Here is a 55,651-nt window from a genome sequence, read left to right as displayed (position 1 = left end):
ACCGGTTGAACTTATGAAGAGCTACGGTGGGCTGGGGCAGTTCGAGGACGTTTTCGACTCTCCATCCTCGCTGTGGAAAGAAATCGAGCAGCAGTACGAGCACCTGATGAGAAAGAGCGAGGGGGTTGCAAGTGGTGTGGTCCGGTGTTACTCTAGTACCGCCAGCGCAGCTTTGGGGGAGATGGGTATGCCGCGCAGGGTGCCGCGGTTGGTGGTGGAGGACGGCAAGGCCACTGCCGTAATACTGGACATTGAAGTCTATCGGGAGATGCTCGAGCGCCTCGAGGACCTTGAGGATTTGAGGATGTTGGAAGAGGTTCGGAAGAGGCCGTTGGACCTGCAGAGCCTGGAGGATTTCCTCGCGGGGCGCGCCTCGGATGTATGAGGTCTTTCTGGAGAGAGCAGCGCGGAAAGACCTGGAGGGCCTGCCGGCACGGGTCTTTCGGCAGGTGATTGCCTGCCTGCGTGGGCTGGCTCTCGATCCGAGGCCTCCTGGGGCGAGGAAGATAGTCGGCTCGGATAACGCGTGGCGGGTGCGCGTGGGAGAATACAGGGTAGTTTACGAGGTCGACGATGAGGCCCTTCGGGTCATCGTGTACCGGGTGAGGCACCGGAAGGAAGCTTACCGGGGTCTGTGATGGGTTGGCGCTTGAGGTAATGGCAGCTCCCTGGGTCGCCTGGCAACATGAGATATCGGACACTTGCGGCGGGTTGCTTTTGTGCTCAGCTGCGGTGAGCCTGGGTCAGACGCCGTCGGTGTTCGCCTCAACTTGGGCTGGTCGGTTCTAGGGAGGGGTGATGAGCCGGGTGGCGCACTGGATATCCGTGCGTGGTAGCGTTTCTGATGAATCGCTCGTCCAGGGTGAAGAGTGGGCAAGACGCGTGCACGGCGAGGGCCAGGTACGCAGCATCGTGTGTGCGGGAAATGCCAAGTTCGCGCGCCAGCCGGAGCGCTTGAAGGTAGAGGCTGCGCGGGGTCCAGAGCCTCACCCGAAGTCTGAGCGCCTCTGCCAGGGCGGCTTCTGCGGCATCTGGAGGGACGACGCCTGTGAATTCCAGGTGCCTGATGGCGGTGGTGACTTCGAAGGGTAACAGGTGGGGGGCTAGAAGTTCCGTCACTCCAGCCAGCCACCTGCGCACCTCGGCGTGGTATGGCTGGCCAGGGAGCACGGCGCGGACGATTGCGGAAGCGTCCACGACCGCTTTCATGGCTCGATCCCCAGAGCCCGTTGCGCGCGATCCTCTTCTGCCTTGGCGATGCTGTGCAGAATTTCTTCGGTGTTCACGGCTATCCCATTGGCAGCCAGCCGTGCCATCACGGGCTCGGTAGCTCGGACCCACGCGCGGGGAGGCAGGGTTTCTTCGTTTTCTCTTGCGTCTTCCAGGAACCTGCGGAGCGCCTCACGAACGAGTGCGCTTGCGCTGGGAGGGACGCTGAGTGTGCTGCGGTATTCTTCCAGGGCGCGAAAAAGCTCTTCTCCCAGATATACGGTAGCCTCGGGTCGGCGCCTCACGGCAATCACCCCTCGGGTCATTATACCAGATACGTGGGTTACGCGGTAATCGTGGCAGGCAGGACGGCCAGTCGGCCGCCGAACTGGTCCGTCTTCGTTAGCTCTCTTGACCGGCGGGGTTTGCCGATGTCCTCGGGCGGCAGGAATGGCCGCTTGAGGAGCGGTGCCGACGCATGGCGGCCCTGCGGGCCTGCCTCAGCGAGCACAGTATGTGCCGTTGGGCTGGGGCTTTTGCGACGGTGCGGTTTCCCGCTGCGCTCCTGATGTCAGGAAGGCCGGACCTCCGGGCCATCGCGTGTGAACTGGGCTCGTGCTGGTCCTCGGGAATGGCGGACTGGTAGAATAGGCGCGGGGCTCCTGGGTTCCAATGTTGTAGGGCTTGGTGGGGTTTGGGAGGGGGACGGTGCGGTGCGACCTGTCGATGCGCTCACGGTGGAAGCGACCTGGAAGGAGATGTGCTGCGCCTCGCAGCGGGACGCCGAGAGGTGGGTCGAGGAGATGACGGCTGAGCAGCCGGTGGTCCTGGCCTACCTGCTGGCGGTGGATCACGACTTTCTGAACCAGGACGAGAGGGAGCTGCTGCTTTACCTGGGAGTGGCGGTGTGGCGCATGATGTGCCGGGCCGGGTGCAGGCCTGCAACGGTGACGGAGGAGTTGCTGGAGCGGCTTGAGAGGCGGAAGGAGAAGGAGCTCAAGCGGCTTGTGGGAAAGGGACCGGAGGTGCTGGACCGGGCTGCGAGGGATCTGCTCATCCGCTGGCGCCAGCCGGAGTTGTTGCGGTACGTGGTGGAAGCCCTGACGGAAGAGGACGAGCCGGGCTGTGCTATCCGCCCTGAGGCCAAGGGGCTTATGGCGTTCCGCCTCATGACGGTTATCGAGGCGCTGGATTCCTCAACCCTGGGTCAGGCAATAGGCGATTAGGCCACGGTCTGGGCGGAGCCGACTTTGCTGGCCGGGGCTGCGCGCCGTGGGGTAGTTTTGGCCTAGGGTTTTGCACATGATCCTCGGGCGGCAAGCGCCCGACGGTCGATTTACATCGGAGGACGGGCCGGAGTTCGATCCCCACGCAACCTACGAGGTACGCGGGCACTGAAGATGGCAAAGATGCTCTGAGGGGACCTACCCTGGTCAGTGCATCCCGCTCTGGGGCCGCACGATAAGGTCAAGCGGGAACGTTCATTAACCGACGCAGGCGGCGTTTGCCGCCCGGAGTGATGCGTGATCCTCCGGCTGCTAAGGCCGCCTGCCTGTGTCGCATAACGTGAACGCCCGGTGGGCCGGGCGCTCTCACCCGCGGGAAAGCCCGCGGGGTTTCTGCTTGCAGGAGATCCCTGACGGGTACCTGTCCGGGCCGGGGCGTAGGCCTGGCGGTAAAACGAAGCCCCGCGTTGTGGAGAAGGTTGCGGATCGCGTCGTCAGCGCTCAAGGCAGGCGTGCTGTCAGTCACGGGGCTACCGAGATGGCGATGTTGGCACGGCGCGGGGGTGGGCACCCCGTGCGTCTGGGGTCTTGGGATGCGGTGTTCGCGCTTCGGCTTCTGATGGGTTAGAATATGCTGGGGGTGTGGTCCGTGGTTTACCCGGTGATCATCGAGGAGGACGAACGGGGTGGGTATGTCGTGGTGTGCCCCGCGTTTGAGGGATGCTACACCCAGGGGGATACTGTCGAGGAGGCCCTGGCCAATATCCGCGAGGCTATAGAACTGTGTCTTGAGGAACTGCGGGCTGAGGGCAGGGAAGCGCCTCCTCCGCGCAGGGTGCTTGTCGGGAGTGTGGCTGTTTGAGCCCTGCATTGCCCGTAGTATCTGGCGACGAAGTGGTGCGAGCCCTGGGGCGAGTGGGTTACACCGTTGTCCGGCAGCGTGGCAGCCACATGCGGCTTCTGTGCCCCGGCCGGAAGCCTGTTACGGTTCCGCGCCACCGTGAGCTCAAGGCGGGCCTGCTGCGGCGGATCTTGGCGGATGCCGGGCTTTCTGTGGAGGAGTTTGTTCGTCTCCTGAACTGATCTCGTAGGGCTGTTGAATCTGCGGGCGGAGCTGGCCCGGGAGGCAATGGGACATGGAGGTTTTCGAACGCATTACGGTCGACCCGACCGAAGGTGTGTGGTGGAAAACCATGCATCCGGAGCCTTCGTTTTCCCGTGTAGCGCTTGCTGGGACTTCTCGCCGCCGGTGAGAGTCGGGAGAGCATACTGAAAGCGTACCCCTATCTCGAGCGTGCCGATATCGATGCGGTACTGAGGTATGCCGCGTTCCTGGCCGAAGAGGAGACGGTGGAGGTTGCTCGGTGAAGTTCCTGGTCGACATGCCGCTTTCGGCCTCTCTTGCCTGCTGGCTTCGTGAGCGCGGGCACGACGCCGTCCACGCGTTTGAGGTTGGCCTAGGGTCTGCCTCGGACGGGGAGATCGTGGGGCGCGCGTGGTGTGAGGAGAGGGTGGTGTTACGGCCGATCTGGACTATGCCCGTCTTCTGGCGCTGGCGCGTGTTGGCCACCCGGGCCTGGTTCTTTTCCGCGGAGGCAACTTCAGCGAGCCCGAGACCATGATGGGGTGCGTCATGGTAGCCGTCCCCGGGGCGGAGCTGTCCAGGAGCATTGTGGTGGTTGGTCGGCAGCGGGTACGGCGCAGGGTACTGCCCGTTTAAGGGTGCGGTAGTGCGTCGGGACACACTGTGACTGGGTGGGGTGGAACCCACTCCCCCGTTTCCTTGCGACGGTATATCTTGAACTTATGCGCGCTTCTACGGAGGGGCGCCGCGCGCCTGCCTCAGTCTCGCACCCCCGTGACCAGGTAGTTCGGCCGGTGCCTGATCTTGTGGTGGGCCCGAGCAGTTCCCCAGACTCATTCGCCCGACCGCGGTGCTCTCAGCGCTCGAGGGCAGCCCTGATCCCGATGGGCCATCCCCCGGCCTCTTAGACGTGCTGTGAATTCCCTGCAAAGGTGGCCAGGCTTTGGGTCAAGAAGTTCTCCCCTTCAAGTCGCCCCAGGTAGGCAGGAGGAAATGGCGCCCTGGCGATGGAAATGTAGACACACCAGCGGCAGCGTTGCCAGTCGAGGTGATGGTGCGTGCCGTGCGTGCTGGGAATTGACGCGGCCTGGTCGGCAGGATGCCCCTCGGGCATCAGCCTGCTCTCCTGCGAACCAGCCTCACGGCCGCGCCTCCTGGTGACGGCTCGTTCGTTCGTGGAGTACGCGCAGGTCCTGGACGGAGCCACCCCTAGGTGGGACAAGCCGCCACCTCACGGTCAAATGGGGTTGCGGGAGGTTCTCGAAGCCACCGCCCGGAAACTGGGATCCTGGCCGCTGATCAGCATCGACATCCCCCTGTCCAGCCAGCCCATAGCCGGGCGCAGACTGGCGGATCAGGAGGTGGCGCGGGAATACGGGAGACTAGGTGCCACCACGCACACGCCGAACCCGAACCGCCCGGGTGGGGTTTCTTTGGGTATATACAAGACCCTTACCGGCCTTGGGTACCAACTCGCGACCAACGAGGTCTGCTTCTCGACCGAGCGCCCCCTATTCCTGGAAACGTATCCTCATCCCGCAGTCATTGAACTTCTCGAGCTCGATTACCGCCTGCCCTACAAGACCAGCAGGCGCCATGACTACTGGCCCAAGGACACCCCAGCCCGGCGCTGGGAAAGACTCGTCGAGTCCATGACCCTTCTTCACAGAGGCTTGAGCGGGGAAGTCGAGCTCGCGGGGAGGCTGCCAGAACCTTCATTCTTGAGGGCGGCGCGCCCGAAGACACCGGCCTTCAAGGGTTATGAAGATGCCCTTGACGCCACCATTTGTGCTTGGGTGGGAGCTGAGTTCTTGAGAGGTCGCTGCCGCCCGTTGGGCGGGACCGACGGCACCGTCTGGCTGCCCCTGCCCAGAAGAGGACAGCCAAGAAGCTGCCTGGTCGCCGGAGCGCGCCTTGAAAGTTACTAGCTGGACCGTGTTAACCGTCGGCATTACCCGGAGTGATACTCGGTCGGCCACAGCCCGGAGGCCTGTTTTGCGGCGGGTGGTACCGGGGTTTTCTTTTTGCTTCCACCACACGGCAGTTCGACCCTCAGCCGCAGGGCCCTCGAGCCCGAGCGCCGCGCAAAGAGCAGCGAGAACGCGGCCGGCGGATCCCCTCACGACGATATCCGCAGCGCCGTCCGCCGGCTATGAGAGGGCGAGAAAGAGCTCTCTCTTCAAGTGCGGCAGGGAGAACGGAAGCTGCTCCTTTTTGGGTCCTGCTGCCCCCCGGCCCGGCGGGCTATGCCCGCCTTGCTGGTTAAGGTTGGCGGTGTGGTGCTCGCCCCCTGCCGGGGGGTCAGTACGGCAACTGTTCGCGCAGGCGGCAGATGCCGGGCATATGGGGGCTGACACAGGTGGAACCGTTTTGGGTGCTGCTCGCCACCGCGCACAACGCTCCTTGACCAGCTGGTGGTGACGACGGCGGACCGCCCTCTGGGGTCGCCATCTGGTGTTGAATTACCCGGTCATCGGCTCTGGCTTAACACGATGTAGGTCTTGGGGTGGTGCCATGGTGGAAAGGCTGATGTACCCGGTTGCTCTGGATGCTTGTGGGCGCGTTGTGACGGTCGAACAAGCTGTCAGAGGGGAGAAGTACTATTGTCCCCAGTGTACGGAGCCGTTTGTGCTTCGGGCCGGTCAGTAAAGGAGGAAGCACTTCGCTCACAAGTCTGGCGCGGCGAGCTGCACGTTAGAGAGCGTTTTGCACCAGGCAGCGAAGGTTGCGCTGGGGTCTGTCCTGCGCGCCCGTCTCCGGGAACGCTCAGCTTTTCTTGTGGCCTGGACCTGCCGGGTCTGCCATCGTGAGCACAGCTTGGACATCCTTGTCGGGGTGGAAAGGGTTGAGCTCGAGTACTCGTTGGGTGATGTCCGTCCCGACATTGCTTTGTTGGATTACGAGGGTGGGGTGCTGCGGGTCGTGGAGGTTGTGGTAACCCACGAGCCCGAAGAGGCGGCCTGGCAAGTATATTCGGCGGCGAACATACCCGTGTTTTGCGCGAAAGCTGACGAGAAGACAGTGGAAGGCTTCTTGCAGGCAGCTCAAGGCTTTCAGTGCTACAAGGTGGTAGGGGTTGAGTGTCCAACGCCTAAGTGTCCAAGCTGCCATACGCCACTGCACAAGGTGGTGCTTGTGCTGTTGAATGAGTATCCTTGTTGGCGATGTCGTAGGCCGATGCGGGTGGCGTACTGGAGGGCTGACGATAGTTGGCGGATATGGGAGTGGGCTACGTTCCCGAGACAGGCGTTGGCCTTGATGCGAAGCCATGGCATCAGGCTTGAGTATGCGAGCAGCAAGCTTGCCAGACAGCGGTACTGGCGCCAGGTCTGTCCCAATTGTGGCGCCATGCAGGGTGACTACTTCATCGGTGAGTATGTTGTGGAGCAGGCTTACAGCGAGGATAAGGCTTCTGAGGAACATGATGCCGGCTTTCTGTGGTGTCACCAGTGTGGTGGGGTTTTTCTGGACCCCCCATGGAGTGCGTTGCTATAGTAGATAGCGGAGCAAGTTGGATTGGGTAGTAGACGTGGTACCGTCTCCAACAGCATGGTACCCCAGGACCTCTGGCCCCGCTTCCGGGCCGGGGTATGTTGGTGACTACTTGCTCACGAGTGGCTCTTGGCATCGTTCAGCGGGCGTTGCTGGGACGATGTGCAACCGGATGGTCCTAGATGTCCCGCGGCTGAAGGCGAGGCCGTGCGGCCACTCGCTGCGGGTGCGGCCCGTCTAGGCTACCATACTGACGGGCTGCGGGCGGTTTTCCGCCCGCTCGGGGTTCTGTGGGGGTGTTGTCTGCGGAGGGCCAGGCGGCCCGCCGTGATGCAGAGCGGGGGTGAAGCTGCACCGCTTTCGCGGACAGATAAACAGCATTTGTGAGTACCTTCTCGGTGCCCTCCGTGCGAGTACGTTTTCGCCGGGCCTTGGGTGGGCCGCCGGGGAGCCGTGCCCGGGGACCGGACAACTGGGGAGAGGGATCTGGACGTGAGGGTGCTGCTGAGGTCTGCTGCTGCGGCCGTAGTCCTGCTTGTTGAGGCGGGCGTGGCGGGTCCAGCCCTGGCCGGCGGGGAAATGTTCTTCAGTGACGAGGCCGAGGCCCCCTGGGCGAGGGCTTACCTTGCCGCGGCGAACCTGAGGGGGCTGAAGGAGAGGTAGCGACAGCTCGGCGCCTAGCTGGGGAACTCCCCGCACAGGTATTCCTGAGCGAGGGATTCCTCAAGCGGGAATTCCTGCGGGTGGGGATATGGCCAGGAGTCGAGCGCTGCCGGCCTATGGATGGTTAAGCGTTTGCCCTGGCCTTCCTGTAGTTCCCTCGAGTGCGATCCCTCGGGTTGCGGGTGTACTCCGGCAACGGTGGGACAGTAGGAGGCGCAGGCCGAGGCAGGGGACACCTGCGGTGGACTCCTCAGGAGGGAGGAATTCCTGAACGAGGAATTCCTCAAACGGCAATTCCTGTTGAGGACCTTGTCCATGCAGTACATGCAGGATGCCCTCGCAGGAGTAGTCCTCGAAAAGATGTGGCGGCGCGGTTGGCCGTGGTAGCGGTGTCGAGGGCTGACGCGATGCTGGTGGCCACGAACCACGGTCAGGACGGCCTGTTGGGGCTCGGGCGGGATGAGCCGCTGCGCCTGGGGAGGGCGGTGGCGTAACACCGACCGCGCGGGCCCCCGCCCGGTGCAGCTGGCGGCGGCGGGGGCCGGAGGGAGGGGAGGTGGCGGGCCTGGACGGAGAGCAAGCGCTACTTGAGTCTGCCATAGTTCTTGCGGTGGCCGCGCACCGGGGGAGCACGGACAAGGGCGGCGCGCCGTACGTACTCCACCCCCTGCGCGTGATGCTGCAACTCGGGGACCTGCGGGAGATGGCGGCCGGGGTGCTGCACGACGCGGTGGAAGACGGCGGGGTGACGCTGGAGCAGCTGGGCCACCTCGGTTTTCCGGCGGATGTGCTGGAGGCCCTTGAGGCCCTGACACGGAGGCCGGGGGAGGACTACGGCGCCTACCTCGGGCGGGTGAAGGCCAATCCCATGGCGCTCCGGGTGAAGCTGGCCGACCTGCGGGACAACCTGGACGAGTCCCGCATACCGGAGCCGACGGACGCCGACCGGAGGCGGTGGGAGAAGTACCGGAGGGCGCTGGCCGATCTGGAGGGGGTCGTGGGGCGTGGGTGAGTTGTGGGCTGGTCCGTCGCCTTTTGACGGAGCAGCGGTGGTAAGCTTAGGTTGAATGCTGCTGCCGCGGTGCGTCCAGCAACTCGGCCGGTTGTGTGGGATTCCTGGTGGTGCGACCGAAGCTAAGGCCCCGGTTCGGTTAATGTTCGGCCGAGTGAGTGCGGGGGTCACGGGCCACGTTTGAAGGGGGAGGGGGACCGGTGGTAAGGCAACTTGGCAAGCTCAAGCGGCTTGACCCCGCTGACGTGTGGGCGAATGAGGCGAAAGACTTCACGCCTTGGCTGAGGGATAACATCGACCTCCTGTGCGAGGCCCTGGGAGTGGAGCTTGAGATCACGGAGTCGGAGGGAGAGGTGGGCGACTTCTACGCGGACCTTGTGGGTCGAGAAGTGGAGTCCGGGCGCGTGGTGGTCATCGAGAACCAGTTGGGGCCGACCGACCACGATCATCTTGGCAAGCTGGCAGCGCGCCAGGTGGGTACAGTTTGACGCTTACTCATATCTGTTGCCAATCTATGTTCCTGGTATGCGCGAAGGGACAGCAACGCAGGCATGTACCGTAAAATCACCTTGAGCGGATCGGTGCCCGCCAGCAAGGACATTTCTAAGTCTTTGATCAATTCGCCGACCAGCACCGAGCGAACACTTGCCTCATGGGCGCTGGTTAGGGTGCTCTCTTCAGCCATCTATGACCACTCCGCAAGTAAGCCCTCAACCACACGGACGGGCCTGACTGGCGCGACTACGGCCTGGTGTTCTGCAACCAAAAAGGCGGTCCTCTGTTCAACATGAACGTCCACAAAGCCTTCACCGCATGCTGCAAGAGGGCGGGCGTGCCCCGGATCCGCCTCCACGACCTACGGCACACGCACGCCACTTTGCTACTGCGGCAGGGTGTGCACCCGAAGGTGGTGTCGGAGCGCCTGGGGCACGCTAGCGTGAAGATCACGCTTGACATTTACAGCCACGTCCTTCCCGACACGCAGGAGGAGGCCGTAAGGGCTACGGAGAGAGCCCTTGCAGCGGGCCGCGTTAGCAACCCGTTAGCAAATTGCCCCCGGGCAGGGAGGGGCGGTCGCTGAAAGTCTTGGGGCTGTATGACGACCGCAGCGGGTCAGGCGCGGATTTCCTGACGGATGAAGAGATAGTAGGCGACCGCGAACACTCCGGCGGTGAGGGCGACCAGGCTCACCAGGTGGGGCCATACAAGAAGCATACTCTGCCCCGGGGAGAGGAACCCGGCAATGGCGCCTTCTACCTGTTCCAGCAGGATGGGACCCAGCGTCCTTATACTGGGGTTGAGAAGGGTTACGATGGCCTCCTCATACAGGACGGTGGGGGAGAGACGGCCGAGGGCCAGATGGCAGCGGGCGTTGCGCAGAGCTACATCCACGGGAGAGTCCTGGGTCACCGGGAACAGGGTATCTGCTATCAGGCCGGCGAGCAGCCGGGCGAAGACGGCAAAGAAGAGCCAGACGGCGATCCCGGCCAGCGCCGAGGTGGCTGCCTGCCGGAAGATCACGGAGAACAGGATGCCCAGCGCCAGCCAGAAAGCCACGTAAACGACGGTTACCACCAGGTAGGCCAGGACGCGCACCACCTCTTCGGTGGTGGGCGGAACGCCGGTGAGGATGAGGCCGAGGCCGGCCACCAGCAACCCCAGGGACCCCATCATCCAGCCCAGCATGGCGGTCCCGGCCAGGAACTTGCCGTTGATGACGTCGTCGCGGTATATGGGCTGGGCCAGCAAGCGGCTGAGGGTACCCCGGTTGCGCTCGCCCACTATGGCATCGAAGCCCATGGCCAGACCCACCAGCGGCCCCAGGAAGGACACGAAGGCAATGAAAGGGGGCAGCGTCCCCGAGGTGGTGAACAGCCGCAGAAAGACATACTGGTTGCCTTCCTCGGCCACGGTTTGGCGGATAGTCTGGGCTCCCACGTACATGCTGCTCAGGCCCGTGACTCCTACAAGCAGGAAGAGGATCAGGAAGCGGATACTGGCGGTGTGGTCTGCTATCTCCTTGGCGCAGACTACTCCCAGACCGCCGCTCGACCAGGTGGACGCCCGCCGTCTCACCTTTTCCTGGAGAGATGAGAAAAAGGCCGGCACCCCGGAAAGCGCGAGCTGCCTCACCGGGAGTCACCCCCCTGGAAGTACGTACGGTAGATGTGGTCCAGGCTCTGGCCCCGTGCCAGCAAGTCCGGAATGGAGATGGGCCCGGGCTCTACCATCCGTCCCCGCACGAATATCCCCACCCGGTCGCATATTTCCTGCACCTGGTGCAGGAGGTGGGAGGAGATGAGAACGGTGCGTTTTTCCTCCCGGGCCAGGCGGACGATGAGGGCCAGCACCTCCTGCACCCCCTCGGGGTCGATGCCCAGGGTGGGCTCATCCAGGATCAGCAGGCGGGGATCCTTTACCAGGGCATCGGCGAGCCCCAGGCGCTGACGCATGCCGCGTGAGTATTCCCTTACCGGGCGGTCGCCCACCGCACCCAATCCCACGGTGTTCAGCAATTCCGCGATCCGCCTTTCTGCCTCGGGGGGTGTGATGCGGTTGAGCCGGGCCGTGTAGCGCAAGTTCTCCCGTCCGGTCATGTCTTCGTAAAACCCCACATTGTCCGGCAGGTATCCCACGAGCCTCTTCACTGCCAGGGGTTCCCGGGTGGGATCGTGACCGGCCACCCTCACCGTCCCCTCGCTGGGTTCGGTCAAACCAAGGAGCATGAGGATGGTGGTGGTCTTTCCGGCCCCGTTGGGCCCCAGCAGCCCGAACACCTCGCCCTCGTAGATGTCCAGGTCCAGGTGATCCACCGCCACCAGGCTACCGTATCTTTTCGTCAGCCCCCGCAGGGAAACGATGACCTCTGCCATCTCGGACCCTGCCCCGTGCCGCTAGCGGCGGCCGTACTTGCGGAACGTGGCCCATACCCCCGCCATCACCGCCGCCACCAGCGCGATCCCCACCATCCCCCAGGCCGTGGGGGTGAGGACCGTCACCCGGAACTGAGCACTCTCCCAGGCCCCCCGGGCGCTGGCGCTGATACTCACCAGGTAATCGCCGGCGATGGCGCGGCTATCCGGCTTGATGTAGGCCGTGATCTCGCGGCTTTCGCCGGCGGCCAAAGTATCTATGGTTTCCGGATCAAACCGCACCGACCAGTTCCGGGGCGGACTGGAGGAAAAGGTGACCGGCCCCAGGTCGGCGCTCCCGGCGTTTTCCACCACCAGCTTGACCGGGCTTTCGCGGCCCGGGTTGGCTTCAGCACTCAGGCGCCCCGAAGGGGTGCTCAGCCGGAGTTCGAACGTCCCCACGATGTTCACCTCGAGGCTGGCGGAGGCCTGGCTGGCCCCGGAGAGGGCTTCCACCACGATGTTGTAGCGGCCGGCCGCCACCTTCTGAGGAGGTTTCACTTCCACGTCAAGGCCCCTGGTTTCTCCCGCCCCCAGGCTCAGACTGGCGATCTGCTTGTTCTCATATGCCGGGCTGAAGGTGACCTGCCATCCGGGAGGAGCCTGGGCCCTCAGGCTGTAGGAGCGTTCCCGGGAACCGTTGTTGGTGAGATCGACGCGGAAGCGGAAGGTGGCGTTGCTGGGTCCGGTGAGGGAGGGATATTGGGTCACCATCCGGTCAGGGCCTGCCTCTTCGGTGCTCACCCGGATGCTTACCTGCAGGGCAGTACTTCCCGCAGCCGAACGGGCACTCACCACTATGCGTCCTTCGCCGGGCTGGGCGTCCTCGGGGACCTTCACCTGCAACTCAACTTCTTGCCCCTTCTCGGCCGGCACGTACACCTGGTACACCTGCCGGCCGTCCCCCAACAGGAAAACCTCCCACCCTTTGGGCTGTCCGGTGACCTGCAGGGTTACCTTCTGGTCCCCCAGGCCCCGCACCGAAAGGTGGAGGGGAAAGGTGAGGGTTTCCCCCGGCCTGGCCACCACGCCCGGGTAGGGAGTAGAGAGTACCAGGCCCTGGGCGTGGACGCCGGCTGACACGGCCAGTGTGCCGCAGAGGAGCACGGCTGCAAACAGTACCAGAACCAGCTTCCTCGGCCTGGGCCAAGCAGTCTGATGCGGACCGTCCATGCAACATCAACCTCCGCGCAAAAGCTCGAGACCGGCTACCCCCTTGAGTGCCGGCTTACCCTGTGTGTTCGACGTGGCGGGGCCTTGCTCCTGCCACGGTGAGTTCTCCGCCACATGCGCTGGTGCTGCTCGGCGATACCGTGGTGCATGTTGTCAGTGCTGTAATGTCCGGGAGTCCGCATTGCCAGGTGTCCTTTCCAGTGTCCGCATTGCCAGGTGTGCGCATTGCCAGGTTGACGTCGCGAGCCCGGCGTGCTAACCTGATGTTGTCGAAAGAGCAGGTCGGGCAACTGCGAGCACAGGTGACCGCGAGGTCGTGCTCGAGGAAAGTCCGAACTCCAAAGGGCAGGGTGCTGGATAACGTCCAGCGGGGGCGACCCCAGGGATAGTGCCACAGAAAGAAACCGCCGGGAGGGCGACAGTCCGAACGGCAAGGGTGCAACGGTGGTGTAAGAGACCACCAGGGGCCGGGCGACCGGCTCGCTAGGTAAACCCCACCCGGAGCAAGACCAAGTAGGGGGAGGATGATGTGGCCCGCGGACTCCCCGGGTTAGGTCGCTTGAGGCCCCGGGTGACCGGGGTCCCAGACGGATGGTTGCCGCTCCGGTAGCCGGTGCGGCCGGCTCCGGGGGCACAGAATTCGGCTTACAGACCTGCTCACCGCAAGCAGGCGCGGGTCCGCAAGGGCCCGCGCTATTTTACTTCCAGAGGAAACGCAACCCGGCAGGGCGAACTGTTAAGTAATACCGAACGCCCCTGAGGGGGGTGAAAAGTAGGGATGGGCGGATTTGACCTGGTGGTGCGGGGCGGACGGGTATTCGGACCTGGGGATTGGGGCGAAATCGACGTGGGCGTGCGGGGCGGACTGGTCGTGGCCCTGGGGAACCTGGGCGCTTCGGGGGCGGCGAAGGTGGTGGATGCCCGCGGCCTGGTGGTACTACCGGGCCTCATCGATCCTCACGTCCACATATCGCTGCCTCTGGCAGACGGCACGGCGACCTGTGATGATTTCTTCACAGGCACGGTGGCGGCGGCCCGCGGGGGCATCACCACGGTGATAGATTTTGCCGAGCCGAGGCCCGGTCAGTCGCCCGGCGCGGCCCTGGCGGAAAGGATGGCTCAGGCCGAGGGCCGGGCGGTGGTAGACTACCTGTTCAGCGTGACTCTGAGTTCGGCCGATCCTGATGCCCTGGCCGAGGTACCCCTCCTGGTTCAACGCGGGGTGCGTTCGTTCAAGCTTTACATGGTGTACCCGGGTCTGGGGCTGGACGACCGGTCTCTGCTGGCCTGCCTGGATGCCATCGGGCAGGCGGGAGCCCTGGCTACCGTCCACGCCGAATCGGCTGCCATAGTGGAATCGCAGACGGCGCGGCTTCAGGCAGCCGGACATCTGGAGGCAGTTTGGTTTCCGCACTCCCGGCCGACGGTGGCAGAGGCAGAAGCCGTCTGCCGGGTGCTTACCCTGGCGGGTCTGGCGGGTGCGCACGTATGCATCCGGCACCTGTCCAGCGGGGCGGGGTTGGCAGCGGTCGCGGCTGCCCGCGAGGCGTTGATGAGGGCGGCACCTGCCAGGGGGGCTTCGCCGGGTGCCGGGGGACACTGCATCAGCGAGGTATGGGTGGAAACCGCCCCCCACTACCTGGCCCTCGACGAGTCGGTATACGGTCGGCGGGACGGTCACCGTTTCATCGCCAGCCCGCCCCTGCGGAAAAAAGAGGATCAGGACGCCCTGTGGCGGGGGATAGCCACCGGCGAGGTACACTTCCTGGGCACGGACCACTGTGCCCTCAGCGCCGGGCAGAAGGACAGGGCCCGGGATTTCCTCCACGTCCCCGGGGGCCTGCCTGGCTTCGAGACCATCCTGCCCCTGACGTATACCCTGGGCGTGCACTCGGGGCGCATCCCCCTGTCCCGGCTGGTGGAAATCACCAGTACCGCTGCTGCCCGCGCCTTTGGTCTCTACCCCCGCAAAGGGAATTTGCTTCCCGGAGCCGATGCCGACCTCGTCCTCGTGGATCCCAAAGTCACGCGGCGCGTGGAAGTGGGCGCCGAGGGCCTGGCGGCGGTGCTGGGTTGGTCTCCTTACGAGGGATGGGAGCTCAAAGGGTGGCCACGGATCGTGATTTCGCGAGGGGAAGTGGTCCTGGAGGAAGGTGAGTTCTGCGGCGGGGCCGGGCGTGGCCTTTACGTGGGAGTACGCGCATCCGGGGCGGCGACATGAGTGGCCGGGAGGGCGAGGCGAAAGGAGGAGACGGACGTGAAAGGCGCCAAGGCGAGAACACTGGTGGGAAATGGGGTCCTCATCACCATGGAAGAGGTCAACCGGTTTTTCTCCGATGGAGCGGTGCTGGTGGAAGGGGAACTGGTAAAAGAGGTAGGGTCGACCGCCACTCTCCGCGCCCGCTACCCGGAGGTGCCGTTTCTGGATGCCCGCGGGATGCTTATCCTGCCCGGGTTCGTGACTGGGCACACCCACCTCTACGGCCAGTGGGCGCGTGGCATCCCTGGTCGGGGAGAACCGGCTGCCGGCTTCCGCCAGATCCTGGAGCGACTGTGGTGGCGGCTCGACAAAGCCCTCACGCCGGAGGATAATTACTACCAGTCGATGGCGGGGTTGCTGGAAGCCGTCCGGCACGGGGTGACCACCCTGTTCGATCACCACGCCAGCCCGTACGCCTGCGAGGGGAGCCTGGACCAGGTGGCGCGCGCCTTCACCGAGATGGGGGTGAGGGGCTGCCTGTGTTACGAGGTGTCCGACCGGGATGGGCCGGCCATAGCCCGCCGGGGGCTGGAAGAGAACCGCCGCTTCATCGAGCGTTGCCGCCGAGAAGGCGGATCGCTGCTGAGGGGTGCCTTCGGACTCCATGCTTCCTTCACCGTGGGGGAGGGAACCCTGCGGGAGGCCTCCGAGATTGGTAACAGCCTGGGGGCGGGATTCCACGTCCACGTCGCCGAAGGGGAAGCGGACGTGGCCGAGACCGTGCGGCAGTTCGGAAAGCATCCCGTCCGTCGCCTGGCGGAAGCAGGCGTGCTGGGGGAGAGTAGCATCGCCGCCCACTGCGTCCTGGTGGGTGAGGAGGAGATCGCCATTCTCCGGGAGTGCGGGTGCACGGTGGCTCACAACCCGCAGTCCAACATGAACAATGCGGTGGGTAGCTCCCCGGTGCCCGACCTGCTCGGGGCCGGGGTGAATGTGGTGCTGGGCGGGGACGGGTTCCTCGACATGTGGCGGGAGGCGAATCTCACGGTCATGGTTGCCCGCCTGGGTCGGGCCGACCCGCGGGTTGTGGGCGGCGAAGATGTGCGCCGTATCACCTGGGTGAACAACGCCCGCCTGGCCCGCCGTTACTGGGAGCGTGCCCTGGGGCAGATCACCGAGGGAGGATTCGCTGACATCATCCTGGTGGACTACCGGCCATTCACCCCCCTGGAGGAGACCAACTACATGGGCCACCTGATATACGGGGTACCCGGGTCGGCGGTGGTTACCGTCATGGTAGGGGGACGCATCCTTATGCGTGACCGTACGTTCCAGACCGTGGATGAGGAGGCGATCCTGGCCCGCTCCCGCGAACTGGCGCGCGCCCTCTGGCAGCGCTACTAGCAGGGGGTACGTGCGCGCCAGGTAGCGGCAAGGCGGTCCGGGTTCTCCGTCGTTGGGCCGGGGGCCCGGTTCGGGCCGGGTGGGACGAGGATGGAAGCCGCACCAGGTCGAAACGATGTCAATGGGGGAAGGCAATTGCGAGTGATAGTGGCCGTCACGGGAGCTTCGGGAGCGGTGTACGCTGTGAGGCTGCTCGAGGTGCTGCGGCAGGCCCGGGTGGAAACCCACCTGATCGTCAGCCGCTGGGGTGCGCAGACCCTCAGGGAGGAAATGGGCCTCGAGCCCGAGCAATTGAGGGACATGGCTGCGCACGTGTACGCTCCCGACGATCTCACCGCGCCCGTAGCCAGCGGCAGCTTCCCGGTTGACGGGATGGTGGTGGTGCCCTGCAGCATGAAGACGGTGGCCGCCATCGCCCACGGTTTCTCGGGCGATCTCATCACCCGGGCGGCTGATGTTTGCCTCAAGGAGCGCCGGCATTTGATCATACTGCCCCGGGAAACCCCGCTCAGCGCCATCCACCTGGAGAATCTGCTGCGGCTGGCGCGCCTGGGGGTGGTGGTCATGCCCCCCGCCCCCGCCTTCTACATCCGGCCCGCATCCGTGAGTGACCTGGTGGATCACACGGTGGGGCGAATCCTCGATCACCTGGGAGTCTCCCACGGATTATCCCGGCGCTGGAGGGCCGAAAGCGCGGATGCCTGCCCCTTCCCGGCCCCCTTCACCCCTGCTCTGACCGCTCACGGTAAGGCCGAGCCGGAAGGGCCGGGTGAGGATGTCACAGGCAACCGGCTGGGGCAGTGGGAGGCCTGGGCCGGGGAAGGTCGCTTCCGGGTTTGCGCCCGTGCCTGGGGCACCGATGATGGTTACGTGATCGGGCTTTTCGGGGGCGACCGTCCCCACGTGGGCACGGTCGTGGTGAGCATCCCGCGGCCCAGCCTGGCGGAACCGGGCAGGTACAGCTCGACCTCTTCGGTGATCAGCCTCCCGGCCCACAAAGAGGAAGAAGTGATCCGCCCCCTGGGAGAGGAGCTGGCCCGGGTCACCCGCTCTCCCGTGGTGGGCGTGGCCGGGGTGCACCTGGAGGGGGCCGACCCCGCCGCCATCGAGGCACTGGTGCAGAACTGTCGGGAGGCGGGCAAGCGCCTGCTGGTCTTGCTCGGTCGTGAGGGGGGGTTACGCAGGTGAGTCGCGCGCCGGCGGGGGGCAAGCTACCTCCGGCAATCCTGGAAAAGCTGGTCTTGAGTCACCAGGGTGCCAGGCGCCCGGAGGTGGTCCGGGGATCAGGTATCGGGGTGGATGCGGCCGTTCTCCGCCTGGGCGGCGGCATCTGCGTCATTTCGGTGGACCCCATCACGGGGGGCAGCACCCGTGTGGGGGAACTCTGTATCCAGGTGGCCTGTAACGACCTGGCCGCGGCGGGGGCAGAGCCGGTGGCCGTCGCCATCACGCTGCTGGTACCCGCGGAATTTGGTGAGGAGTACGTGGCCCGCTTCATGAGCGAGGCAGACGGGGTCTGTCAGAAGCTGAACGTGGCCATTGCCGGCGGGCACACAGAGCTGGTGCCGGGCTTGCCTGCCCCCCTGGCGTGCGTGGCGGCCCTGGGGCAACCCTGGCCCGGCTATCAGTTGCCCACCGGGCCGCGGCCGGGTGATGCCCTGGTGCTTACCAAGGGAGCCGGCATCGAAGGGGCGGCGGTACTGGCCGCGGATTTCCCGAATGAACTGGCCTCTCTGGTTTCCGCCCAAACCCTGGCCCGTGCTCAGTCCCTGTTTGAGTCCCTGAGCGTGGTCCCGGAGGCGAGGATCGCCGTAGGTTGCGGGGCTACCTGCATGCACGACGTCACCGAGGGAGGGGTGCTGGGAGCGGTCTGGGAGATGGTTCACCCCACCGGGTTGGGAGTGGAGGTCCGCGCGGATGCGGTGCCCGTGCCGCCGGAGGTGGATGCCATTTGCAGGGCGCTTGGGATAGACCCCCTGCGCCTGGTTTCCAGCGGTTCGCTGCTGGTGGCGGTGCCCGACCCGGAGCCTCTGCTGGACGCCCTGCGGGGGGCCGGCATCCGGGCCGCGGTGGTGGGGTGCCTCACCCGGGAGGGGAGATGGTTGCTCAGGGAGGGGGCCCGTATCCCCATCGTTCCTCCGGAAGGTGACGAACTGTGGCGTGCCCGGCGGATGCTGGCTCTGGCCCCCTGACAGGTTACGAGCGGGTGCGGATGGCCCTTGCCGGCTGTCCTCCCGACCGGGTACCGCGGGGGGAGTTCAAGCTCGCTCCGCCACTGGTGGCCGCCCTGGCGGGTCGGAAGCCGGGCGACGTTCCCCAGGAGGGGCCGGAGAGGTGGCAGGTCGAGGAAGCCGCCATTCGGTGCCTGGGGGCTGACATGGTGGGCGTGGTAGCGGGGGAGCTGGGGTCGCACGCCGGGTGCGCGGCCAGCGGTGAGTGCGCGCCGGACGCGGATTTTGCCGCCGTGCCAGGTGTGCCCTGGCTGCGGGAGGTGGCATACTGGTCGAGCCGCGACCTCTTCGTGTGGGCCCTGGTGGATGGGCCCTGGCAGGGGCTGGCCGGAGCCCTGGGATGGTCGCAGGCCATCATGTTGCTGGCCGGGGCCGCCGCGGGCGACCACCACACGGGCCGGGGAGACCCGTCCGCCGGGGCATGTGGGGCGGACCGGTGGGCAGGACCGGGCGGCGAGTTTCCGGTGGAGGTCGAGGGGTTATGGTTCCTACAGCTGGACCGGGTGCTGGCCCAGGTGGGTCAGGCGTTGGAGGCGGGCGCCGATGGGATCGTGCTGGGGGAAGACGTGGCTTACACTGATGGCCTGCTGCTGTCCCCCCGGCTGATCCGTGAGCACTTGTGGCCGCTCTGGCGGGAAGTGGTGGACCGCTGCGGGGCGGTGCGAACCCTGCGCGGCGAAAGGCCCCTGCTCGTGTTTCACAGCGACGGCCGGGTAGAACCACTCATACCTGTAATCAGGGAGGCGGGCTTCGACGGCCTCCATTCCCTGGAGCCAGAGGCAGGCATGGACGCCGCTGCCCTGGTCACCGCTTACCGGGGGCGGTTGGGCCTGCTGGGGGGCCTCTCGGTGGACCTGCTCAGCCGTGGCACCCGGGAGGAAGTCGAACGGGAGGCCGTTCGCCTGGCCCGGGCAGCAAGGGAGGGGGGGCTGGTGGTGGGATGCTCCTCCGGGCTGTTGCCCGAGGGTGTGAGCGCCGCCAACCTGCTCGCGGCCTACCGGGCCCTTGATGTCCCGCTCTGATTGACTGCCGGCAGGCCCGGGGGGTGCTCCGCCGCCCTCCTGCACTTTCTGCGGTTGGGCGAACCAACGTGGACGGGGCCGGCGAGTATCTTCCTTGGCTGGTGAGGGGGAACGCCAGGATGAAAATGCTCATCAGGAATGCGGATTGGATCGTAACCATGAATCCCCGCCGGGAGCGCATACGGGGCGGAAACGTGCTCATCGACGGGTGCCGCATTGCCGCCCTGGGCAGGGGGGCCGGGGAAGGGGAGGAGGTAGACCGGGTCATCGATGCTTCCGGAATGGTGGTTTTGCCGGGGTTCGTGAATACCCATCACCACCTTTACCAGACCCTGACCAGGGCCATCCCGGCGGTACAGGATGTCCCCCTGTTTCCCTGGCTGGTCACCCTGTACGAGATCTGGCGGGAAATCACCCCGGAGGCGGTGTACCTGGGCGCGCTGGTGGGGTTGGGAGAACTGTTGAAGAGCGGGTGCACCACTTCCACCGACCACCACTACGTGTTTCCGCGATGCCGCGCGGAGGGCTTCATCGAGGCCGAAATCGAGGCGGCCCGGCAACTGGGGATCAGGTTTCATCCCACCCGGGGCAGCATGTCCCTGGGACGCAGCCGGGGCGGCCTTCCCCCCGATGAGGTGGTACAGGACGAAGACGCCATACTTGCCGATTGCGAGCGCCTGCTGGACCGCCACCACGATCCCGCGCGGTACTCCATGTGCCGCCTGGCGCTGGCGCCCTGTTCCCCCTTCTCTGTCACTCCGCGCCTGATGAGGGAAGCGGCGGGACTGGCGCGCTCCCGGGGCGTTCTCCTGCACACCCATCTTGCCGAGACCCGGGACGAAGAACGTTTCTGCCTGGAGAAATTCGGGTGCCGGCCCGTGGCATACGTAGAGTCGCTGGGATGGTTGGGCCCGGACGTGTGGTTCGCCCATGCCATCCACCTGGATGACCGGGAAGTGCGGCTGCTGGGAGAGACCCGTACCGGGGTGGCGCACTGCCCTGTGTCCAACATGAAACTCGCCTCGGGCATATGCCGGGTGAGGGATCTGCTGGAGGCCGGGGCCCGGGTGGGGCTGGCGGTGGACGGCAGCGCCAGTAACGACAGTTCCGGCATGTGGGGAGAAATCAGGGTCGCGTATCTCCTTCAGAAGCTGGCCCTGGCGGATCGGGGTCTTTCGTCAGAGGAGGTGCTTTACCTGGCCACCGCGGGCGGGGCAGCCGTCCTGGGCCGCGACGACATCGGTTACCTGGACGTGGACATGGCCGCGGACATGATCCTCATCGATCTGGGACGGTTGGAATTCGCCGGCACCGCGGAAGATCCGGTGGTGGCGGTGGTGGCTACCGGCCCCGGTCCGGTGGATACGGTGATCGTGAACGGACGGGTGGTGTTGGAGCACGGGCGCCTGGTGGGGATGGGCGACGAGCGGGAGGTGGCCAGGGAGGCCACGAGGGTTTCCCGCGAGATGGTGCGCCGTGCTTCCGCCCGCACTGGCATCGACTACCTGAGGCCTTCTCCCGGTCTGCGTTCCACCGCGGGGTAGCTGGCACGATAAACCGGCTGCGGCGCCGGTCGCGCCCGATTGACAGTGGTGGATGGCAGGTTTTATACTGAGCTCAAAAGAGAGGGCGCCTTCTGGCACTAGACCGAAGGCGAGGCGCCTTATTTTTACCCGGAGGGGGGGTGTCGTGCGCAGCACACTCGACTGTTTACGGGGGGTCAGTACGAGGAGCATTGGACTGGTTGCCGCGAAGGAGGATCGGACTGATGAAGAGATTTGCTACCGGTGCGGTGGTGGTGGCCCTGGTCTTCAGCCTGTTGCTTGCCGGTTGCGGGTCCCGGCCGGCTCAGCAGGAAAAGGTGCTCAGAGTGGGGATCGTCAATGATCCCGCGACCTTTGACATTGACCGCACCACCTGGATCGAGGATCCGTTCTTCGTGCTCTATGATTACGGTCTGGTGGCCATCGACTTCGACGGGAAGTTAGTGCCCAGCATGGCCGAGTCATGGGAAGTCTCCCCCGATGGCAAGGTTATCACTTTCAAGCTCAAGTCGGGGTTGAAGTTCCACGACGGTACCAAGCTGGATGCCGAGGCCGTGAAGTTCCGGCTCGAGCGCATGCGGGACGACCCCAAGGGACTTAACCGCGAGATGGTGAGTTCCATCGCCGATATCAAGGTGCTGGACGAACGCACCGTACAACTCACCTGTTCCCAGGTGGACGTCTCGCTGTGGACCACCTTCGCACAGACCTTCGCCTCATTCATGTCCCCCGAAGCTATCAAGAAGTTCGGCGAGGACTACGGGCAGCACCCCGTGGGGGCGGGGCCGTTCAAGTTCGTATCCCACACACGGGGATCGGAGATCGTCTTCGAGAAGAATCCCGACTACAAATGGGCTCCGCCGTTCTACAAGAACCAGGGCGCACCCAAGGTGGACAAGTTGGTATTCCGCATCATCCCCGACGAGGCCACCCGCATCCTGGAACTGGAGAAGGGTAACATTGACCTGCTGTTGACGGTGCCGCCCCAGCAGGTGGCAAAGCTCAAGGAAAACAAGGATATTCAACTGGTCGAGTACCCCGAGAACGGCATCCGGTACTTCGGTTTCAACTGCCAGAAGTGGCCCTTCGACGACGTTCGGGTTCGCCAGGCCATGAACCTGGCCATCGACCGGGATGAGATCGCGAGGGTGGGCTACGACGGCCTCGCTACTCCCGTATACACCGCGCTGCCGCACCACCTCCCCGGCCACTCCAAGGCCCTGGAAGAACAGGCTAAGTCCGAGTACGGGTACAATCTGGAGCGGGCCAAGCAGGTGCTGGCCGAAGCGGGCTGGAAGGACACCAACGGCGACGGCATCGTGGAGAAGGACGGCAAGGCCCTTGAGTTCTCCCTGTGGATCACCAACGACCCGGTGGATCAGAGGGTAGCCCAGCTCATCCAGAAACAGGTGGCCGCCGTCGGTGCCAAGCTGGACATCCAGGTTATGGAGGAAGCGGCCATCCGTGACGGCACTCCCAAGGGCCTGCACCAGTCCATCCTGTGGCAGTATGGCTGGAGCGACCCCGACATCCTCTACTTCCTGTTCCATAAAGAGAGCGGGCGGGTGCGCATGCACTGGGGCACCGACGAACTGGACGAGCTTCTGGTGAAGGGTCGCACCACCGTCGATGCCGCCGAGCGGGCCCAGTACTACGAACAGGCGCAGCGGCTCATCCTGGACGGCGCCCCCTGGGTGCCCCTGGTTGTGCGCAAGGGCTTTGTGGCGGCGCGCACCTGGGTCAAGGACCTGCGCTTCAACCCGTTCGTAGGAATCCTGTATAGCGACATCTCCCTCGAGAAGTAGGCCGAGAATCGGGTTGGCTGGCTCCGGCCGGGCGCACGATCCCGGCCGGAGCCTTGCCCGGAGGCGGGGAGGTAGGAGGATCTGCGCTACCAGTACGTTGCTCGCCGTCTGTGGCAGGGTTTCCTGGTCCTGTTAGGTATATCGGTTATCGTGTTTTTGATGATCCACATGGTACCGGGTGATCCGGTACGGCAGATGCTGGGTGAACGGGCCACGCCCGAGGCGGTGGCGGCGCTGCGCCACGAGCTGGGCCTGGACCTGCCCATGCACATGCAACTGGGCCGGTTCTTCGTTCACCTTGCCCGCGGGGACCTGGGCCGGTCGCTCCTCACCGGCGTTCCCGTGGCACAGGAGTTGCTGCAAAGGTATCGGGTGACCATGCAACTTGCCATATACGCGCTCATCATCGAGGCGCTGCTCGGGGTCACGGTGGGCATCCTGGCGGCGGTGCGCCGGGGCACGGCCGCCGATTACCTCGCCACCTCGATGGCGGTGCTGGGGATGTCGCTGCCCTCCTTCTGGCTGGCCCTGGCCCTGATGTGGCTCTTCGGGTACGTGCTGGGGTGGTTTCCCATCAGCGGTTACCAGGGGGTTTACCACCTGGTGTTGCCTTCCTTCACGCTGGGTATCCTCTCTGCCGCCTACATTGCCCGCGTCACCCGTTCCAGCCTCCTGGAGGTCCTGGGGCAGGATTACATCCGGACGGCGCGTTCCAAGGGCCTTTCCGAACGGGCAGTGCTGTACCGGCATGCCCTTAAGAATGCCCTGATCCCGGTGGTGACCATGGTGGGGCTGGATCTGGGGTACCTGCTGGGGGGAGCTATTGTCACCGAGACGGTGTTTGCCCTGCCTGGAGTGGGCTCCTACGTGGTGAAGGGAATCCTCACCCGCGACTTCCCCGTGGTGCAGGGAGGGGTACTGGTGGTGGCGGCTACCTTCGTGCTGGTCAATCTGATGGTAGATCTCGTATACGGGGCCCTGGATCCCCGGGTGAAGGCCTCATGAAATCTCTTCGGCGGGTCATGAGGCAAAAAGGCATGGTGATCGGGGCAGCAATGGTCCTGGCGGTGGTGGCCTGTGCCGTCCTGGCTCCCTACATTGCCCCCTACGGGCCCCTGGACATGCGGGTCGAGGACCGCCTGCAGCCCCCGTCGGTCAGACACCTCTGCGGGACAGACGAGTTCGGCCGGGACGTCTTCAGTCGCATCGTGTGGGGTTCCCGCATTTCCCTCAGCATGGGGCTTACGGCCACGGTCCTGACGGTCGTACTGGGGACCCTGGTGGGGATCCTGTGGGGTTACTACCCCCGGCTGGGAGGATTCATCGCCCGGGTGGTCGACCTGTGGCTGGCCTTTCCCACCATGCTGTTTGCCATCGTTATTGTGGCCATCCTGGGTCCGTCGCTGCGTAACGCCATGCTGGCGGTGGTGTTCTCCATGTTGCCAGGGTATGCCCGGGTGGTGCATAGTGCTGTACTTCCCCTGCGGGAAAAGGAGTTCGTGGAAGCAGCTTCCGCTGCGGGGGCGCCCAACCGGCGTATTCTGTGGCGACACGTGCTGCCCAATATCGGAAACACGATCATCGTGCTGGGTACCCTGCACTTCGCCAGCGCCATACTGATGGGGGCGGCCCTCTCTTTTCTGGGGTTGGGAGCACAGCCCCCCCAGCCCGAGTGGGGCGCCATGATCAATACGGGCAGGCAGTGGCTGGGTCTGGCCTGGTGGCTCTATATATTCCCCGGTATCGCCATAGTGGTGGCAGTGCTGGGCATCAACCTGTTCGGGGACGGGTTGCGCGACCTGCTGGATCCTCGGCTCAAGGCATGAGTGCCCGGCTCGGGGCTGGGAGGGGGTTGCGGGTGAATCGCTTTGATGTGATTGTTACGAGCGGACTGGTGGTCGACGGGACCGGGCGCAGGGGATATCCGGGCTGGGTGGGAGTACGCGGAGGTCGCATAGCTGCGGTGGCGCCGCTGCCCCTCCCCGAGGGAGTGGAGGCGGACCGCGTGCTGGATGCTACAGGTCTGGTGATTTCGCCCGGGTTTATCGACATCCACTCTCACGGTGATGAGACGCTGCTCCTTTATCCTTCCGCACCCAGTGCGGTGAGGCAGGGGATAACCACCTTTGTGGGGGGTAACTGCGGGTTCTCGCCTGCTCCCCTGGGCCATATGTGGGTACTTTCGTTCTGGGAATTCGACTGGTGGCACGAGGTGGCTCCCTACAAGTATTACGAGCCAACCATGCGGCCGCTCGAGGTGGTGCGCCAGAAGGCCCGGGAAAGACACGGGCTGGATATCGACTGGCGATCGTTCGGGGACTTCCTTTCGCGGGTCGAGGCCGCCCGCCCGGCGGTGAATTATGTCCCGCTGGTGGGTCACAATGCCCTGCGCACGGTGGTCATGGGCTCCGATTACGCCCGTCCGGCCCGTCCTGAGGAACTGTCGGCGATGAAGGAACTCCTCCGGAGCGCGCTGGAGGAAGGGGCTCGGGGCATGTCCACCGGCCTGGATTACGAACCGGGCGGGCATGCGGAGACGTCCGAAATCGTGGAACTGGCCCGCGTGCTCTCGGAGTACGGGGGGATATACGCCACTCACTGGCGCCGGACCGGTATCCGCAAGGGGACTCCCCAGCCGGCCCTGGCCCGAGGGCTCAAGGAGGCGGTGGAGATCGGCCGCCAGGCGGGGGTGAGGGTGCAGGTTTCCCACCTGGTGCCGGCATACCGCGTGTACCCCGACCCGCCGGCTTCCCTGTTCAACGCGGTGGCGGAAGCCACCCTGGAGGTGCTCGAGGAAGGCCTGCAGCAGGGGGTGGACATCTTTTTCGACGTCATCCCCAACACCGACGGGGGAGTGGTGATCGCTCCGTACCTGGTGTCCCTCCTGTCCCCCTGGCTGCGGGATGCCGGTTCACCCGAGCGGCTGGCCCAGATGCTGGGTGCCCCCGACTACGAGGCCGAGGTGCGCGAATTCATCGAGGCGGGCAGGTGGTACTCCCTCAACCCGCGCAGTGATCCCCGCTGGGCGGAGGCCATAGTGATCCTCCAGTGCGAAGACGCCTCCCTCGAGGGCAAGAGCCTGGCCACCGTTGCCCGGGACCGCGACGGCGATCCCCTCTCTGCCCTGTTCGACGTGGTGCGCCGGCATCCGCGCACGCGGGCACGGATGGGCATGCTGGGCCGGGAGGAGGCCATCCGCGTTTTCTTCGCTCACCCGCGCTCGATGGCATGCACAGACACCTTCATCTTCGACGAGAACTGGGAGGTTCGCCATCCACCGTACTACCTGCCCCATCCCAACACTTACGGGGTTTTCCCCAGGTATCTGCGCCGCTACGCGGGGTCTTCCCTCGAGGAAGGGGTCGCCCGCATCACCTCGCGACCCGCACATGTCCTCGGCCTGGACGACCGGGGCGTCATCCGGGAAGGGGCCTGGGCCGACCTGGTGGTGTTTGACCCCGAGGTCATCGACGAGGGGGGTGACTACCTGGAACCCCGGCGTTACCCCAGAGGGATCAGGTGGGTGCTCGTGAACGGCCAGGTGGTGGTGGAGGACGGCGTGCAGCACGAGGTTCGCGCGGGCCGTATCCTCGCCCGCTGACTGTCCCGCGCACTCTTTTGGCGCGGGGTTACATCTCGCTGCGGCTAGGGGGTCTTTGCCGTGAAGGTATACGTGTCGGCGGATATGGAGGGTGCCACCGGGGTGGTGGTGCGCCCGCACGTGGATGCGTCCAGTTCCGAATACCAGAGGATGCGGAAGTTGCTGACGGGGGACGTGAACGCAGCCATCGAGGGGGCCTGCCAGGCCGGGGCCACCGAGGTAGTGGTCAACGACGCCCACGGCAACATGATCAATATCCTTGTGGAGGAACTGGATTCTCGGGCCCGCCTTATCTCGGGACTGAACAAGCAGCTCCTGCAGATGGAGGGAATCGACGAGACGTTCGCCTGTGCCTTCCTGGTGGCCTACCATTCCCGGGAGGGGGCGGACGGGGGCGTCCTCAATCACACCCTGGTCGGGCGGTTAGTCGACGAGGTGAGACTCAACGGCCATCCTGTGGGGGAAACGGCTATCAGTGCTGCCATAGCGGGTGCTTTCGGCGTCCCCGTGGTGCTGGTAACCGGTGACGAGGCGGTGACGCGGGAAGCCCGCGCCCTGCTGGGCGACATCGAGACGGTGGCGGTGAAGAGCGGCATCGACCGCCTGAGTGGTGCCAGCCTGCCTCCCTGCCGCACGCGGGAACTGATCCGCGAGGCTGCCGCCCGGGCGGTAGCCAGCCGGGGGCGGATCGAACCCTACGTGGTGGCCGGGCCGGTGGAATTCCAGGTGGATTTCAAGACTTCGGCTGCGGTCACCACCGCTACGCTGTTTCCTCAGGTAAAGAAGGTGTCCTCGAAGACGGTGGCCATCTCCGCCCCCGGCTACCTGGAGGCGTTCCGCATGCTGTGGGGTGCCCTTCTCCTGGGTCTTGCCGGCTCCGAAGGCACGCTGTAAAGAGGCCACTAACCTGGCTGTGCTGAGTTCGGGTCCTCGCGCCCATTCCACCCTGACCCCGCGGTTTTCGGTCCACTGCAGGTTCTCTCTGCAAGGTCCAGACCGGTCCGGCCAGGACTGCCCGCAGCGCTCTGCCCATTCACGGAGACGCTGCGGGTCTTACTATTGACTGTAGTAGAGCGCCTGGGTATAATGCAGGGGAGTGAAGGGGCTGGTAGGGATGGGCAGGGAGATTCGCTTCGAATTCCGCCCCCGGGAAACGGGGCTGACAAAGGTCCTCGGGGAACTGGAGGCGGAGGTGATGGAGGTGGCCTGGCGCCTGGGCCGGGTCACGGTGCGGGACGTACTCGGGCATCTGGCGGGTAAGCGCCCCCTCGCCTACACCACGGTGATGACCACCATGACTCGCCTGGCTCAGAAGGGACTCCTCGAGCGGGAGCAGGAGCGCAACTATTACGTGTACCGGCCGGCCCTGACTCGGGAAGACTTCATGGACAGAGTGGCCAGGACGGTGCTCGACGGCCTCCTGGAGGAGTTCGCCCGCCCCGTATTTTCCCACCTGGTGGAGAGGATGGGGACTGAGGACGAGGCCAGGTTGCTGGAACTGGAGCAGGTAATCAGGCGTCGGCGGTTGGAGGAAAGGCGGTCGGAGGAACGGAAGTAGAAATGGCCTACCTGCACCCGCTCATCGTCTACGCTTTCTCCGGAATGTTCGTGGGCGCTGCCCTGGCTGCGCTGGCCACCAAGTTGCCCGGCTTACCGCCCGGTGCCAGGCGAGCCGTTTGGTGGGCTCCCCTGGCGGTGCCCTTTGTCCTTTACGTCGCCTCCTGGGCCTGGCGCTGGCGGGTCGCCTGCTGGGTACCCGTGTTGGGCGGAGTGGGGTACGCGGGTGCATTCCTGGCCTGGTTATGCTGGGCGGGGACCCTGCTGGCCTATCTGCTCGCACCTTTTTTCGTGGTCTCCCTGGCGGCAGGGGTAGGCAAAGCGGCGGCGGGAGCGTGGATGGCGGGGCGCCTCTGGCGCCGTTTCGGGCCCGAGCCGGGCGACAGCCGGGTCGCCCTTATGGCGGCGGGTCTGGCAGAGCGCATGGGGATGAAGCCGCCGGTGGTGATGGTGACGCCGCATCCCTTGGCCCATGCATTCACGGTGGGCATCTGGCGACCGGTGGTCGTTCTGTCTCGCCAGCTGGCGGATCAACTGGATGATGAAGAACTGGCGGCCGTGCTGGCCCACGAACTTGCCCACGTCAAATCCTGTGACCACTTGAAGAAGTGGTTGGGTGTGATGCTGCGGGACGCGCTCCTTTTGACCGGCCTCTCCTTGCCCGTGTTCCGCAGGCTGCAAGCAGAAACGGAGGCGGCGGCCGACGCAGTGGCGGCGCGGGTGACGGGCAAGCCCCTGGCCCTGGCCTCAGCACTGATCAAGGGCTGGAAGCTGGGGACAGCGGGGGCGTGGTGGCAACTGGCGCTGGATAACTTCACGCCCTTGCTCGCAGCCGGTGAGGTACAGCGGCGGGTCGAGCGGCTGCTCGAGCCACCGTCCCGGTCTCTTTCGGCCCGCGGGTCGCGGTGGGTACCGGCGGTGGTGTGGGTGCTTACGGCACTAATTTTGGTTCCCCTCTGCTGATCGGCCTTTCTGCTGATCAGCCCTTTTTATGGGTATGTCTACTACGTAGTGTAGGAGGACGGGGGGTTACAGCGATGGGTCCGGTTGTGGACAAGAGAGCGAAGGTAATGGGGAAAGGGGGTGGGCAGCGGCGCCGCGTACCCCTGCTGGTGGCGGTGCTGGTGGTCGTGATGCTGGCAGGGGTGGTGCTGGTGGACCGGGGGACGCCGGGGTCTTCCTCGAAGGGGGGATCTTACAACCTGGGGTCTCGCAAATACGACCCGGGCCGGAGAATACAGCAGACAGAGATCGTTCCGGACTTCCGTGACGGGAGGATCTACGTAGACCTGGCCAGAGTGAACGAGAGAGGGATTGTCAGCTTCAAGATCCCCAACCAGCCCGTCACCCTGCCCAACGGCACCACCTTCGACTACTTGCCCGTGACGGTCTACGTGGCACCGTCAGGGCGGGTAGTGGCGGCCGTCTCCTTCTGCGAGCCGTGCAGCGGCACGACTTTTCACATCCGGGGAAATCGGTTGGTATGCAACGTGTGCGGCACCGAATGGAATCTGGAGGATCTCAGGGGCATCTCGGGAGGGTGTGTGAACTTCCCACCCGACGAAGTCAGGTACCAGGTGGAGGGGGGTAACCTCCTCCTCGACGAACAGGAACTTCGATCCTGGAAACCCAGGGTTTAGAAAGGGGACGGAAGACGATGCAAGATCCTTCGGGGCGGCGGCCTGAGCGGGTGCTCGTGGTGGTGCTGGTGCTGATGGCCGTGCTGTTCGTGGGCTTCCGTAGCTGGGCTGGCGCCCAGGCGGCCGGGGTGGACAACTTTCCGGGTGGCTACGGCGGTATTTTCGCCCTGCTGGCCCGGGGCCCGGGCTCAGGTGCCGGAGCCTCCTTCGGGGGAGGCTTTGGCGGTTGCTGCGGGGCCGGGCGAGGCGGTTGTCCGTTCTGGGCAGGCAGCGGCGGGAGCGGCGTTTTGCCGGGTGGCGGTGCCGGCGGCGGCAGCGGCAGTGGGTGGCCGGGGATAGGCGCCGGGATGCTCGATGTGCGGGCCCTGGAGCAGGCTGCCCTGGAAGTTTACCGGCAGCAAACCGGCGACACGGGCCGGGTGGAAGTTCGTGTGCGGGATTTCGGGTGCCACGTACAGGCAGACATTTATAAGGACGGCCGTCTGGTCAAGAGTTACAGCTACCGCCAGGGCCAGTGGCAGGAGATCTACTAGCGGCGGACGGTCGCAGGGGGGTCGGGACGTGGGGCTCACCGACATGGCCTGGGGCAGCCTGCGGCGTGCGGCGGGGAGGACGGTATTCCTGCTCCTGGTGATCGTGTTCAGCGTAACCACCCTCACGGTCATGTTTTCCGTCACAGGAGCGATGAGAACCGAGATCGGGGACGCCTTCGATCAAACAGGGGCAAACATCCTGGTATTGCCCCAGGCGAGCAGGCGGTTCAGTTACGCAGGACTGGCCTTGCCAGCCACTTCGGTCAGGGAGCAGTACCTGCCGGAGGTCAGTGCCGAAACGGTGCGCTCCATAAAGAACCGGGAAAGCATCGCCATCGTAGCCCCCAAGCTGCTGGCCATCGTCGAGACCCCGCAGGGGCGCGCCACAGCCGTGGGCGTGCGCTTCCCGGCCGAGTTGAGGCTCAAGAAGTGGTGGAGGATACGGGTGTCTCGCGCGACGCTGCTCCATGGCGAGTCGATGCCCGCCCGGCAGACGGATTATGCCCCCGCTTACCCCCCGCTGGGGGTGGGTCCCACGCAGGTCCTGCTGGGAGCGCAGGTGGCCGGGCGGTGGCAGAAGGACGTAGGAGACACCGTGCGGCTGAACGGGCGGGCGTTCGAGGTCGCAGGTGTGATCGATCCCGTGGGCTCCGATGAAGACCGGGCGATCTGGGTTGACCTGCGGGTACTGCAGGAACTTACGGGAAATACGGGTCGGGTGAGCTTGATTGAGGTGGCGGCGCTGTGCAACACCTGTCCCATTGAGGAAATCGTGAAGCAGGTCGCAGAGAAGCTTCCGGGATCACGGGTAACCGCCATCAAGGAAGCCGTGGAAGCACGCCGGGCAGTGGTGGACCGCTTTGGCCATTTCGCCCTGGCACTCGCGGTGACGGCGGGGATGCTGGGTGCCCTGGCCGTCGCCCTGGTGTTGCTGGGCTCGGTCAGAGATAGGACCAGGGACATCGGTATCATGCGGGCGCTGGGATTTCGCCAGGGGCACATACTGGCGCTTGTGTACCTCGAAGCAGGAACGCTGGGCCTGGCGGGAGGGTTGCTGGGTTCCTTCCTGGGTAATGTGCTGGCCCGGGTGCTGGGACCTTCCCTTGCCGGCATGAGGGTGGCTATTTCCCTTGATCCCCTCCTCTTCGCGGTGGGTGTCGGTGGTGCTGTGCTACTGTCCCTGCTGGCAGGCACGGTGCCTGCCTGGCAGGCTGCCCGGATAGACGCCGTGAGGGCGCTGCGGTTCCTGTGAGGGAACTGGAGGAAACGGGGGTTGACCACGGGATGAGCCTGGTTCGGGCGGAAAACCTGCGCAAGGAATACCTGAGCGGTGACGGTCGGGTGGTGGCCCTCAGGGGCGTTTCCCTGGAGGTCGAGGCCGGGGATTTCGTGGGCGTGACGGGGCCGTCCGGTTCCGGTAAGAGTACTCTCCTCGGCATCCTGGGAGGCCTCAACCCGCCCACGGCCGGGCGGCTGGTGGTGGACGGTATGGATATCTATGGGCTGCACCCGGAAAGGCGGGCTGACTTCCGCAACCAGTACGTGGGATTCGTGTTCCAGGAGTTCCAGCTCATTCCCTACCTTACCGCCTTGCAGAACGTGATGCTGCCCCTGGTGGCAAGCGGGATCCCCCGGCGGCGACAACGGGAGATGGCGGAAGAGGCTCTGGCCAGGGTGGGCCTGGCCGACAGGTGTAACCGCCTGCCCAATCAGTTGTCAGGTGGCGAGCAGCAGCGGGTGGCCATTGCGCGGGCCGTGGTTAATGGCCCGCCCATCGTACTGGCCGACGAGCCCACGGGTGCCCTGGACTCACGGACCGGTGCGCAGATCCTGGATCTGTTCGCAGGGCTCAATGGCGAGGGCATCTGCATCATCATGGTAACCCATAACCTGGAGAACCTGCGCTACGCGAACAGAGTGTTGACTATGCGCGATGGCACACTATGGCCGCAAGACGCGGGCAGGGACGGGTGGGGGCAGTGACGCTGACGGAGCTGGCCCTTTGTCACCTCAAACGGCGGCCCGGGAGGGCGGTCATACTGCTCCTGGGGCTGGGGGTGAGTGTCGCTACAGTGGTGGGGTTGCTGGCCATCACCTTGACCATGGAGAAACAACTCGGCGAAGAGTTGCGTTCCAGCGGGGTCAGGGTGGTGATTTCCCCCGCGCGCCAGGAATGGAACTTCACTTATGCCGGCTTTCCGGTGGGGCCGGGGCTGAGTTACCAGGTGGCGGACCTGCCTGCCGACACCTGCACCAGGCTGGAGACGGTGGACGACATCGATCTGGTAGCCCCCAAGCTGCTGGAACTGGCGGCGGGGCCACTCGGGGATGAGGTGCTGGTGGTGGGAGTGGAGTGGGAGGCAGAGAGGAAAATGCGACCCTACTGGCAGGTCCGGGGAGCATACCCGCAAGGGGAAGGGGAGGTCCTGCTCGGCTCCCACCTGGGGGAGTTATGGGGGATCGGACCGGGTGGCGGGGTCTCTTTGTTGGGCAGGCAGTATCGGGTGGCCGGGGTCCTGGAGGAGACGGGCCAGGAGGAGGACGGGCTGCTCTTCCTTTCCCTGGAGGAACTGCGCCGCCGCCTGGGCCGACCCGGCGCCCTCACCTTCGTGGAAGCGCGTGCCCCTTACCGGGTCGACCTGGCGGACCGCCTGGCGGAGCTGTTGCCCGAAGCAGAGGTCAGCCTGGTACGAAACGTGGGGGAGGCTCGCCTTGCGTTACTGGAGCAAATCCGGTCCCTGGTGCCGCTGGTCACGGTGGTGGCGGCCATGGCGGGTGCCCTGCTGGTGGCGGCCATGGAATTCTCCGCAGTGAGAGAGAGGACCAGGGAAGTGGGAATCCTGCGCGCCCTGGGCTACCGCCAGCGGCGCGTATTGCAGGTCTTCCTGGTCGAGGTACTGATCCTGAGCACAGGGGCTGCGGTGGTTGGCTACGGAGTCGGCCTGGCAGCCGCCCGCATCCTGCTTTCCCTGCTCGATCCGTCGTCGAGGACGATGGGCTTGTACCCCCAGCTGGGACTGCTGGTGTGGGCCGGTGCCGTGGCGGTCGGCCTTCTGGGCGCATATTTCCCGGCCCGGCACTCCTCCTGCCTTGACCCTGCCCGGGCTCTCCGCTTTCTCTGAGCGCGTCCCCAGGGCCGGCGACCCGCCGCCAGCCTCCCCCTGTCGCTGCCGCCGCCCGAGAATTTGGAACTCGGTGCGGGTTGCATTGGCGGTGGGCAGGGGGGGAGCCGGGGAAGGTACGCCACACAGGAGCGGATGGAAGCGGTGGAACGGGTTCTCGAACTGTTTCCCCGCTTGAAGGAACGGCTGCTGCCGACAGCGGGAAGCCTTTCGGGGGGAGAGCAGCAGATACTGGCCCTCGCCCGGGCCCTGGTCGCCCGGCCGCGCCTCCTCTGCCTGGACGAACCCACCATGGGCCTCAGTCCCGCCCTGGCGGGCACCGTGCTGGAACACGTGCGGGCGATAAACGAGCAGGGGACTGCCATCCTGCTGGTGGAGCAGGCGGCCCGTGCCGTGGCACCGTGGGGCGTGACCTGCTACGTCCTGAAGGAAGGCAGGGTGGCTTACCGGGGGAGGCTGGACGCTCCCGATCTTCTGACCGACCTCCAGCTCATCTGCCTCCATTGATCCGGCACCGCTCTGGAACTGTCCTGCGTGCCTGCCTGCGCGCTGCCTACCTGCCTTCCTCTTCGCCGCTTGCGGGCGGCAGGAGGTCATTCATGGAATGGGGCGGCTCCTCGGCCTGCTCCTGGGATGTCCCCTCCGGGCAGACTGCTGTCTGACCGTCGCCGTCCGGTTGCGTTTCCGGGTGCGGGGGTGGTTGGGTAGCCTGAGGGGTGCTCTCGTCTTCGTCAGCCGGTGGTTCCTCGGTGTCCTGCTCTGGCGGCGGCGGGGAAACCGTGCCGGGGCTGCTTTCCAGAGTGGGTGTGCTTTCGCCGGGGGCGCCAGCGGGCTCCTCACCCGAGCCGGGGCCGGGCTTTCCTCCAGATGGACTTGCCCCGTGCGAGCCCGTCTTCTGTCCGCCCGGTGAGTCCGGCTTGTTGCCGGGCACAGCCGGGGATCGATCGTCTTTCCCGTGCCAGCCTTCACCCTGGGTGAACTCCCGTTCCTCTTGCGTCGTGCCCGGTTCTCTCTGGTCGGGACGCCCCGTGACCAGGCTAAGCACCTGGGCTATCGGTTCCCGGCAGACCTGTTCCAGGGTGACTTCCGCCCCGGCGCGACGGGCCGCCAGATAGAGGGCCATCCGCCCGGCCGAGATGTGGTGACGCCTGGCCTCCTCGTGGACCTGCCGGTCGGCAGTCCATCCTTTGACCTCGACTTTGAGACCCCGTTGCTGCAGCACCAGGCGAGCGGCAGTTACAGCTTCCTCGCGCAACCGGGCAGGATCCACCCCTGCGGTCGTCCCGGCAGGCACGACTGCAACCAGCACCGCCCCCGGACGGTCCGCGCCGAGATAACCCTGCTCCACGGCGCGGAGCGTGAGGTCAGAGAGCGTCTTCACCAGGCTCCGGCGGCGGTACGTCAATCCCGCAAGCAGCCTTTCCCCGTCGGGATTGAAGGCCCAGGCGCTGCACACTCTCTCGCGGGCGTCTACGCCCAGTTCCAGGCTGGGGTTGATGTCCACCGACACGTAAGCCACCACCGGGCCCAGTGCCCACCAGTGGCGGTAGGCCAACCCGCTGCCGGCCAGGAGGAGGACCAGCACGCAGGCCAGGGCCAGGGCCGGGCGCAAGTAGGCTCGCGGCTCCCGGTCCGGCCAGGTCACCTCCTGCCCCGGCCACCAGCCTTCCCGGCCAGTGGGGGTGCGGAGGAACTCGCCGTCGGGCGTGAGCACGATGGCCATCTTCCCCTGTATCTTTAGCACGATTCCCCGTTTCACGTCGCCATCCCCTTCGGCGAGGGTGATCGCGGGCGCAGGTAGTCCTGGAGGTAAGGGAATTCCTCAAGCAGAATCAGGGTCAGGGCGAGGATGTATTTGCGATTTCGCTGCAGCATGTCACGTCCCAACCCCAGGGCCTTCTCGAGTTCTCGTACCGGCAGCCTGCGCTGGGCCAGTGCTTGCCTGGCCAGCTCCCGGTGCTCGGCCAGATAGCGGGCCGCCCGTTGCGCGCGCTGCCGGCTGTCCTGGTGCCTGGGAGACACTCGAACCAGCTCCCCCAGGCCAAGTCCGATTTCCTTCAGCCTGGCCTCGAAACGGGCCATTTCTTCCCGCCTTTCCCAGGCCTCCACGTAGACCTGGTGCGCGGTCTGGGATGCTTGCATCTGCTGCGGTGAGTACGTGTTCCCCTCTTCGTCGTCCTGCTCCAGGGCCGAAAGCGGGATTTCCCGCGCTTGCCGGGACTGGCGCCGGTAGTGGTCAATCAGCCGGCGCCTGATCACGGTCTCGCAGAAACTGAGGAAGCCGACCCCGTGATCCGGCTGGTAGCTGTCGATGGCCTCGTTGAAGGCGACCAGGGCTACCGACGCGTCGTCGCTCGATCCGGTTACGAACTTCCCTCGCACCTGTGCCGCGACGCGCAGCGCGAAGGGCTGGTAATCCCGCAAGAGGATTTCCCGGGCGTACGCATCCCCGGCCTGGGCGCGCGCTACGAGGTGGTCGGGGCCGGGATTCACCCTCACACATCCCTTCACAGGTAGTGGCTGCAGCTCTAAGATTAGATCGAGCAGGCACTGCCAGAGCGGAAGGGCCCGGGGCATCGTTGCCCCGGACCCTGTTGGTGTTACACGCCGATATGCTAGTTGACCGACACCACCTGTCCCTGCGTGAACCATCCCACCCTAGCCCCGAGGCTCTCGGACAGGAAGCGCAGAGGTACCATGGTTCTGTCCCCCACGATTACGGCGGGCACGTCGAGAGTCACCTCTACGCCGTTCACGCTGGCCCGTAGCGAGCCCACTGGCAGCACGACCGTAATATCCCCCTTGACCACAGTCACCAGCCGCAGCTTGCCATCCCACTTCACGTCCGCACCCAGCGACTCGACAATGGCCCGCAAGGGCACCATGGTCCTGCCCTGGGGCGTTATGAAAGGCTCGACGTCAAATGGAACCTTCTTGCCCTTCACGAAGACCTTGACACCGTGCTGGCCCGCCTTATCGTAAAGCTCACCGAGCTTGGCGTACATGTCGTCCTGCTCCGGCTCGGCAGCGACCGCCTCCTCCATGTCCTCGACTGCTTCCTCGACCTCACCCAGCTGATCCTTCAGGATCGCCCGGTAGGCATACACTGCCCCCGGAACCGTGGAGTCCAGGCTCTCTAGCTCGGTGAGCGCGGCTTGCGGGTCACCTGCGGCCCGCAGGCACAGGGCCAGCATGACGGCTACCTTGGCGCCGGAACCGGGCAGGTTCTTCATCTCCTTAAGGACGGATATGGCTTTGTCGTACTCGCCTGCCGCCTTGTATGCCACAGCCAGCTTCCAGAGTATCCGGGCATCTTCAGGTTTCTGATCTCGCTGCTGCTCCAGCTTTGCTATGCGCTTCGCAAGACCCGCCGGCGTTCCTGCATCGGGCTCGTCAGGCTCTTCTTCGCTCTCCTCGTCCGAGGCCACGGCCTGTTCCAAATTTGCTTCGACCTGCAACCGGAATTGCTCATCTTCGTCACCGGGCTCGGCCTCAGGAGATGCGGAGTCACTCCCCTCGTCCTCGTGCTCGTCTTCACCGGATGCCAGCGTTGCATCATCGCCTGCGGTCCCCGGGGGTTGCTCGCCACCTGAGCCAACCGTGGTGCCGGCAGCGGCATTACCACCCGCCGGTTCTTCTCCGGTTGCCAGCGCCGTGTGTACTACCCCTAGCAGGAAGATGGATACCAGCAATAGGACCAGGAAGCCCCGAACTTGCTTCTTCATGTTCATCACTCCTTCCCCGAACCGATCGATTCTTCGCCCCCGTTCCCGCGCATCGACAGGGGCTTGGGTTGGGAAGCCTGGCCGACTGCTCAGGACAAGAGACCCGACCTGCCAACCACCTCCTTGCGGCAGCCGGCAGGCCGGAAGGGAATCACAGGATCCCCCAGCGGCCGGGCTGCCATAGCGTTACGCCTTAGGCCCCGTGGCTTTGCGCCCCCGGCTTTCGCCGGGTTTGCCTTTTTTGGGGGCTGATGCCGGTTCCCTTATATTCTTCGCAGGACCGCCACGATTTGGGCGGTGGGAGGTGCGTGCTTTGGAACCCTGTGTGGCGGCGTGATAAAATGTGGGCGGACGAGGAAGTGGCTGTCCGGGTGCTCAGAAGCCTCGGGGCTGCAACGCCTCTTGTGTGGAGGACATTAGCCCCCATTGGGGGTTGGGAGGTTGCTTGGTGTGGAAAGGGTAAGAGTCATCTTCCACGTTTCCGACCGGTTGCGGTGGGATCGAGCTCTCCTTAACGCCACCAATTTGCTTCTGGATGCAGGGGCGGAAAACGTGGAGGCCGAGATATTGGCCAACGGCCCTGCCGTAGCGGCGTACACCGGGGAGAAGGCTGACCTGCTGCTCCGCATGGAGGACCTGAGTCGGTCGGGGGTCAAATTCCTGGCCTGTCGCAACGCACTCCGCATGCAGGGCATTGCCGAGGAGACGTTGCCGCATTTTGTCACCGTGGTACCCGCAGGGGTCACGGTTCTGGCGACGAGGCAGCGGCAAGGCTATGCCTACATCAAACCGTGACCGGCCGGCGTAACCTGCGGCGTCGGAGAGGAAGAACACTTGGAGATAAACAGCACCATCCTTACGGATTGCCGTCGGGTCACGGTTCCGGAAGTTTCGCCCCTGGGCGTGCGGCTGACACTGGAGTTGAGTCCACCGTCCTTGCAGGACAGCCGGGCCGACGTTGACCGCCTGCGCGCTGCCGTCGAGGAGCGTTCGTTCCGCCCGCTGGAAATACCACTCGATCTCATGCGAGTGATTCCGGTCGCCTGCCGGCAAGGTGAGTGGCGGGTGAACGTGGTGGTCGCCCGCACGGCTGGCGGTTGGCGACTGGCCAGGGTGGAACCGGGCCGGGCCCACGGGCCCTGGTGCGGGCTCGCGGTCGACATAGGGACCACCACCGTGGTTGCCAGCCTGGTTGACCTGGAGCGCGGCGCGATCCTGGGGACGGCGGCTGACTACAACGGACAGCTGCCCCTGGGGGAAGACGTCCTGAGCCGCATTTGTGTTGCCAGCACGCCCGAGGGCCTGGCTGCCCTTCAGGGAGCGGTTAGCGAGACCATAAACAGGCTGGCACACGAGCTGTGCTTTCGGGCAAAGGTCGACCCGGGGGAAGTTTTTGCTGCGGCGGTGAGCGCCAATACCACTATGGCTCACCTCTGGTTGGGTCTCGATCCCCGCCGGATTTGTCGCGACCCCTATACACCGATCGTGAACTGCCCGGGGGTACTCCGGATGCAGGAGGTGGGGTTGGCGCTATCACCTGCGGGTGCGGTCTACGTGGTCCCCGGAGTGGGTAGCTACGTGGGCGGCGACGTTGTAGCGGGTGCGTTGGCGGCCGGGCTTCTCCATCGGGACGAAGTGTGCCTCTTCGTGGATGTGGGGACCAATGCCGAGATGGTGCTGGGGAACCGTGAGTGGCTGGTGGCCTGTGCGGGAGCGGCGGGCCCCGCGCTGGAAGGAGGGGTGGCCGGGCACGGGATGCGGGCAGCGCCGGGGGCGATCTGGCGCGTGCGCGTCGATCCCGCCACCCGACGGGTGAGTTACCGGACCATCGGTAACCTCCCGCCGGTGGGCATCTGCGGTTCTGGACTTATAGACTGCATCGCGGAGTTCCTGCTGGCAGGGATCGTCGATCGCGCTGGTCAGTTTACTGACGGTCGACACGAGTTCGTGCTGGTTACGGCCGAGGAGTCGAGTACCGGTAGCGTCATTGCTGTTACCCAGCGGGATATAGATAGCTTTCTCCGGACCAAGGGGGCTGTGAACGCCGCGCTGGAAACCCTGCTGGCCGCGGTGGGGTGCGGCCTCGAGGACCTGGGTTACCTTTTCGTGGCGGGCGCTTTCGGCGAGTACGTGGACCTGGAATCGGCGGTTACCGTCGGCCTTTACCCCGATCTCCCCCGGCACCGGATTGTGCGGCTAGGCAACTCAGCACTGGAGGGGGCCCGGCAGGTGCTGCTTTCGGAAACCTGCCGACGGGAGGCAGAGGAGATCGCCCGCCGGATCACCTACTTCCAACTCAACGCGAGTACCGAGTTCATGGGTCGCTTCGCCGGTAGCCGGTTTCTACCTCACACCAACCTGGATTTGTTTCCCACGGTTAAGGCCCGCCTGGAGGCAAGGCGGGGTCCGGCGGCACCGGGGCCGTCGTGACCACGCGGCATACGGCTAGAGGCAGGTGAGCAGGAAAGCCGCGCGGCGCCCGGGCGCGACCTGATTGTCCGTCGCTTCACGTGGGTTAACGCAGCCTCACGCTGATGGAGCAGTGCGCGTAGCACCAGCGGCAAGCCGTGCTGCCCCACGGTGCCCCGGGCACTACGGTTCGAGGCGGACCACACCCGGCACCTTGTCGAAATCCCTGTCGAAGGAGTAGATTTCGGTCTGGCTGCGGGAGAGCATCTGGGCAGCGACAAAGGCATCGGTCCAATCCAGGTTTTCCGCGGCGTACAACCGGAGGGCTTCGCGAGCGACTCCCTTGCTCAACAAGCGGAGGCCCCGCATTGTGGTCGATCCGGGCGTGCGTTTCGGTAAACCGATGGTACGGGGAACTCGCGTTCCTGTTGACCTCGTGCTGGGGAAGTTGTCTTCCGGGATGACCTTTGAGGAGATCCAGGAGGAGTACGGATTGGAGCGGGAGGACATCCTCGCGGTACTTGCGTATGCTGCCAAGGTGGTGGGTCAGGAACAGGTGCGGGTGACCGCAAGATGCGGTTCCCGATAGATGAGGACCTGCCCCGTTCGGCGGCGCTGAGTCTGGGGCAGGCCGGGCACCTGGCTGATCGCGTCAGGGACGTGGGTCTCCGCGGCAGACCGGACCGCGAGATTTTCCAGTGGGCCCAGAAGCATCGGGCTGTGCTCGTGACGGGCGACATGGGCTTTGCCAGTACCGTGGACTTTCCCCCTGGGTCGCATTGCCGCATCGTGGTGCTGCGGTTTCCATACGAGGCGTCGGTAGCCTCGGTCAACAAGGAACTCTCGTTGCAGTCTCATTGCTCTCCCAAGGGGATATTCGCGGCTTCATTGTTGTGCCGGAACCCGGCGGGCGGATACGGATTCGCAGGCCATCGTAACCCTCTTTTCGGATGCAGAGAGCGCAAGCTACAGGCACGTCCTTCCGAGATCTGGTGGGCTGAGAGTTGCGCAAACCGGAAGCGGCTTCTGGCATTGGCTGGACCAGGACCGGCTTAGCGGGCAAGGCCCAGCAAGACGACTCCCAGGCAGATGGCCGCTCCGGCCGCCCAACGGCGAGCGGTGATCCGTTCTTTCAGCACCAGGCGGCCGAGCAGCATCGAGAACAGGACGCTGCTCTCGCGTAGAGGGGCCACGTAGGAAAGCTTAGAGGTCCGCATAGCGAACAGCACGAGCAGGTAAGTGAAGAGCATGAAAAAGCCCGCAGCCACTGCCCGGGTTCCGTTGTGGTTCCACTCGGAAACCAGTCCCTCTCGCCAGCTTCTTCCTCCTGCCGCCGCACGCCGGTGCTGGCCGAGGTAGGCAAACAGGATGATGACCGCGGCACAAGCCATCACCAGGTATACGTAGGCAAAGGGATGGCTCACGGACACGCCCACCTTGTCCACCAGGCTGTAGGTAGCGATCGACGCCCCGGTTCCCAGTGCCCACCACAGCCGGGAGACTTCCATCCGCCGCCCCCGAGCGCCGGGGACGAACGGAAGATGCCCACCGACATGTTCGGACATCCAAAGCAGACCCATGCCGGCCAGGATTGCCGCTATGCCGGCCCACCCTGTGGCATCTGGCCTCTCCCCCAATATGACCGTGCCCCCGAGGGCTGCCAGGGCGGCGCCTGACCCGCGTGCCACGGGATAAGCGAGGGATAGATCGGCACGGCTGTAGGATATCGACAGCAGCGTAAAGTACAGCCCGTGGACCGCACCGCTGGCCACCACACATGGCCAGGCTTTTCGGGCAAAACCCCCCAGATCGTATACGATCAAGAAACCCGGCAGGTACAAAAGCACCGTGGCCGTAAGCATGATGATGTTGAAGGCCATACCCCCGCGTCCGCCCTTGAGCAACATGTTCCAGCCGGCGTGCAAGAAAGCGGCAACCAGAACTACCAGGAACCAGCCCGCGCTCACGGCGGTATCCTCCTTTGTAGATCCAGGCCTGGCGCCCGGGCAGGAAGTTGCCCAGAAGAAGAGCCTGTTGGCGAAACCGGCGAGCGGGTGGCAACGAATAGCAGCTAAGTTCCCGAAGCCAGTTCCTCGACCTTGATGCCCCGGCTGACCAGGTAGTTATTGATGGCATCCGGGGGTCGGGGAGGTGTTTCTTTGCCAGTTCCAAGTGCTCCTTCACGAGGCCGGGCTGGTGCCGGTGATCCGGTGCATGACCTTTCCGGCAGGGGGTAGTGGCTGAGCATCAGCATTCGGTCAAACAGGTAGATCGTGCGGGCGATCTCGGTGGTGGGGTGGGCCTGCAAGGCCAGTTTCACCGCGGTGCTTTTGTGGTTCGGGTGTAGTCGTTTGCCGGCGTAAGGTGGGAGCTGCCCGAACTCAGATCGGCGACCCGCTTGTGATGCCGGAATTGGGGCCGCTGCTGCCCGGGCAGTCGGGGGTGGCGGCTGCACCGCGGGTGTGCGGCGGCCTGTCCGTGCACGGCGTGAACTGCCCTTGGTGGGACAAGCGGCGGGGTACCCCCGCGCGTACGTGCTCTCCCCCGCTGGTTGGTCTTTTGGTTCGCACAGTGCTTCTTCTGCGACGCAGGCTGGCAGCCAGGCGCTCCGCACGTTTCCGTACGTGAGCTTCGGGCTGTCCGTGACGGTGCCTGGGGCGGGGGCAGCCCTTATACGTGCAGGATCGGAACGGAGTCAGAGGATTTGGGGTAGGCGTCTGCGAGGGGGCTGTGGTGTGTACGGTACGGCAGGCGACTTCGAGTGCTGAGAGGCGGTGATGATGTAGGCATCCTCAGTGCTCGAGACATCACCGCTGTACGTAGCCCTGCCGGGTAATCGTGGGAATCCTACGCCTCTGTGCAACGTTTCTGCTTGTTTCGGCGTCTAGTATACGAATAAGTCGGGCCCGTGGGTGGCGGGCACGAGAGCCCGACGACACGATGGGGAGGTGTCGATGATGGCTACTAGTGAAGCAACGGTCTACGGAACCCCCCTACCGGCGGCCGATAGCCCGAGGTCGGGGGTGGTTCGGGTCACGGTAGAGTATGGGACCAGCCGTGCATATGCTAAGACGGCACTGACTGTGTTTGGTGTGGGTGCGGCCGGCTTTTACGAGTACCATCAGTACGCTGAGATCTATGATGCCGATGGGGTACTGCGATGGGGAGAAGAGCTGACAAAGACGCTACCTCTCCAGGAAGGCGATAACATCGCTGTGGACATCACCTATTTTCAGAGCGCCAGGTGGCAAGAGCTCTTGGCTGCCGCTTCGGATGGTTGGTCCTTCAGGTTTACCGACTACCTGCGCTACCTTAACAACCCTGAGTGTGGCCTCCAATTCCTCGACTGCCGCTGGCGGCTGGGGGAGAGCCCTGTCATATGCGGTTGAAGTTCGGGCGGGGCGACTGGCTGGCGCTTGTGGTCTCCCTGGTGCTTGCTTCCATGGCCTGCAGTTGCCGCGGACCGACACTTGAGCAGGTGGCGGGCACGGCGAGTATGGTTGCGCGTTGCGGGGAGAGTGACCAAGAGGTCCTGAGTGATCATTACCTTTTTGCCCTGTCGGGGGATCGCGTGCGCTGCTTCGATGTAAACAGCGGTGACTTGAAGTGGGAAAAGACACTCATGCTCGGTGACCGAGAACGCCTTCGCCTGGGGAGCCTGGGTCCCCGGGCAGAGGCAGACGCAGGGTGGGACGTCCTGCCGGTGCTGGCGTGTCGTGACGAGTGGCACTGGCGTCAGGGCAAGACAGAAGCGGTCTCGAGGGCTCGCCTGCTTCTGATAAGATCCGGGGACGTGCTGTGGGAGAAGGGACCCGTTTACTACGGTGCGGCCGCGCTGAGCAGCAGTGGTCGCTTTGTCCTGGCAGCGGGGCGCCCGGAGCCCTTCGCGGACTACCGGGTGGCAGTCGTTGACGCCGAAACCGGCCGCGAACTCTGGCAGCGCGATTTTCCCGCAGAGTCGTGGGCCGAGATCACGGACCTGGCGGGCCGAGACTGCGTATACGTTACCACCATCACCGCCCGCAAGGGTGACGAGGCGGACATGTGCGTGACGGTGCTTGACCTGGAGGGGCGGGAACTGACCTCGATATCGTGGCACCGGGGCGTCCAGCTACATGTCGCCGGTCCTCAGCCCGTATTCATGCGCGTGACCGTGATAGGCAGCGACGGGACGCACGTGCGGCTGAGGGGTCGGCAGCTGGAGTGTTGCTCTGCCCGAGGAAAGATCCTGTGGCGGCGCGACCTGCCGCCAGGATATGACAGCTGCGAGGAGCAGGTGGCCCCCGCTGGCGGGCCCGTCGTGGTTGCGTTCACGGGGGCGGCTGGAGCCATGTTCCTCGCTTATGACTTCCAGGGAAACCGGATCTGGTCGTCCGGGAACCTGGTAGGGAGGCGCTGGCAGTGGGGTGTTCTTCCGGGAGGCTGTCTGTGGTGGGCGGCGTCTGACCCCAAGAACCGCAAGCTGACTCTCTCGATGAAGGGCCTGAGCGCGGGCGAGTTGGCCCAACCCGCCAGGGTGTTCGATCTGGGAGTGGAAGGTGGTGGCGTGAAGGTGAGCCCCGACGGGCGTTATGCCGCTGTAAGACTGGCCCACGATCTGATGCTCTTCCGCCTGACGCCGAAATGAGCGCCCAGGGGCGAGGCTGCCCGATCTCATGGTGGGCGGGACTAGTGTCCCGGTTCGCAGGTTCGCGTCGGCGACGCACCAAACACTTCGCCCTGCCGGCAGGCTCTGATAAGGTGGGCGGCTCAGGGTGGTGGGTTTGGCTTTGAGGGAATCGGTTGGGGGGCGACGCCCGTGGCTTTGCGTCCGACGCGTATCGTCGAGTGCCTTTGGAAGGATGTGGGTCTGGCCGCTCGGAGGATCCCCCGCCCCTTTCCCCGACGGAAGGTGCTGACGTGGCTGCTGATCGCTTACCTGAGCCAGAGCATCTGGCTCATGCCGGTCCGATTATTGCAGGGCGAGTGCTGGCGGGCGTTCCCCGGGCAGGTGGTCGGCATCGCCCGGTGCGGTGATGGGGTGCTGGTGGCGAGTGCCTGCGGCCGGGCCGGGGGGCAAATCTTGCTGGCGTGGCTGGGCCCGGAGCTTGAGGTACGGCGGGAGCTGCGCGTGGCCTATCCGTATCGCTTTGCCACCCCCGCGGGGCTCGTGGTGGAAAAGGTAGATATTTGGGTGGGGGCGCTGTGCTCGGACCAACTGCCCGTCTCAAGACAGCCAATCGGGGTGAGCTTCATGACAGTGGGAAGCTGGCGGGCGTGATCAGCGAAAAGGACCGTGAAACGGGGGAGTGGCGCGAAATTCCCATCCCCGCCTTTGTGTGGTTCAGGCTGAGCGAGAAGGGCGAACTGTTGTCTTATGATGAGGCCCGGGGCCTGGACCGGTTGTACAGGTGGCAGATTCCGCCTCCCCTGGGGTGGCTGACGTCCTTCGTGTGGGCGGTTCGGAGCTACTCCCGCATAACCTCCGCGCCGGACGGGTATCCCGGGTGGGAGGTACTCGTCCTGCACGTGCACACGATAACGGCGGGCTGCTACAGCCTGGCTTACGCAGATCCGTCCGGGCGTGTGGTGATGGGCCGGCGCTTTTCGTCCCCTGCCCTGGGGCCCGGGCCCGAGCGCGTCTTCGGTGGGCATTACTACCATACCCAGGGTTTCCGGCTTTTCAGTCTCATCTACCACATGGCACTTCCCCGGGCCGCTGGTGATGGGGGCGACTTTGAAGGTGATCCGAGACCTCAGCGCCTTTTGCGTGCGATGGCCGGTACGGGCATGAGTGGGGCCGAGGCGTCCACCTGTGATCCAAGTTGCTTGTCGGAGGCCGCTTGCCGATGACCGCCTGGCGGCTTCTGAAAGTGTTGCTGGCCGTGATCGTTGTTGGGCCGGTCCTGTTCCTGATCTACCTTTTGATCCTTGCGAACACGGGTCCCAACCGTTGGACGGCAGCCCATCACATGCTGGCTTCTGGGCTCATCCAGGTCGCTCTCGGTTTCATGAGCGGGGCCATGGCGTCCCGAGTGCTACCACGTTACCTGTGGTGGTTCCCGGGCCTTGCCACAGCAGGGTTGCTGATTGCGGGTTGGGCAGTACTTGTGCACGTCAGCTACCCCCGTGGGGGTGGGCCGGCGTTAAGCGACGTCCTCCTGTTGTTCCGTAACCTGGTGTTGGAAAGTGCCTTGGTTCGGAGGTATTGGGCGGGTGCCTGCTTAGTCCTTCCTGTGGTGGGTAGTTTGGTGGGTGCCAGTGCAGCCATGATGGCGAGAGCCAGGGCGCGGTGAGCCGGCCAAGGGTGCTGTACCCTCCGCTCTGAAAGTTGGGGACCTGGTAGCGGATCCGCACGAGGTATGAGCACCTGGGCGGAGGGAAGCACCAGCTTTCCACCGAATTGTGTCTCATTGCGGGGGCGAGACAAGATGCGGCGGGTAGGTGAGTCACTGCGACGTTCGCCGGGTTTGCCACTTGGGAGTGAAACACAACTGAGTCGCAGAACTCTCCGGCACCGTATGCCCCTGTCCGTAGCGGCTTTGGCCACGGTACTGGCTGTTGCATGCGCGTTGAGCGTTTTGCTCCCCGGATGCTCGGGCAACCAGCTCACCACCGACCAGAAACTCGAGGATTTCCGGTACATGTTCCACATCCTGCGGGAGAATCATCCGTATCTCGCCCTGAAAGCCAGGGTCGAGGGTTATGACTGGCTTGCCCACGAGCAGGAGTTCGAGGATGCGGTCCGTCGGACCAAGACGGATGGAGAGTTCGCTAAGGAAATCGGGAGAATCCTGCTCCTAATAAACAACGGACACACAACTATTCTCAATCCCCAGGTGTACGACCAGATAGTCTCCATGCCCGCACACATGGAGCCGTGGCTGGACGAGGCTGCCAAGACGGACGCTCAAACCGTAAAGAAATGGTTCGACCTTTTCGTAAGCGGATTGCGGCCGAAAAAGGTGCTACCCTTCCAGGCTTTCTACGTTCGAGGCGAGTACTACGTGGTGAACGTTTTCGAAGAGGGAAAGGCCAAGGGGATATCTCCGGGCCAGAAAGTCGTGAGGATCAATGGCACGCCCGTGCACGAGTTCGTTGCGGCCCTCAGGGGAACTACCCCTCTGTCCTACGATCCGGGTCACCGGCGAGTCTACATGCATCAACTGCTGGTCACCGATATGTCTAAGATGTACGATGTTGTGCTCGAGAATCCAGATAAGACTTATGTTCAGGCGAGAGTCGACCTGGTCCGGCGGAAGAACCTTGTGGACCCGGTCTTTCCGACAAACCTCCTTCAGAAAGGGTCCAACGTCTATACCGGATACCTGGCTGACGGCAGAGTGGCATACATGCACGTAAGCCGGATGACTCAGTACGAGGTCTCCCAAGGCGATAAGGCGGTTCTGAACAGGTTCTTCGCCGAGATCAAGGACGTACCTTCGCTTATCATAGATATCCGTGGAAACCGCGGCGGAGACGACCGCTTCTGGATGCTGAATATAGTCAGACCGCTGGCGACCGGGCCCGTTCGTTGCTCCGGTGGAAGCGTGGCCAGATCGGGTGACTACATAGCTCGGTTCCTTAGAGCTAACAAGGAATTCGGCCAGACCATCGAAGGCTTCCGCGGAGAAGGGGTCGTCGTAGACAAGTCTGACCTATCACGGTACCTTACCCCCGCCCAGATCGCAAACCTGCCTCCTGAGACCCTCACCGATTCGTTTGGAAATATCGGCAAATACACCATGGTCATAGAACCGTCCCGCGAGTTCCCGTACGAGGGACGAATCTTCTTGCTGGTCGACAGAAAAGTGTTCTCAGCTGCAGAAGGGTTTGCGTCGTTCTGCAAAGGTTCGGGTTGGGCGACCGTGGTCGGTGAACGCTCAGGGGGAGACGGTGGAGGATCCACTCCCGTGATCATGGTACTGCCCAACAGCAGGATGGCCATCTTGTTCCCCAGCAGGATGGGCCTCAACGCGGACTTTACGGCAAACGAGGAAACCCATACGACTCCGGATGTTCTGGCCGAGCCTGACCCGCAAGATCTGGTGCGATATGCCGAGGCCCTGGCCAAAGGAGTGCCTTTGGGCGATGGGCCCAACCTGGAGTACGATGCAGCGCTGCGGGAATGTCTGCGAGTCGCCCTTGGCGGGGAATGAGCACGGCCCACCGGGCCACTCCCGGAAACTTAACGCGTTGGTTCCCTATCGTGTTATCTCGTACCTCAACACGCCGCCCGACCGTCCCGTTCCCGATACCCACCCCGGCGGCGTGGCAGGTGGTCCCGGGGGGCATGCAACGGAGGCCTTCGCCGGGACGTCTTCTCTATAGGTAGGTGGTGGCATCGCCTGCCAGCCGCGTACCCGGGTAGGTACAAGGCGGGAGGGCGGCGGACGCTGGGGGTGGGTCACCTGGGCGTGGACGTGCCGACGCGCCCGGCCGAGGAATCGGAATCGCTGGTGCTTCCCGTGGTCGCGCCGCAGCGACGCCGGAGCTGGCCGGTGTGCTTCTGGAAGTCCTGGCGTGGCTGTGTGGTGCCCTGTGGCTGTGCCGTGGAGGTGCCGGTCTTGCCGGCCCGGTTTGAGCGCTCGGCGGGCTGCTGTGCTGAAACGTGGTCGTGTTCCGGGACGTCTTGCTGGGTGAGGGTCGTACGAGGAGGAGTGCTTTGTGGCTCGGGTTGCGCTGGTGGTGATGATGGTTGCCTGCCTCGCGGTGGTCTGCTCGCCGTGCCTGACGGGGTGCGGGCCGGGTCCGGCGGTCGGCGGGGAGCCGCCAGGAGGCAGCGAGCCGGGCGGGGGCGGGGTGCCTGGCGGCGGGCGGGCGCCGGGAGCGGGAGGGGGAGGCGGAGTTCCCGCGCGTGAGTGGACGCCCGGGGAGGCAGGCGTCGTAGAGGTGCGCGCGGAGGCGAACGTGGCCGCAGCCGGACCGTTCCGGCAACTGTATGGTCTGATGTGGGTGGGCGAGGGCGAGTTACTGGCGCTGGCGAGACACGAGGGAGGCGAGTCCATCCTGCGGTTTTCGTGCCAGGCCGGGGGTGCCTGGGAGGGCCGCGCAGTCCTGACCCTCAAGGAGGGTGTTACACCGGAGCATTTTTACATGTGGGCGCCCCTGGCGGGGGGCAAGTCGATTGTGTTTACTTCGCTGCAGGACAGCGTGATGGGGCCTCTTTGGCGGTACGACGCGGAACCCTCCGGTGCGGATGAGCGCGGGGTGTACAAGGTGGCCGAGCGGGTAAATGCGGTGTTCAGGATGTCTCCTGACGGCACGAGGGCTGTCCTTTACGACAATGATGGCGCCAGCGTGATGGACTTCCGCACCGGGCAGAGGCTCAGGTTGCCCGGAGTTCCCGCCTACGAGTTCCCCTTCGTGGGGATCGGGTCGAGCTGGTCCCCTGACAGTATTCACTACCTCTACCAGGTGGTCGAGGGCCAGGTGACGCGGTGGTTCGGGATCGTGCGGACGGATACGGCTGAAGTGGTGCGCAAGGTGGCCCCTGAGAAGGGATGCGCGTTCGGGGCTGTCTGGTCGCCGGCCGGGTCGCGGGTGGCCTTCCTGGCCCTGGACGGCAAGGCTGATGCCTTTCTCGGCCCGGAGGAGGAGTTGATTCCGCCCATCGCGTACAGGGTGGGGATCCTGGAAGTGAAGTCCGGCCGGGTGGAATACGTCAGTCTACCGGGGAAGCTGGTTTACGGCCTTCCGGTCTGGTCGCCCGCGGGCGATGCGTTGGCCTTCGGGGCGGGTACCGTGGAGGGCAACAGGACGGGCGGTTTCCGCGTGTCCTGCGACGTCCATGTGGCTGAGGAGCGGAACGGGAAATGGACGGTCGCGCAGGTTACCGGACGCACCGAGGGCGGGGGAGACAAGATCCCCCTGTCGTGGGCTCCCCGCGGTGGGGCCCTGGCGTTTTCTGTTCCTTCTCCCGGTGGTGAGGGTTCGCTCCGGGTGGGCGTGGTCCGGAAGCTGGCCGGTTCCTGGGGTGCTCCGGTGATGCTCGGCGAGGTCGACGCGCCGGTAGTCTGGCTTGGCAATGATGCCCTCGCGGGGCGCGTCGTACTTCCCGGTAGGGAGTACCGTGCGGGTGAACTGCGGGTGTTTTCCCTCGATGGTGGGGTGGTCTCGGTCCTCGAGGGCGCGGGTGTCTTGCGTGCCGAGCTGGCCCCGTCCCCGGATGGCCGCTACCTGGCCTTTATTGTAGAGACTCTTGCCCCGGATGGGTCGGCGAGCACGGCACTGCTCAGGATACGGCCGGCCAGGTAGCACAGGAGGGGGAGCCGGCAGGTACTGCAGGACGGCCGATATGGAGGTCACGGGCCAGGGTGGTGGGGTGAGGTGACGTCGCTTCAGGGACAGGGCGGAGAAAACCCGGGCTTCTGTGGGCCTTGTACTCGTCGCACTTCCGCTTGCCAGCTGCCTGGGGTGGGGAAAACAAGCAGCGGAAGCAGTGAGGGAGGCAGGCGAGCTGCGGTCCAGGGTGGCTGAGCTGGAGGCGTGCTTTACCCGCAGCTGTGGGGGCTGAAGGGCCCGCATCCCAACATCGACCACCGGCGTGTGCAGAACCAGATGCGGTTCTTCGAGCGCCACGGCCGCAGCCTGACGCTTTCCCTGGCGCCCCGGGACCGGGGTGAATGGTGGTGGGGAGATGTGGTGTACTGGCGGGCGGCTGCCGGGCGACCGGGTCCACTGCGGGATTGTGTCAGACAGGCTGGGTGCTTCGAGGCTCCTCATGGTGATCCACAACGCGGGTGTCGCCCGTGAAGAGGACTGCAATCATCTGCCAGCAGATCCAGCCCATCAGGCACGCAACCACTTGCCGCACCAACGACCGCCAAGCCGACACGAGATTCTCCCGAAACTGCACCGGGCACCGGTCAGGACCGGGAAACACGGCGCGCAGACCCATCAGTGCGTTTTGCGAGAGTACCCGGACAAACAGGAAAGCATTTGGGTATGCAGAACAAAGCAGCAGCACCAGCCCCTCGGGTAGGCTAACGCTTGACCACCTTCAAGACCTCAGCAACAAGCAACCAGCACCTGGGCTTATTCTGCCCTCACAGGACGAGACCGGCCCTGGCGGCCTGACGAAGGGGTGAAGGGAGCAGGAAAATGCCTCGTGCGAGGGCCAACGGGGAACGACCCGAGCCACCGACCTTCACCTGTTCCCCCTTCACACGGTTATCCTCGCGTTTGCACGACAGGCTCCGGTTCGACGACTACATCCGTTATACGTAACCCTGCCTGTGGCCTCGAATTTGTCGACTGTCGGTGGACGCTGAGTGACTGGGGGCACACGTGCGTATGACGCAGAGACGAGCTTGCGCTCTAGCGGTGATCCTGCTCGTGTCACTGCTGGCCTGTTCGGGCCACCAATTTCTGGACCAGCCGCTGCATGAAATTGCCCGCATTCCTGCGCCCGGGGGTGGATACGAAGCTCTGCGGGATGGGTACCTGCTGGTGCTTGCGGGCAACCGACATCTCCGCTGTTACCGCACAGCAGACGGCTCCGCGCTTTGGGAGGTTGCGGTTCCTTCGGAGGGCGAGGAGCGAGTTTGGTCTACCGGCTTCTTGCGTGGCATCTACGCGGCCAGGGTGGCCACGGACGCCATCCCGCTGGTTGTCGCGAGGACCAAGTGGGTGGCCCGCGGCGGGGACGTGCGTGCGAGATCCGAGGGAGTTGTGGTTTACGTTAGTGGTGGCCAGATTCGGTAGAAGTTTGGCCTGCTCTACGACCCGTACCCGTACATGAGCGAAGACGGCCGGTGGGTGCTGATCAACGCGCTGGTCGACCCGTTCGATGAGAAGACTTTGGTGTTCTTGATCGATGCGGAGAGCGGGCAGGTGGTCTGGCATCGGGATCTCGCGGGTGCTGCGCGGGCCCAGCCCCACGAAGTGTCGGGCGAGGAACGCGTACTAATCACCTCTCGCGAAAGCAGTGGCGGGGAAGCAGCGGTGCTGCTCGACCTCCAGGGCCGCGAGTTAGTGCGGTTCACGTTGCCCCCGCCGGCAAGCGAATCTCTGTCCGAGAGGGTGCAGCTGGTGGCGGTTCTGGACGAAGGAGGCGGCCACATCCGGCTGAGAGGCAGGGCCCTTGAGCGAGTGTGCGACGGCGGGCAGGTGCTCTGGAGCCATGTGCTGCCCCGAGGCTTCGAGCGGTACGAAGGCAGAGCAGTTCCCGGAACGGACCTGGTAGCGGTATCGATGGAGAGAAGCGGGGCTAACAGACTGAGCGTCTTTACGCTCGCGGGTGAGCGCATGTGGGAGTCACCTGGATTACCTCACCTTGCTTACTGGGGTGTCGCGACCGGGGGCATTTGGTGGCACTCCTTCAGGCGCGGGAGCAACAAAGGGGAGATATGCGTGGTGGATCTTTCACCAGGCAGTGCCGGTGCTGGTCGCATTCGCAGGTATGCTTACACGGCAGACGCTTACAGTGATGTTTATGTAAGCCCTGGCGGCGCGTATGCCGCAATAAGGACAATGGAGATTGGGCAAGTCTTGCTGCTGCGCCTGCGATGAGGTTAGGTGAGGGCTGTGGTGCCGAAATGGCGCAGTTGGGGTGCTGAGGGGTGCAACCGTGAGTTCACGGGTGCGTAGCTGTGTGATCTTGGCCGCGATGTTCCTTGCTGTCTGCGTATTCGAGGCAACCGGGGCACCTGTCATGGCTCAGGTGACCAGCAGGACCTTCACCGTTACCGGACTGGTCACGGTCCTGGGATACGTTCGTGTACTGCTGCTCGTCCTCACAGGAATCGCTCTTGCTTCGGCATGCCGCAGCCCCGCTACAGGCCGCACTGATTGGACGGTGACCTGGCTGATCGCTTTAGCTACGTTCTTACTGGCGGTACCCCTGCGGCACTATCTACCTGCTGTCTATGGCCTCATCCCGCTCCGGTCCGTGCTGGCGGTGTTGACCAGCCCGGTCGTCTACGCAGCTGCCTGTGTTACTGCGGGAGCGATGGCGGCCCGTGCTTGGTTCGACTCGCGCTGACCGCCGCTGTGCAGTACTGTGCGGCCTTGAGTACTGGCGTAGCGCGGCTCAGACAAGATGTGTTGAGCAGCGGTTAATCCAAGGTTCGGCGGCTGAGGACCACCGGGCGGAGGGGGTGACCTGTGAAGAAGCGGGCATGGATTGTCGTGCTGTGTTTGGTCGTGCTCACCGGTGCAGTCCGGGCAGCCCGCGTGATTCCGGGTTTGCTCAACGAGGCCCTCGAACCGCGGGCTGAGGACGTCAGCTTCGTCGGGCTGCCGGTTGAGGAGGCGCCATTGAACCAGGTATGGCAACTCTTCCTGCCCTGGTCCAAAGACGGCCTCGGGGGTGGGGACAAGTATCTGGGCATGATGGAGGTCGACATGCCCGTGCCGGGCGGGGCAGCGCCTCCCAATCTCGTCGTCGTCGGACCGGGACCGACGGTAGCTGTGGAGGATCGCGGTGATACACGTTTGTATGACATTCAGGGCCGGTTCATCGGTTTGCGTCAGGGGCGTCCTGTGGGATTTGCCCCAAATGGGGCGTTGGTCACGTTGGGTGGGCCGCTCAGGATGTACAGCGTGTCCGGGGAGGTACTCTGGGAACGTGAACCCTACCGCGAGGCGAAGACGATTCTGGGGGTAGCGGCAGAGACTGCATCGGAGTTGGTTCAAGGATTTGAGTCCGCGTTCGTATCCCCCTCGGGCGACGTTTACTGCTCCATCCGGATAGAGCGGTTGAGAAAACAGACGGTCGTGTCACCAGACGCGCCGGGAATTACGATGGAGCAGTGGGCCCCGGTCGAGGCATTCGACGCGTGCGTGGTTTACGATGCTGCCGGGGAGCTCGTGCGGTGCGACCGGGAGGGCATCCCGGGAAAGCTTGTCTTTACCACGAGGGGGACCGCATTCGGAGCTGGTGTGTCCCGGGATGGGGTGTACAGCCACCGCGAGTTCTGGGTCGAAAAGGGACGGTTCACGCTGAGGCGAACGGTGGAACTGCCGTGCTGCGCCATATACGCCGTTGGGAAAGATGGCTCGGTGGTGGGTCTTGATGTCCCGGGTCCTGGTGATGCTCCGCTGCGCTTTACGGTTTACAGGGAGGGAAGCCGAGGGCCGTCGGGTTTGTTCTGCCGCAGGGCGAGTTTCCGACGGGCGCGGACGCAGAGAGCCACATCTACACGATGAGAGTGTGCGAAGACGGACTGGTCATAACCTGCTGGCGGTGGCCTGTGCCGGAGTAGCGCACGGTGAGACGCTGCTAGCCGGGAGGAACAAGAGAAGCGCGGGACTCGGCTGGGGTGGCCTCGGACGAGAAGGAGTGGTGCGCGGTGAGAGAAGCGGGGCTCCCTTCGGTGCGGCGCAGCGCAACGGTCGGCTTGCTGGTGCTTCTGGCCGCGGTTGTACTGAGCGCATGCACTCATCCGGTGCGGTTCCACGTGGTGACGCAGGCCGTTGCGGAGGACAACCGGCCGGCGAAGCACCCTGCGAACCCCCCTTATCCCGACTCGGAGGGTTCTGCCACGTGGGTGTCGGGCGAGGACGTAGCTTTCAGCAGCGCTGCGGGGATTACGATAGCAAACCTGAGGACGGGGGCCACCCGGACCGTTGACCAGAAGGCATACCTGGTTTACGGCGACGGGAAGGGACGCCTGGCGTTCGCGTCTCCTGAGGGGCTCGGCGTGGTGGAACCGGACGGAAGCCATCGCCTGATTCTACCGAGGGCGGAACTAGGCGGTGCCGCCGGGGAAGCGCCCGAAGAAAGTACGCTGCCTCGGGTGGAAGGTCTGGCATGGTCCCCCGAAGGGGACAGGCTGGCGGTACTCGTGCAGGCCCGGTCATCGGTGAGTCTTGCGGTGGACCAGTCCATAGTGATGGTGGTCGACCCTTCGCGGTCTGGATCTGGCCGGGTGGTGTTCACGCGGGACGGGCTGGACGGAATGGTACGCTGCGTCGGCTGGCTGGACCCCGACAGGTTGTGGGTGTATCACAACGATTACCTGGAGCCCGAAAGTAACGAAGCCTGGGTCGCAAATCCGCCGAAGCCGTTTCCCACGGCTTCTGTGCTGGCAGTCAGAGTATCCGGCGGGGGGGAGGGAGAAGTCCTTGCGCGGTGGCCGTGGTACGTGAGAATAAGCGCGGTCGGGCAGAAGGGTGTCGTGGCGACAGTCCATTACCCCACCGGTTCGCTGGTGGAGCCGGGACCGGCGATCTTCAACCTCGCCGAGAGGCGTGAGGTAATCTCTGTGCCCGCCGGGATTTGGCCTCTCGCCGTGCCCGGGCAGGGGAGCGGGTATTTTGCGTTGCGGATACGGGATGGCGAGGAGGACCTTGTGTACGTAAGGGGAGACAGTGCCGAGCTGGTAGCCGGGTCGACGACGAGCCCGTTCAATTGCAGTGCCGAGGTGGGGTACTGGTGCCGAGGGTGGTACGTGAGCGGCGATGGCAGGCGGGTTCTGCGGGTCAATGACGACCGCCTGGTGGTCTACGGGTTGCGGTAACCCTGCCCCTGGCGTCGAATCGTCAACAGGCGGACGCTGAGCGAGGACCGGCCCCTGCCGGGTCGTTGCGGATGTGTTCTCGTGCGGCCGGTGAGGAGCCGGTGCGCATTGAGCGGGGGGCTGTCTGATGAGAGGGTTTGTCGCTCATGCCGTGAAGAAGTCGCTGGTATGGCTCAGCGTGGTGGTGCTCCTGCTGGCGGGGGGCTGTGCCCTGCGATCCGAGGCACCGCTGACCCCGCGGGAACTGGCGGGCCGGGCGAAGGCGGTGGAGTGGGAGCCGGTGACGCGCTCTGGTGAGTCAGCTTCCCCGAGGAGGGTGGCCGACCCCCGGATCCTCGCCTGTCTACTCGGGTATCTGAAGGAAGCCAGGGAGGTGGGGTCGCCCGGAAACGAAAGCTGGTCGGAGTACAGGCTGTCCTTCGAGCTCCGGGATGGCCGGAAGGTGCAGCTCAGGTACGTGGTACGCAAGTTCTCCCGCTGCGACCCGGGCTACCTGCAGTTTCTTCAGGGCTGGTACGACCGGAGTTCGACAGTTTGGAGGCACATGTGGGCACGCGGCCGACGGTGATACGCAGTAGCGGTGCGGGTTTCAGGGTGTAGACCCCGGGTGGGAACGGCGAAGTGCGTAGTTACACGCGGTAAGC

Annotated in this window: 60 protein-coding genes, 1 other RNA gene, 2 pseudogenes and 1 riboswitch; of the genes and pseudogenes, 51 read left to right on the top strand and 12 right to left on the bottom strand. The window is 64.8% G+C overall.

Annotation, left to right across the window (positions count from 1 at the left end; genetic code table 11):
* Together AB1446_01665 and AB1446_01660 are read left to right on the top strand one after the other, a co-directional pair.
* A partial coding sequence (locus AB1446_01665) for a hypothetical protein (protein MEW6545610.1) occupies nt 1–385 on the top strand: 385 nt, incomplete at its 5' end.
* Complete coding sequence (locus AB1446_01660; GenBank protein MEW6545609.1) at nt 378–638, top strand: type II toxin-antitoxin system RelE/ParE family toxin; 261 nt, start codon at nt 378–380, stop codon at nt 636–638. The genes AB1446_01665 and AB1446_01660, both read left to right, overlap by 8 nt.
* Nucleotides 639–765: 127 nt before the next feature.
* On the opposite strand, the gene AB1446_01655 is transcribed toward AB1446_01660, so the two are convergent.
* Both AB1446_01655 and AB1446_01650 read right to left on the bottom strand, forming a co-directional pair.
* Nucleotides 766–1,209, bottom strand: coding sequence for a type II toxin-antitoxin system VapC family toxin (locus AB1446_01655; GenBank protein MEW6545608.1), 444 nt, complete (start codon nt 1,207–1,209; stop codon nt 766–768).
* Nucleotides 1,206–1,514, bottom strand: coding sequence for a hypothetical protein (locus AB1446_01650; GenBank protein ID MEW6545607.1), 309 nt, complete (start codon nt 1,512–1,514; stop codon nt 1,206–1,208). The genes AB1446_01655 and AB1446_01650 overlap by 4 nt, the downstream gene beginning before the upstream one ends.
* A 408-nt stretch (nt 1,515–1,922) precedes the next feature.
* On the opposite strand from AB1446_01650, the gene AB1446_01645 reads away from it, so the two are divergent.
* The 11 genes from AB1446_01645 to AB1446_01595 all read left to right on the top strand — a co-directional run bounded on the left by AB1446_01645 (nt 1,923) and on the right by AB1446_01595 (nt 9,174).
* A complete protein-coding gene (locus AB1446_01645; protein MEW6545606.1) occupies nt 1,923–2,435 on the top strand; it encodes a hypothetical protein in 513 nt (170 codons plus the stop codon).
* Nucleotides 2,436–3,084: 649 nt separating this feature from the next.
* Complete coding sequence (locus AB1446_01640) at nt 3,085–3,297, top strand: type II toxin-antitoxin system HicB family antitoxin (GenBank protein ID MEW6545605.1); 213 nt, start codon at nt 3,085–3,087, stop codon at nt 3,295–3,297.
* 32 nt (nt 3,298–3,329) lie between these two features.
* Complete coding sequence (locus AB1446_01635; GenBank protein MEW6545604.1) at nt 3,330–3,518, top strand: type II toxin-antitoxin system HicA family toxin; 189 nt, start codon at nt 3,330–3,332, stop codon at nt 3,516–3,518.
* Between the two features lie 144 nt (nt 3,519–3,662).
* Nucleotides 3,663–3,803, top strand: coding sequence for a DUF433 domain-containing protein (locus tag AB1446_01630; protein ID MEW6545603.1), 141 nt, complete (start codon nt 3,663–3,665; stop codon nt 3,801–3,803).
* On the top strand, nt 3,800–4,057 hold the full coding sequence (locus AB1446_01625; GenBank protein ID MEW6545602.1) for a DUF5615 family PIN-like protein: 258 nt from the start codon (nt 3,800–3,802) through the stop codon (nt 4,055–4,057). The genes AB1446_01630 and AB1446_01625 overlap by 4 nt, the downstream gene beginning before the upstream one ends.
* A 520-nt stretch (nt 4,058–4,577) precedes the next feature.
* Complete coding sequence (locus tag AB1446_01620; protein ID MEW6545601.1) at nt 4,578–5,447, top strand: DUF429 domain-containing protein; 870 nt, start codon at nt 4,578–4,580, stop codon at nt 5,445–5,447.
* Nucleotides 5,448–6,336: 889 nt separating this feature from the next.
* Nucleotides 6,337–7,014, top strand: a complete 678-nt coding sequence (locus tag AB1446_01615) for a hypothetical protein (protein ID MEW6545600.1) — start codon at nt 6,337–6,339, stop codon at nt 7,012–7,014.
* Between the two features lie 489 nt (nt 7,015–7,503).
* Nucleotides 7,504–7,674, top strand: coding sequence for a hypothetical protein (locus AB1446_01610; GenBank protein MEW6545599.1), 171 nt, complete (start codon nt 7,504–7,506; stop codon nt 7,672–7,674).
* Between the two features lie 362 nt (nt 7,675–8,036).
* Nucleotides 8,037–8,168, top strand: a complete 132-nt coding sequence (locus AB1446_01605) for a hypothetical protein (GenBank protein MEW6545598.1) — start codon at nt 8,037–8,039, stop codon at nt 8,166–8,168.
* Nucleotides 8,169–8,230: 62 nt separating this feature from the next.
* Nucleotides 8,231–8,686, top strand: coding sequence for a GTP pyrophosphokinase (locus AB1446_01600; protein MEW6545597.1), 456 nt, complete (start codon nt 8,231–8,233; stop codon nt 8,684–8,686).
* A 200-nt stretch (nt 8,687–8,886) separates the two neighbouring features.
* Nucleotides 8,887–9,174 (top strand): hypothetical protein, encoded by a 288-nt coding sequence (locus AB1446_01595; protein ID MEW6545596.1) that lies wholly within the window; start codon nt 8,887–8,889, stop codon nt 9,172–9,174.
* Here AB1446_01595 and AB1446_01590 read toward each other — a convergent pair.
* Entirely contained in the window at nt 9,132–9,371 is a 240-nt protein-coding gene (locus AB1446_01590) for a hypothetical protein (protein MEW6545595.1), read from the bottom strand. The two genes, AB1446_01595 and AB1446_01590, sit on opposite strands and share 43 nt — an antisense overlap.
* 60 nt (nt 9,372–9,431) lie before the next feature.
* Here AB1446_01590 and AB1446_01585 point away from each other — a divergent pair.
* A pseudogene (locus AB1446_01585) lies at nt 9,432–9,767 on the top strand (site-specific integrase).
* Between the two features lie 32 nt (nt 9,768–9,799).
* Here AB1446_01585 and AB1446_01580 read toward each other — a convergent pair.
* The 3 genes from AB1446_01580 to AB1446_01570 are packed head-to-tail and all read right to left on the bottom strand — an operon-like array spanning nt 9,800 to nt 12,771.
* Nucleotides 9,800–10,819 (bottom strand): ABC transporter permease subunit, encoded by a 1,020-nt coding sequence (locus AB1446_01580; protein MEW6545594.1) that lies wholly within the window; start codon nt 10,817–10,819, stop codon nt 9,800–9,802.
* Nucleotides 10,816–11,559: an ABC transporter ATP-binding protein gene (locus AB1446_01575; protein MEW6545593.1), complete on the bottom strand. Its 744-nt coding sequence runs from the start codon at nt 11,557–11,559 to the stop codon at nt 10,816–10,818. The genes AB1446_01580 and AB1446_01575 overlap by 4 nt, the downstream gene beginning before the upstream one ends.
* Nucleotides 11,560–11,580: 21 nt before the next feature.
* Entirely contained in the window at nt 11,581–12,771 is a 1,191-nt protein-coding gene (locus tag AB1446_01570; protein MEW6545592.1) for an NEW3 domain-containing protein, read from the bottom strand.
* Nucleotides 12,772–13,045: 274 nt separating this feature from the next.
* Between AB1446_01570 and rnpB the strand changes: the two genes are divergently transcribed.
* The 20 genes and pseudogenes from rnpB to AB1446_01470 all read left to right on the top strand — a co-directional run bounded on the left by rnpB (nt 13,046) and on the right by AB1446_01470 (nt 33,817).
* An RNA gene (gene rnpB, locus AB1446_01565) (RNase P RNA component class A) lies at nt 13,046–13,435 on the top strand.
* 114 nt (nt 13,436–13,549) lie between these two features.
* Nucleotides 13,550–14,992, top strand: a complete 1,443-nt coding sequence (gene hydA, locus AB1446_01560; protein MEW6545591.1) for a dihydropyrimidinase — start codon at nt 13,550–13,552, stop codon at nt 14,990–14,992.
* 36 nt (nt 14,993–15,028) lie between these two features.
* Nucleotides 15,029–16,375, top strand: coding sequence for a putative aminohydrolase SsnA (gene ssnA, locus AB1446_01555; protein ID MEW6545590.1), 1,347 nt, complete (start codon nt 15,029–15,031; stop codon nt 16,373–16,375).
* A gap of 141 nt (nt 16,376–16,516) precedes the next feature.
* Nucleotides 16,517–17,563, top strand: coding sequence for a UbiX family flavin prenyltransferase (locus AB1446_01550; protein ID MEW6545589.1), 1,047 nt, complete (start codon nt 16,517–16,519; stop codon nt 17,561–17,563).
* Nucleotides 17,560–18,567 (top strand): AIR synthase family protein, encoded by a 1,008-nt coding sequence (locus tag AB1446_01545; protein MEW6545588.1) that lies wholly within the window; start codon nt 17,560–17,562, stop codon nt 18,565–18,567. Before AB1446_01550 ends, AB1446_01545 begins: the two co-directional genes overlap by 4 nt.
* Nucleotides 18,531–19,628, top strand: coding sequence for a hypothetical protein (locus tag AB1446_01540; protein MEW6545587.1), 1,098 nt, complete (start codon nt 18,531–18,533; stop codon nt 19,626–19,628). Before AB1446_01545 ends, AB1446_01540 begins: the two co-directional genes overlap by 37 nt.
* Before the next feature lie 119 nt (nt 19,629–19,747).
* Complete coding sequence (locus AB1446_01535) at nt 19,748–21,172, top strand: 8-oxoguanine deaminase (GenBank protein ID MEW6545586.1); 1,425 nt, start codon at nt 19,748–19,750, stop codon at nt 21,170–21,172.
* Between the two features lie 224 nt (nt 21,173–21,396).
* On the top strand, nt 21,397–22,977 hold the full coding sequence (locus AB1446_01530; protein MEW6545585.1) for an ABC transporter substrate-binding protein: 1,581 nt from the start codon (nt 21,397–21,399) through the stop codon (nt 22,975–22,977).
* A gap of 81 nt (nt 22,978–23,058) precedes the next feature.
* On the top strand, nt 23,059–23,982 hold the full coding sequence (locus AB1446_01525; GenBank protein ID MEW6545584.1) for an ABC transporter permease: 924 nt from the start codon (nt 23,059–23,061) through the stop codon (nt 23,980–23,982).
* Entirely contained in the window at nt 23,979–24,803 is an 825-nt protein-coding gene (locus AB1446_01520; GenBank protein MEW6545583.1) for an ABC transporter permease, read from the top strand. The genes AB1446_01525 and AB1446_01520 overlap by 4 nt, the downstream gene beginning before the upstream one ends.
* Before the next feature lie 32 nt (nt 24,804–24,835).
* Nucleotides 24,836–26,578: an amidohydrolase family protein gene (locus tag AB1446_01515; GenBank protein MEW6545582.1), complete on the top strand. Its 1,743-nt coding sequence runs from the start codon at nt 24,836–24,838 to the stop codon at nt 26,576–26,578.
* Between the two features lie 60 nt (nt 26,579–26,638).
* Entirely contained in the window at nt 26,639–27,472 is an 834-nt protein-coding gene (locus AB1446_01510; GenBank protein MEW6545581.1) for a M55 family metallopeptidase, read from the top strand.
* Nucleotides 27,473–27,692: 220 nt separating this feature from the next.
* Nucleotides 27,693–28,136 (top strand): BlaI/MecI/CopY family transcriptional regulator, encoded by a 444-nt coding sequence (locus AB1446_01505; GenBank protein MEW6545580.1) that lies wholly within the window; start codon nt 27,693–27,695, stop codon nt 28,134–28,136.
* Nucleotides 28,137–28,138: 2 nt separating this feature from the next.
* On the top strand, nt 28,139–29,098 hold the full coding sequence (locus tag AB1446_01500; GenBank protein MEW6545579.1) for a M56 family metallopeptidase: 960 nt from the start codon (nt 28,139–28,141) through the stop codon (nt 29,096–29,098).
* Nucleotides 29,099–29,172: 74 nt separating this feature from the next.
* Nucleotides 29,173–29,775 (top strand): Fe-S-containing protein, encoded by a 603-nt coding sequence (locus tag AB1446_01495; GenBank protein MEW6545578.1) that lies wholly within the window; start codon nt 29,173–29,175, stop codon nt 29,773–29,775.
* Between the two features lie 17 nt (nt 29,776–29,792).
* The gene (locus AB1446_01490) at nt 29,793–30,308 is read left to right on the top strand and encodes a hypothetical protein (protein ID MEW6545577.1); all 516 of its coding nucleotides are present in this window, start codon (nt 29,793–29,795) and stop codon (nt 30,306–30,308) included.
* A 28-nt stretch (nt 30,309–30,336) separates the two neighbouring features.
* Nucleotides 30,337–31,560 carry an FtsX-like permease family protein gene (locus AB1446_01485; protein ID MEW6545576.1) on the top strand — a complete coding sequence of 408 codons (1,224 nt, stop codon included), beginning with the start codon at nt 30,337–30,339 and terminating at the stop codon, nt 31,558–31,560.
* A gap of 32 nt (nt 31,561–31,592) precedes the next feature.
* Nucleotides 31,593–32,291 carry an ABC transporter ATP-binding protein gene (locus AB1446_01480; GenBank protein ID MEW6545575.1) on the top strand — a complete coding sequence of 233 codons (699 nt, stop codon included), beginning with the start codon at nt 31,593–31,595 and terminating at the stop codon, nt 32,289–32,291.
* Complete coding sequence (locus AB1446_01475; GenBank protein ID MEW6545574.1) at nt 32,288–33,430, top strand: ABC transporter permease; 1,143 nt, start codon at nt 32,288–32,290, stop codon at nt 33,428–33,430. Before AB1446_01480 ends, AB1446_01475 begins: the two co-directional genes overlap by 4 nt.
* A 126-nt stretch (nt 33,431–33,556) precedes the next feature.
* Nucleotides 33,557–33,817, top strand: a pseudogene (locus AB1446_01470) (ATP-binding cassette domain-containing protein).
* Between the two features lie 166 nt (nt 33,818–33,983).
* Here AB1446_01470 and AB1446_01465 read toward each other — a convergent pair.
* The 3 genes from AB1446_01465 to AB1446_01455 form a co-directional block, all read right to left on the bottom strand.
* Nucleotides 33,984–35,189, bottom strand: coding sequence for an anti-sigma factor domain-containing protein (locus tag AB1446_01465; GenBank protein MEW6545573.1), 1,206 nt, complete (start codon nt 35,187–35,189; stop codon nt 33,984–33,986).
* Nucleotides 35,186–35,923 (bottom strand): RNA polymerase sigma-I factor, encoded by a 738-nt coding sequence (sigI, locus tag AB1446_01460; protein ID MEW6545572.1) that lies wholly within the window; start codon nt 35,921–35,923, stop codon nt 35,186–35,188. Before sigI ends, AB1446_01465 begins: the two co-directional genes overlap by 4 nt.
* 122 nt (nt 35,924–36,045) lie before the next feature.
* Nucleotides 36,046–37,155: a stalk domain-containing protein gene (locus AB1446_01455; protein ID MEW6545571.1), complete on the bottom strand. Its 1,110-nt coding sequence runs from the start codon at nt 37,153–37,155 to the stop codon at nt 36,046–36,048.
* A 162-nt stretch (nt 37,156–37,317) separates the two neighbouring features.
* A riboswitch (cyclic di-GMP riboswitch) is annotated at nt 37,318–37,402 on the bottom strand.
* Between the two features lie 203 nt (nt 37,403–37,605).
* On the opposite strand from AB1446_01455, the gene AB1446_01450 reads away from it, so the two are divergent.
* Nucleotides 37,606–37,950 (top strand): DsrE family protein, encoded by a 345-nt coding sequence (locus tag AB1446_01450; protein ID MEW6545570.1) that lies wholly within the window; start codon nt 37,606–37,608, stop codon nt 37,948–37,950.
* A 39-nt stretch (nt 37,951–37,989) separates the two neighbouring features.
* Entirely contained in the window at nt 37,990–39,585 is a 1,596-nt protein-coding gene (locus AB1446_01445; GenBank protein ID MEW6545569.1) for an ASKHA domain-containing protein, read from the top strand.
* 162 nt (nt 39,586–39,747) lie between these two features.
* Here the strand turns inward: AB1446_01445 and AB1446_01440 are convergent, their stop codons facing one another.
* Nucleotides 39,748–39,915, bottom strand: coding sequence for a type II toxin-antitoxin system VapC family toxin (locus AB1446_01440; GenBank protein MEW6545568.1), 168 nt, complete (start codon nt 39,913–39,915; stop codon nt 39,748–39,750).
* Between the two features lie 19 nt (nt 39,916–39,934).
* Between AB1446_01440 and AB1446_01435 the strand changes: the two genes are divergently transcribed.
* On the top strand, nt 39,935–40,153 hold the full coding sequence (locus tag AB1446_01435; protein MEW6545567.1) for a DUF433 domain-containing protein: 219 nt from the start codon (nt 39,935–39,937) through the stop codon (nt 40,151–40,153).
* Nucleotides 40,138–40,620 carry a DUF5615 family PIN-like protein gene (locus tag AB1446_01430; GenBank protein MEW6545566.1) on the top strand — a complete coding sequence of 161 codons (483 nt, stop codon included), beginning with the start codon at nt 40,138–40,140 and terminating at the stop codon, nt 40,618–40,620. The genes AB1446_01435 and AB1446_01430 overlap by 16 nt, the downstream gene beginning before the upstream one ends.
* Here the strand turns inward: AB1446_01430 and AB1446_01425 are convergent.
* The gene (locus tag AB1446_01425; protein MEW6545565.1) at nt 40,617–41,531 is read right to left on the bottom strand and encodes an SMR family transporter; all 915 of its coding nucleotides are present in this window, start codon (nt 41,529–41,531) and stop codon (nt 40,617–40,619) included. The two genes, AB1446_01430 and AB1446_01425, sit on opposite strands and share 4 nt — an antisense overlap.
* 104 nt (nt 41,532–41,635) lie before the next feature.
* A complete protein-coding gene (locus AB1446_01420; protein MEW6545564.1) occupies nt 41,636–41,884 on the bottom strand; it encodes a hypothetical protein in 249 nt (82 codons plus the stop codon).
* A 637-nt stretch (nt 41,885–42,521) separates the two neighbouring features.
* Between AB1446_01420 and AB1446_01415 the strand changes: the two genes are divergently transcribed.
* From AB1446_01415 to AB1446_01355, 13 genes are all read left to right on the top strand, one after another.
* Nucleotides 42,522–42,953: a hypothetical protein gene (locus AB1446_01415; GenBank protein ID MEW6545563.1), complete on the top strand. Its 432-nt coding sequence runs from the start codon at nt 42,522–42,524 to the stop codon at nt 42,951–42,953.
* Nucleotides 42,944–44,191 (top strand): hypothetical protein, encoded by a 1,248-nt coding sequence (locus AB1446_01410; protein MEW6545562.1) that lies wholly within the window; start codon nt 42,944–42,946, stop codon nt 44,189–44,191. Before AB1446_01415 ends, AB1446_01410 begins: the two co-directional genes overlap by 10 nt.
* A gap of 171 nt (nt 44,192–44,362) precedes the next feature.
* Nucleotides 44,363–44,824, top strand: a complete 462-nt coding sequence (locus AB1446_01405) for a hypothetical protein (protein MEW6545561.1) — start codon at nt 44,363–44,365, stop codon at nt 44,822–44,824.
* Nucleotides 44,821–45,396: a hypothetical protein gene (locus AB1446_01400; GenBank protein MEW6545560.1), complete on the top strand. Its 576-nt coding sequence runs from the start codon at nt 44,821–44,823 to the stop codon at nt 45,394–45,396. The genes AB1446_01405 and AB1446_01400 overlap by 4 nt, the downstream gene beginning before the upstream one ends.
* Nucleotides 45,393–45,839: a hypothetical protein gene (locus tag AB1446_01395; GenBank protein MEW6545559.1), complete on the top strand. Its 447-nt coding sequence runs from the start codon at nt 45,393–45,395 to the stop codon at nt 45,837–45,839. Before AB1446_01400 ends, AB1446_01395 begins: the two co-directional genes overlap by 4 nt.
* Nucleotides 45,840–46,115: 276 nt before the next feature.
* Nucleotides 46,116–47,702: a S41 family peptidase gene (locus AB1446_01390; GenBank protein MEW6545558.1), complete on the top strand. Its 1,587-nt coding sequence runs from the start codon at nt 46,116–46,118 to the stop codon at nt 47,700–47,702.
* 508 nt (nt 47,703–48,210) lie between these two features.
* A complete protein-coding gene (locus tag AB1446_01385) occupies nt 48,211–49,800 on the top strand; it encodes a hypothetical protein (protein ID MEW6545557.1) in 1,590 nt (529 codons plus the stop codon).
* A gap of 231 nt (nt 49,801–50,031) precedes the next feature.
* Nucleotides 50,032–50,298 carry a DUF1287 domain-containing protein gene (locus AB1446_01380; protein MEW6545556.1) on the top strand — a complete coding sequence of 89 codons (267 nt, stop codon included), beginning with the start codon at nt 50,032–50,034 and terminating at the stop codon, nt 50,296–50,298.
* 1,005 nt (nt 50,299–51,303) lie between these two features.
* Nucleotides 51,304–52,056 (top strand): hypothetical protein, encoded by a 753-nt coding sequence (locus AB1446_01375; GenBank protein MEW6545555.1) that lies wholly within the window; start codon nt 51,304–51,306, stop codon nt 52,054–52,056.
* A 58-nt stretch (nt 52,057–52,114) separates the two neighbouring features.
* Nucleotides 52,115–52,528: a hypothetical protein gene (locus AB1446_01370; GenBank protein ID MEW6545554.1), complete on the top strand. Its 414-nt coding sequence runs from the start codon at nt 52,115–52,117 to the stop codon at nt 52,526–52,528.
* 122 nt (nt 52,529–52,650) lie between these two features.
* Nucleotides 52,651–53,694, top strand: a complete 1,044-nt coding sequence (locus tag AB1446_01365; GenBank protein MEW6545553.1) for a hypothetical protein — start codon at nt 52,651–52,653, stop codon at nt 53,692–53,694.
* 143 nt (nt 53,695–53,837) lie between these two features.
* Entirely contained in the window at nt 53,838–55,007 is a 1,170-nt protein-coding gene (locus AB1446_01360; GenBank protein ID MEW6545552.1) for a hypothetical protein, read from the top strand.
* A gap of 127 nt (nt 55,008–55,134) precedes the next feature.
* The gene (locus tag AB1446_01355; GenBank protein MEW6545551.1) at nt 55,135–55,575 is read left to right on the top strand and encodes a hypothetical protein; all 441 of its coding nucleotides are present in this window, start codon (nt 55,135–55,137) and stop codon (nt 55,573–55,575) included.
* Nucleotides 55,576–55,651: the final 76 nt, after the last annotated feature.

The organism is Bacillota bacterium (genome assembly GCA_040757085.1).
Lineage (GTDB): Bacteria > Bacillota > Sulfobacillia > JACIYH01 > JACIYH01 > JACIYH01.
The sequence above is the reverse complement of the archived record's forward strand: the minus strand, read 5'-3'. Positions and strand labels throughout refer to the sequence as shown.

Coding starts and splice junctions, on each gene's coding strand:
- AB1446_01520 (MEW6545583.1), top strand. CDS start 23,979: ATGAAATCTCTTCGGCGGGTCATGAGGCAAAAAGGCATGGTGATCGGG.
- AB1446_01455 (MEW6545571.1), bottom strand. CDS start 37,155: ATGAAGAAGCAAGTTCGGGGCTTCCTGGTCCTATTGCTGGTATCCATC.
- AB1446_01415 (MEW6545563.1), top strand. CDS start 42,522: ATGGCTACTAGTGAAGCAACGGTCTACGGAACCCCCCTACCGGCGGCC.
- hydA (MEW6545591.1), top strand. CDS start 13,550: ATGGGCGGATTTGACCTGGTGGTGCGGGGCGGACGGGTATTCGGACCT.
- AB1446_01535 (MEW6545586.1), top strand. CDS start 19,748: ATGAAAATGCTCATCAGGAATGCGGATTGGATCGTAACCATGAATCCC.
- AB1446_01655 (MEW6545608.1), bottom strand. CDS start 1,209: ATGAAAGCGGTCGTGGACGCTTCCGCAATCGTCCGCGCCGTGCTCCCT.
- AB1446_01500 (MEW6545579.1), top strand. CDS start 28,139: ATGGCCTACCTGCACCCGCTCATCGTCTACGCTTTCTCCGGAATGTTC.
- AB1446_01480 (MEW6545575.1), top strand. CDS start 31,593: ATGAGCCTGGTTCGGGCGGAAAACCTGCGCAAGGAATACCTGAGCGGT.
- AB1446_01505 (MEW6545580.1), top strand. CDS start 27,693: ATGGGCAGGGAGATTCGCTTCGAATTCCGCCCCCGGGAAACGGGGCTG.
- AB1446_01355 (MEW6545551.1), top strand. CDS start 55,135: ATGAGAGGGTTTGTCGCTCATGCCGTGAAGAAGTCGCTGGTATGGCTC.
- AB1446_01590 (MEW6545595.1), bottom strand. CDS start 9,371: ATGGCTGAAGAGAGCACCCTAACCAGCGCCCATGAGGCAAGTGTTCGC.
- AB1446_01495 (MEW6545578.1), top strand. CDS start 29,173: ATGGGTCCGGTTGTGGACAAGAGAGCGAAGGTAATGGGGAAAGGGGGT.
- AB1446_01490 (MEW6545577.1), top strand. CDS start 29,793: ATGCAAGATCCTTCGGGGCGGCGGCCTGAGCGGGTGCTCGTGGTGGTG.
- AB1446_01395 (MEW6545559.1), top strand. CDS start 45,393: ATGACCGCCTGGCGGCTTCTGAAAGTGTTGCTGGCCGTGATCGTTGTT.
- AB1446_01570 (MEW6545592.1), bottom strand. CDS start 12,771: ATGGACGGTCCGCATCAGACTGCTTGGCCCAGGCCGAGGAAGCTGGTT.
- AB1446_01530 (MEW6545585.1), top strand. CDS start 21,397: ATGAAGAGATTTGCTACCGGTGCGGTGGTGGTGGCCCTGGTCTTCAGC.
- AB1446_01575 (MEW6545593.1), bottom strand. CDS start 11,559: ATGGCAGAGGTCATCGTTTCCCTGCGGGGGCTGACGAAAAGATACGGT.
- AB1446_01410 (MEW6545562.1), top strand. CDS start 42,944: ATGCGGTTGAAGTTCGGGCGGGGCGACTGGCTGGCGCTTGTGGTCTCC.
- AB1446_01660 (MEW6545609.1), top strand. CDS start 378: ATGTATGAGGTCTTTCTGGAGAGAGCAGCGCGGAAAGACCTGGAGGGC.
- AB1446_01430 (MEW6545566.1), top strand. CDS start 40,138: ATGCGGTTCCCGATAGATGAGGACCTGCCCCGTTCGGCGGCGCTGAGT.